Source organism: Moraxella sp. CTOTU47915, assembly GCF_031986685.1.
GTDB lineage: Bacteria > Pseudomonadota > Gammaproteobacteria > Pseudomonadales > Moraxellaceae > Faucicola > Faucicola tetraodonis.
Genome location: NZ_DAMAAE010000002.1, coordinates 1 through 57,671 on the forward strand (window position 1 = coordinate 1; position 57,671 = coordinate 57,671).

General features: G+C 44.0%; 44 protein-coding genes and 1 pseudogene (1 of these 45 running past the window's edge). 28 read left to right on the plus strand and 17 right to left on the minus strand.

Features of this window, described 5'->3' with window-relative positions:
- Window positions 1–196: 196 nt before the first annotated feature.
- The 3 genes from RTL34_RS02260 to RTL34_RS02270 all read left to right on the plus strand — a co-directional run bounded on the left by RTL34_RS02260 (window position 197) and on the right by RTL34_RS02270 (window position 3,295).
- Window positions 197–1,354 carry a metal ABC transporter solute-binding protein, Zn/Mn family gene (locus RTL34_RS02260; protein ID WP_050325404.1) on the plus strand — a complete coding sequence of 386 codons (1,158 nt, stop codon included), beginning with the start codon at window positions 197–199 and terminating at the stop codon, window positions 1,352–1,354.
- 204 nt (window positions 1,355–1,558) lie between these two features.
- Window positions 1,559–2,353 carry a metal ABC transporter ATP-binding protein gene (locus tag RTL34_RS02265; RefSeq protein WP_050325403.1) on the plus strand — a complete coding sequence of 265 codons (795 nt, stop codon included), beginning with the start codon at window positions 1,559–1,561 and terminating at the stop codon, window positions 2,351–2,353.
- A 63-nt stretch (window positions 2,354–2,416) separates the two neighbouring features.
- A complete protein-coding gene (locus tag RTL34_RS02270) occupies window positions 2,417–3,295 on the plus strand; it encodes a metal ABC transporter permease (protein WP_060995929.1) in 879 nt (292 codons plus the stop codon).
- A 70-nt stretch (window positions 3,296–3,365) separates the two neighbouring features.
- Here the strand turns inward: RTL34_RS02270 and mnmA are convergent, their stop codons facing one another.
- Entirely contained in the window at window positions 3,366–4,541 is a 1,176-nt protein-coding gene (mnmA, locus tag RTL34_RS02275) for a tRNA 2-thiouridine(34) synthase MnmA (protein ID WP_312114275.1), read from the minus strand.
- A 260-nt stretch (window positions 4,542–4,801) separates the two neighbouring features.
- Between mnmA and RTL34_RS02280 the strand changes: the two genes are divergently transcribed.
- Window positions 4,802–5,914, plus strand: coding sequence for a metallophosphoesterase (locus RTL34_RS02280; RefSeq protein WP_312114277.1), 1,113 nt, complete (start codon window positions 4,802–4,804; stop codon window positions 5,912–5,914).
- A gap of 72 nt (window positions 5,915–5,986) precedes the next feature.
- On the opposite strand, the gene RTL34_RS02285 is transcribed toward RTL34_RS02280, so the two are convergent.
- Window positions 5,987–6,544, minus strand: coding sequence for a TetR/AcrR family transcriptional regulator (locus RTL34_RS02285; RefSeq protein ID WP_076776604.1), 558 nt, complete (start codon window positions 6,542–6,544; stop codon window positions 5,987–5,989).
- 295 nt (window positions 6,545–6,839) lie between these two features.
- Here RTL34_RS02285 and RTL34_RS02290 point away from each other — a divergent pair, with 295 nt between their 5' ends.
- From RTL34_RS02290 to RTL34_RS02300, 3 genes are all read left to right on the plus strand, one after another.
- Window positions 6,840–8,141, plus strand: a complete 1,302-nt coding sequence (locus RTL34_RS02290; RefSeq protein WP_312114280.1) for an HlyD family efflux transporter periplasmic adaptor subunit — start codon at window positions 6,840–6,842, stop codon at window positions 8,139–8,141.
- An 8-nt stretch (window positions 8,142–8,149) separates the two neighbouring features.
- On the plus strand, window positions 8,150–9,727 hold the full coding sequence (locus RTL34_RS02295) for a DHA2 family efflux MFS transporter permease subunit (protein WP_312114282.1): 1,578 nt from the start codon (window positions 8,150–8,152) through the stop codon (window positions 9,725–9,727).
- A 153-nt stretch (window positions 9,728–9,880) separates the two neighbouring features.
- Window positions 9,881–11,929, plus strand: a complete 2,049-nt coding sequence (locus RTL34_RS02300; RefSeq protein WP_312114284.1) for a potassium transporter Kup — start codon at window positions 9,881–9,883, stop codon at window positions 11,927–11,929.
- 74 nt (window positions 11,930–12,003) lie between these two features.
- Here RTL34_RS02300 and xseB read toward each other — a convergent pair whose 3' ends face one another.
- Window positions 12,004–12,198, minus strand: coding sequence for an exodeoxyribonuclease VII small subunit (xseB, locus tag RTL34_RS02305; protein WP_036603655.1), 195 nt, complete (start codon window positions 12,196–12,198; stop codon window positions 12,004–12,006).
- A 21-nt stretch (window positions 12,199–12,219) separates the two neighbouring features.
- Window positions 12,220–13,737: an exodeoxyribonuclease VII large subunit gene (gene xseA, locus RTL34_RS02310; RefSeq protein ID WP_312114287.1), complete on the minus strand. Its 1,518-nt coding sequence runs from the start codon at window positions 13,735–13,737 to the stop codon at window positions 12,220–12,222.
- Window positions 13,738–14,014: 277 nt separating this feature from the next.
- Between xseA and RTL34_RS02315 the strand changes: the two genes are divergently transcribed.
- From RTL34_RS02315 to RTL34_RS02330, 4 genes and pseudogenes are all read left to right on the plus strand, one after another.
- Window positions 14,015–15,163: a sulfate ABC transporter substrate-binding protein gene (locus RTL34_RS02315; protein ID WP_409455432.1), complete on the plus strand. Its 1,149-nt coding sequence runs from the start codon at window positions 14,015–14,017 to the stop codon at window positions 15,161–15,163.
- Between the two features lie 233 nt (window positions 15,164–15,396).
- Window positions 15,397–16,308, plus strand: coding sequence for a sulfate ABC transporter permease subunit CysT (gene cysT / locus RTL34_RS02320; protein ID WP_198510400.1), 912 nt, complete (start codon window positions 15,397–15,399; stop codon window positions 16,306–16,308).
- A complete protein-coding gene (gene cysW, locus RTL34_RS02325; protein WP_076776614.1) occupies window positions 16,305–17,159 on the plus strand; it encodes a sulfate ABC transporter permease subunit CysW in 855 nt (284 codons plus the stop codon). Before cysT ends, cysW begins: the two co-directional genes overlap by 4 nt.
- A 42-nt stretch (window positions 17,160–17,201) precedes the next feature.
- Window positions 17,202–17,912: pseudogene (locus RTL34_RS02330) on the plus strand (sulfate/molybdate ABC transporter ATP-binding protein); the annotation flags it as partial.
- A gap of 204 nt (window positions 17,913–18,116) precedes the next feature.
- Here the strand turns inward: RTL34_RS02330 and sat are convergent.
- Entirely contained in the window at window positions 18,117–19,373 is a 1,257-nt protein-coding gene (sat, locus tag RTL34_RS02335) for a sulfate adenylyltransferase (protein WP_312114291.1), read from the minus strand.
- Between the two features lie 278 nt (window positions 19,374–19,651).
- Here sat and RTL34_RS02340 point away from each other — a divergent pair, with 278 nt between their 5' ends.
- The 5 genes from RTL34_RS02340 to ggt all read left to right on the plus strand — a co-directional run bounded on the left by RTL34_RS02340 (window position 19,652) and on the right by ggt (window position 26,278).
- Window positions 19,652–21,361 (plus strand): nitrite/sulfite reductase, encoded by a 1,710-nt coding sequence (locus tag RTL34_RS02340; protein ID WP_312114293.1) that lies wholly within the window; start codon window positions 19,652–19,654, stop codon window positions 21,359–21,361.
- A gap of 3 nt (window positions 21,362–21,364) precedes the next feature.
- Entirely contained in the window at window positions 21,365–21,940 is a 576-nt protein-coding gene (locus RTL34_RS02345; protein ID WP_248145677.1) for a DUF934 domain-containing protein, read from the plus strand.
- Window positions 21,941–22,159: 219 nt separating this feature from the next.
- Window positions 22,160–22,795 carry a phosphoadenosine phosphosulfate reductase domain-containing protein gene (locus RTL34_RS02350; protein ID WP_312114297.1) on the plus strand — a complete coding sequence of 212 codons (636 nt, stop codon included), beginning with the start codon at window positions 22,160–22,162 and terminating at the stop codon, window positions 22,793–22,795.
- A gap of 88 nt (window positions 22,796–22,883) precedes the next feature.
- Window positions 22,884–24,284: a siroheme synthase CysG gene (cysG, locus tag RTL34_RS02355; protein WP_312114299.1), complete on the plus strand. Its 1,401-nt coding sequence runs from the start codon at window positions 22,884–22,886 to the stop codon at window positions 24,282–24,284.
- Between the two features lie 224 nt (window positions 24,285–24,508).
- Window positions 24,509–26,278 carry a gamma-glutamyltransferase gene (ggt, locus tag RTL34_RS02360; protein WP_312114301.1) on the plus strand — a complete coding sequence of 590 codons (1,770 nt, stop codon included), beginning with the start codon at window positions 24,509–24,511 and terminating at the stop codon, window positions 26,276–26,278.
- Between the two features lie 78 nt (window positions 26,279–26,356).
- Here ggt and RTL34_RS02365 read toward each other — a convergent pair whose 3' ends face one another.
- On the minus strand, window positions 26,357–27,415 hold the full coding sequence (locus RTL34_RS02365) for an NAD(P)H-dependent flavin oxidoreductase (RefSeq protein WP_312114303.1): 1,059 nt from the start codon (window positions 27,413–27,415) through the stop codon (window positions 26,357–26,359).
- Between the two features lie 261 nt (window positions 27,416–27,676).
- Window positions 27,677–28,255 (minus strand): GTP cyclohydrolase I FolE, encoded by a 579-nt coding sequence (folE, locus tag RTL34_RS02370; protein ID WP_060995758.1) that lies wholly within the window; start codon window positions 28,253–28,255, stop codon window positions 27,677–27,679.
- A 189-nt stretch (window positions 28,256–28,444) separates the two neighbouring features.
- On the opposite strand from folE, the gene RTL34_RS02375 reads away from it, so the two are divergent.
- Entirely contained in the window at window positions 28,445–29,248 is an 804-nt protein-coding gene (locus RTL34_RS02375) for an enoyl-ACP reductase FabI (protein WP_076776629.1), read from the plus strand.
- Window positions 29,249–29,435: 187 nt separating this feature from the next.
- The gene (locus RTL34_RS02380; RefSeq protein WP_312114306.1) at window positions 29,436–30,107 is read left to right on the plus strand and encodes a YoaK family protein; all 672 of its coding nucleotides are present in this window, start codon (window positions 29,436–29,438) and stop codon (window positions 30,105–30,107) included.
- Window positions 30,108–30,137: 30 nt separating this feature from the next.
- Here RTL34_RS02380 and RTL34_RS02385 read toward each other — a convergent pair whose 3' ends face one another.
- Entirely contained in the window at window positions 30,138–30,338 is a 201-nt protein-coding gene (locus tag RTL34_RS02385) for a hypothetical protein (RefSeq protein ID WP_076776633.1), read from the minus strand.
- A gap of 361 nt (window positions 30,339–30,699) precedes the next feature.
- Between RTL34_RS02385 and RTL34_RS02390 the strand changes: the two genes are divergently transcribed.
- Genes RTL34_RS02390 through recD form a run of 3 tightly spaced genes read left to right on the plus strand, consistent with a single transcriptional unit; the run spans window position 30,700 to window position 41,820 of the window.
- On the plus strand, window positions 30,700–35,289 hold the full coding sequence (locus tag RTL34_RS02390) for an exodeoxyribonuclease V subunit gamma (RefSeq protein ID WP_312114308.1): 4,590 nt from the start codon (window positions 30,700–30,702) through the stop codon (window positions 35,287–35,289).
- A gap of 25 nt (window positions 35,290–35,314) precedes the next feature.
- Window positions 35,315–39,814, plus strand: coding sequence for a UvrD-helicase domain-containing protein (locus tag RTL34_RS02395; protein ID WP_312114310.1), 4,500 nt, complete (start codon window positions 35,315–35,317; stop codon window positions 39,812–39,814).
- A gap of 29 nt (window positions 39,815–39,843) precedes the next feature.
- Complete coding sequence (recD, locus tag RTL34_RS02400) at window positions 39,844–41,820, plus strand: exodeoxyribonuclease V subunit alpha (protein ID WP_312114312.1); 1,977 nt, start codon at window positions 39,844–39,846, stop codon at window positions 41,818–41,820.
- 101 nt (window positions 41,821–41,921) lie between these two features.
- Here recD and RTL34_RS02405 read toward each other — a convergent pair whose 3' ends face one another.
- From RTL34_RS02405 to RTL34_RS02415, 3 genes are all read right to left on the minus strand, one after another.
- Window positions 41,922–42,479, minus strand: coding sequence for a hypoxanthine-guanine phosphoribosyltransferase (locus RTL34_RS02405; RefSeq protein WP_007115322.1), 558 nt, complete (start codon window positions 42,477–42,479; stop codon window positions 41,922–41,924).
- 80 nt (window positions 42,480–42,559) lie between these two features.
- A complete protein-coding gene (locus RTL34_RS02410; RefSeq protein WP_312114319.1) occupies window positions 42,560–43,231 on the minus strand; it encodes a hypothetical protein in 672 nt (223 codons plus the stop codon).
- A 12-nt stretch (window positions 43,232–43,243) separates the two neighbouring features.
- Window positions 43,244–44,431 (minus strand): cupin domain-containing protein, encoded by a 1,188-nt coding sequence (locus RTL34_RS02415; RefSeq protein ID WP_312114321.1) that lies wholly within the window; start codon window positions 44,429–44,431, stop codon window positions 43,244–43,246.
- A 272-nt stretch (window positions 44,432–44,703) separates the two neighbouring features.
- Here RTL34_RS02415 and RTL34_RS02420 point away from each other — a divergent pair, with 272 nt between their 5' ends.
- A complete protein-coding gene (locus RTL34_RS02420; RefSeq protein ID WP_203171917.1) occupies window positions 44,704–46,368 on the plus strand; it encodes a fatty acid--CoA ligase in 1,665 nt (554 codons plus the stop codon).
- 95 nt (window positions 46,369–46,463) lie between these two features.
- Here the strand turns inward: RTL34_RS02420 and RTL34_RS02425 are convergent, their stop codons facing one another.
- Window positions 46,464–47,909: an FAD-dependent oxidoreductase gene (locus RTL34_RS02425; RefSeq protein ID WP_312114324.1), complete on the minus strand. Its 1,446-nt coding sequence runs from the start codon at window positions 47,907–47,909 to the stop codon at window positions 46,464–46,466.
- Window positions 47,910–48,172: 263 nt separating this feature from the next.
- Here RTL34_RS02425 and RTL34_RS02430 point away from each other — a divergent pair, with 263 nt between their 5' ends.
- The 3 genes from RTL34_RS02430 to RTL34_RS02440 all read left to right on the plus strand — a co-directional run bounded on the left by RTL34_RS02430 (window position 48,173) and on the right by RTL34_RS02440 (window position 50,599).
- Complete coding sequence (locus tag RTL34_RS02430; protein WP_312114326.1) at window positions 48,173–48,688, plus strand: fasciclin domain-containing protein; 516 nt, start codon at window positions 48,173–48,175, stop codon at window positions 48,686–48,688.
- A gap of 132 nt (window positions 48,689–48,820) precedes the next feature.
- The gene (locus RTL34_RS02435; RefSeq protein WP_312114328.1) at window positions 48,821–49,864 is read left to right on the plus strand and encodes an NAD(P)/FAD-dependent oxidoreductase; all 1,044 of its coding nucleotides are present in this window, start codon (window positions 48,821–48,823) and stop codon (window positions 49,862–49,864) included.
- A gap of 3 nt (window positions 49,865–49,867) precedes the next feature.
- Entirely contained in the window at window positions 49,868–50,599 is a 732-nt protein-coding gene (locus RTL34_RS02440; protein ID WP_312114330.1) for an SDR family NAD(P)-dependent oxidoreductase, read from the plus strand.
- A 73-nt stretch (window positions 50,600–50,672) separates the two neighbouring features.
- Here the strand turns inward: RTL34_RS02440 and RTL34_RS02445 are convergent, their stop codons facing one another.
- From RTL34_RS02445 to RTL34_RS02465, 5 genes are read right to left on the minus strand one after another with little or no spacing between them, the layout of a single operon-like run.
- The gene (locus tag RTL34_RS02445) at window positions 50,673–51,089 is read right to left on the minus strand and encodes a DUF2177 family protein (RefSeq protein WP_312114332.1); all 417 of its coding nucleotides are present in this window, start codon (window positions 51,087–51,089) and stop codon (window positions 50,673–50,675) included.
- 58 nt (window positions 51,090–51,147) lie between these two features.
- Window positions 51,148–52,620, minus strand: a complete 1,473-nt coding sequence (locus tag RTL34_RS02450; protein ID WP_312114334.1) for a class I SAM-dependent methyltransferase — start codon at window positions 52,618–52,620, stop codon at window positions 51,148–51,150.
- A gap of 29 nt (window positions 52,621–52,649) precedes the next feature.
- Entirely contained in the window at window positions 52,650–53,591 is a 942-nt protein-coding gene (locus RTL34_RS02455) for a DUF1365 domain-containing protein (RefSeq protein ID WP_312114336.1), read from the minus strand.
- 6 nt (window positions 53,592–53,597) lie between these two features.
- Complete coding sequence (locus RTL34_RS02460) at window positions 53,598–55,274, minus strand: NAD(P)/FAD-dependent oxidoreductase (RefSeq protein WP_312114338.1); 1,677 nt, start codon at window positions 55,272–55,274, stop codon at window positions 53,598–53,600.
- Window positions 55,275–55,323: 49 nt separating this feature from the next.
- On the minus strand, window positions 55,324–56,073 hold the full coding sequence (locus tag RTL34_RS02465) for an SDR family NAD(P)-dependent oxidoreductase (protein ID WP_312114340.1): 750 nt from the start codon (window positions 56,071–56,073) through the stop codon (window positions 55,324–55,326).
- 223 nt (window positions 56,074–56,296) lie between these two features.
- Between RTL34_RS02465 and RTL34_RS02470 the strand changes: the two genes are divergently transcribed.
- The 3 genes from RTL34_RS02470 to RTL34_RS02480 all read left to right on the plus strand — a co-directional run.
- Window positions 56,297–56,896, plus strand: coding sequence for a TetR/AcrR family transcriptional regulator (locus RTL34_RS02470; RefSeq protein WP_312114342.1), 600 nt, complete (start codon window positions 56,297–56,299; stop codon window positions 56,894–56,896).
- 72 nt (window positions 56,897–56,968) lie between these two features.
- Window positions 56,969–57,271: a polyhydroxyalkanoic acid system family protein gene (locus RTL34_RS02475; RefSeq protein ID WP_312114344.1), complete on the plus strand. Its 303-nt coding sequence runs from the start codon at window positions 56,969–56,971 to the stop codon at window positions 57,269–57,271.
- A gap of 249 nt (window positions 57,272–57,520) precedes the next feature.
- On the plus strand, window positions 57,521–57,671 hold the 5' portion of the coding sequence (locus RTL34_RS02480) for a lantibiotic ABC transporter permease (protein ID WP_312114346.1). The gene runs 782 nt beyond the window's last position; only the first 151 of its 933 coding nucleotides appear in the window; its start codon is at window positions 57,521–57,523; the stop codon falls past the right edge of the window.

Genomic DNA, 57,671 nt, shown 5'->3' on the forward strand with positions numbered 1-57,671 from the left:
TTGCCTTATATCCACCGCCTGAAGTCGGTGGTTTTACGGCAACAGAGGATAAAAAGGTCAGCGCAAATAGTTGAATTTAAAGGTGCGATAGATGAAATCCAAGCCAGCATAAATTATTGAGCTACCTTGAGAACACTATTAAAATGTTATAATATAACATTTTTAATCTTCTCAATACTTGATTGGGCGACCCAGCATGATAAACGCATTGATTAACAAATATGCTTTTTTTAGCCGACCTTTACTACTAAGGCTACTAAAAACCCCCACGATTGCAGGGGTAACATTGACGATGAGCCTATTGGGGGGATTAACAGGCTGCCAAAAGCAAACTGATAATCAATCCACCTCAAATCAATCCGCATCAAATAGCTCAGCTACAACAGTCTCATCAAACACCGTTATTGATACCCAATTACCCACCGTGTATGCCACCACCAATGTGTGGGGTTCGGTGGCTAAAGCGGTCGGGGGGGATAAAGTCAATGTGATTGTGGGGGTCGATGATTTATCACAAGATCCGCATGATTATCAAGCCACAGCGACCGACAAGCTTAACATCACCAAATCCGCTGTCATGCTGGTCAACGGTGGCGGGTATGATGATTGGGGTATGAGCTTAGCTCAGTCGGTGAGTCACAAACCTGTGGTGATTAATGCCGTAGCACTTTCAGGGCTGTCGCCTAACACGGACAATGCGGCAGATGAGTCTGCCAGTGAACAACACCAACACGACACCCAACACGAAATAAAAACCGCTGATCCGCAACCATCTGATCATCCTCACGTGCCCAGTGAAGCGCATAGCGAAGTACATAGTCACTCGCACGGTGACTTCAATGAGCATGTGTTTTTCTCCCTTGATACAGCAAAAAAAGTGGCTGAAGCGGTCAACAAGCAATTGGCTGCAACATCGCCTGCCAATCAAGCAATTTATGCGAAAAATACCCAGCAATTCATCCAGCAAATTGATGCGCTTAAAGTCAAAGCCCAACAAATCGGACAGCGAAAAGCCATCACTGCCTTTGCTACTGAGCCCGTCATCGGGTATTTGCTAGCAGATATGGGCATCAAGGATGTGACGCCAAAAGCCTATGCTGTGCAATCAGAGACGGATGCGGGGGTATCGGTCAAAGTGCTCAATGACAGCAAAAGCCTGCTGAGCAATAAACAAGTGGGTTTGTTGGTTGTCAATGCCCAGACCGAGGATGCTACCTCAAAGCAACTAATCACATTGGCGAAGGCATCAACAGTACCGGTTGTGGCGGTCTATGAAACTCTGCCCGATGGCGTGACAAGCTATACGCAATTTATTGAAAAAACCCTGGATGATTTTGCGGCCGCGACGCGCTAATTTTAATTAGCCTAAAAATTTTAGATTACCCATTAGCGCATTTGGGGAAAAATTTGCGTTAATTGGTATAGTATTGGCTGGTTATCGCTTATAATGCTTAAATTTTTTAGCCCAGATTTTTTGCAATGTGATATTGCCAATCAACCATCCTCGCCTTTAGGATCTTGTCGTTAATCTTGCTGTTAGGATGAAGAAGTAGCCACCATGCCCATGTCAACCACCAAAATAGCCAATAGCGAGCGGCAGTTTGAGCAGGCTATTCATTGCCAATCGTTTGTCAAACCGCCCCATTCACAGCAAGTCGTTCTGCAAGTCAAAGATGGCAGTATGCACTTTGGACAACGTCTGCTCTGGCAGGATGTCAATTTTTCGATTTTATCGGGTGAATTTGTGGCACTGCTCGGCGCCAACGGTACAGGCAAGACCACACTGCTGCGAAGTTTACTCAAACTTGTGCCACTATCAAGTGGTTCAATCACGCTTGGCAAAGATATTCGAGTGGGCTATGTGCCTCAGCTCAAAGACTTTGCGCCAAAACTACCGATTCGGGGTAGGGACTTGGTGCAGCTAGGGCTGGATGGGGAAAATTATCTGTTTGGTGTATTTAGCCCGAAAAAAACCTTGGGCGGTTTTTGGCAGACAGCAAAACAAAAAAAATATTTGGTGGATAAAGCCATTGCGGAAGTCGGTGGTGAGTCATTTTGTGATGCGCCACTTACCATGCTGTCGGGTGGTGAGCAGCAGCGCATGCGTATCGCCCAAGCCTTGGTCGCTGAGCCTGATGTTTTGTTGATGGATGAGCCGCTGCTGAGCCTTGATGTGGCAAGCCAGTATGTGGTCAGTGATATTTTAGCCCATCGCAAACAAGCACATCATACCGCGATTTTGATGATTAGCCATGAACTCGAGCCGATTATACCTTTGGTAGATAAAGTGCTGTGCCTTGAAAATGCGACTGCCAAGCTCGGTGGTGTCGACTTAATCAATCGATTTCGCTAATTTATTTGCTTCAATCAAAAACAAGCCATCACATTCGATGGTTTTTTAACTTTTGGAATTTACATGCTGCTCACAACTTGGCTACATACCATCATCAATTTTGATAACTTTGCTGAGCTGTTGCCCTTGGTGTCGACGTCCATCGTGGCCGCGGTATTGTTGGGTGTGATGGCGGGATTCATGGGACCGATGGTTCAGGCACGGGACATGGCGTTTGCCGTGCATGGGACAGCCGAGCTGTCGTTTGCAGGGGCGGCGTGTGCCTTATGGTTAGGGTCTTCAGTGACGCTAGGTGCCGTCATTGGGGCGGTGACGGCTGGCATGGTGCTAGGGGTCATGGGGATTGATGGCAAAAACCGCAACTCAGTGGTGGGTATTTTGTTGCCATTCGGGCTTGGGCTGGGGGTGTTGTTTTTATCCTTGTATCAAGGGCGCTCCTCCAATAAATTTGGCTTATTAACCGGGCAAATTGTTGCAATCACGCCCGCTGAATTGCAGTCGATGTTAGTGGTTGCGGTGATTGTACTGTCAATCATCGCCATATTTGGTCAGCGCATGTTATTTGCCGCAGTCGATCCGCAAGTTGCCCAAGCGCAGCATTTGAATTTAACATTTTTATCTTTGCTGTTTATGTTTGCACTGAGTCTTGTGGTGGCGGTGAGTGTGCAGTTTGTCGGTGCATTGCTGCTATTATCGTTACTCATCACGCCTGCGGCAGCGGCGAGTCAAGTGACGGCTAGACCTATCTATGTCTATTTGTTGTCTATGCTGTTTGCCATTATCGCTGGAGTTGGCGGCATATTATTATCGTTAGGACCTGGACTGCCGATTTCACCTTATATCACCACCATTTCATTTGTGATTTATTTAAGCTGCTGGGGAATTGGCTACTTACGAAAAAAAGCGGGGTGGAACAAACGCTTAGCTGCAAACTTTTCTTAATCAACAGGGTATAAAAAAAGCGCAAATGGTATCAATTTGCGCTGTTTGTATATGGATGTGTATTTAAACTTTAAACTTCAGCCAGGCTAGTGGGGGCATCGATGGTTTGAATAACGCCACCGCCTAAACAGATGTCATCTCGATAAAACACACAAGACTGACCGGGTGTCACCGCGCGCTGTGGCTCGTCAAACACCACTTTTATGGTGTCACCCGTTTCATCAAGGGCAAAAACTGTACAGGCTTGATCGGGCTGACGATAGCGCGTTTTGGCGGTACAGCGATAGCCTTGGGCAGTAAACAGTTGGGCGGGTGCATCAACCACCCAGTCAAGCTTATAGGCAGTCAATTCGGTGGATTGTAACATCGGATGGTCATGCCCTTGACCAACAATCAGGCGATTATTATCCAAGTCTTTGTGCAACACAAACCAAGGCGCCTCATCTCTATCTTTGACCCCACCAATACCAATACCCCCACGTTGACCGAGTGTGTAATACATTAAGCCATCGTGGGTGCCGATTTTTTTGCCATCATCGGTATAGATATCGCCTTTTTGAGCGGGCAAATACTGCTGTAAAAAGTCTTTAAAGCGTCGCTCGCCGATAAAGCAAATACCCGTAGAGTCTTTTTTCTTCGCAGTCGCTAAATCATACTGCTCAGCAATACGGCGTACTTCAGATTTTTCTAACTCACCCACAGGGAACAAGGTTTTGGCGATTTTATCGCCTGCCACCGCGTGCAGAAAATAGCTTTGGTCTTTATTGTTATCAAGTCCGCGCAGTAGTGGCGCTTTGCCATTTTCATCACTAAAACCGCGGCGCGCATAGTGACCGGTGGCAATATAATCCGCCCCCAAAGTTAGCGCATAATCCAAAAAGGCTTTAAACTTGACTTCTTTGTTGCATAAAATATCAGGATTTGGGGTGCGACCGGCGCTATATTCCGCCAAAAAATGCTCAAATACGCGATCCCAATATTCCATGGCAAAGTTGGCGGTATGCAGTTTAATGCCGATTTTATCGGCGACCGCTTGCGCATCGGCAAGGTCAGTCATGGCGGTACAATACTCGGTACCGTCATCTTCTTCCCAGTTTTTCATAAACAAGCCTTCAACATCAAAGCCTGCTTGTTTGAGCAAAACGGCGGTGACAGAAGAATCAACTCCCCCTGACATCCCCACAATGACGCGGGTTTTGGCAGGGCTCGCAATATCAGATAAATTAACAGCAGTTGAATAAGTCATAATTTTTAAAAGTGCCAAAAGCGTTATTATAGCAAATTTATTGCTTGTTAAAAATTAATAAACCTGCCACAATACCGTTATCGGATGAGCCGATATCGAAAAAACCCAACTTATTCTCGTAAGTTGGGTTTTTTAATGGGCAAATTATATTAATTGATTTTTTCAAATTCACTGATTGGCTTTAATAGATAAAGCGACATTGTAAATTCACAAACATTCTTTATATAACCTTTACTTATGATAAAAAATTTGGGGCTGGTATGCGTTGGATATTTCTGACCGTCATTGTATTGTTGTTTGAATTGTTTACTTATGGCGCGGGGCGGGGGCTGCAGTGGTGGGCAGGGTCTTGGTTATCCGATCGCTCTTCTCGCTATTTGATGATTAGTCTATTTGTGATAAGTAATGCGTTATTGGTATTTGGCATCGCACGATTGACGAGCTTTGGGCTCAAGCTGTCTATGACTTGGCTGACTATTTTGTGGTTTGTCATCATGTCGATGGTAGCGGTGGGCATTATCAATTTGGTGTTGATGAAAGTTGCCCCGCAATTTTTTAATGCCGTGAGTTATCAAACTTACGGGGAACGCATTTTATTGCCGCTGGTGTTTTTTGGCATGGTATTGATGGGTATTTATAATGCTTATACACCCACCATTCGTCATATCACCTTGACTGCCAATCAGCCACTTGCCAAACCGATTCGGATTGGGATGGTTTCAGACCTGCATTTGGGTCTAATGGTCGGTGAGCGGCAAATTAACCGATTAACCGATATGGTAAAAGCACAGAACGTGCAACTGCTGTTGATGCCTGGCGATATTATGGATGATAATGTTGATTATTATACCTCGCAAAATATGCAGCCAGCACTGCAGCAACTAGCAAGTGCAGTGCCAATGGGCGCGTATGCCACACTAGGCAATCATGATATGTATGGGCATGAAGGCGAGATTCGCGATGCGATCCAAAAAGCCAATATCACCTTATTGGCAGATGACAAAGTGTTGGTTGATAACCAGCTTTGGTTGGTAGGAAGACTGGATAATCATGCCAGTTATCGTAAAGCGGCCAAGGATTTAATGCCGTCAAGTACCGATAAGCCGATTATTTTACTTGACCATGAGCCCAATGAGATTGAACAAAACGTACAATTACCCATAGATTTGCAAGTGTCTGGACATACCCATAATGGGCAAATATTTCCTGCCAATTTCATTGTCAAATTCTTAAATCGTTTGGGTTACGGCTATGAACGTATCAACAATACCGATGTAATTGTAAGCTCGGGGTATGGTTTTTGGGGAGTACCGTTTCGGCTAGGCTCGCAAGCGGAGCTTTGGGTGATTGATTTAGTCGGTAAAAAATCCTAAAGAGGACTTTAGCGCTTAAAACTGGCTGCTAATGAGCGTATCGAGGTTATTGCAGATTATGATGATGAGAGATTACTGTATAGACACTGTCTGCATCATCAGCTGTATATTGCTACGAATATCCTCGAGTGACATGTGGCGCTCTTGCTGCAGGCAGTAACTTAAATTATTTAATATAATCCCTGCATACGTATGCCCTTGAAACTCTAAGTCGCCTGGGCGTCCATGACGCTTAGCATGCTCAATATAATTTTGTTTGATTAACGCATACATATCATCATATAAATGGATATTTGGGGTTTTGATTTGCCAAAACGCCAGTATGCGTTGTTTTTGCGCGTGAATAAACGCCCAAAATTGTTCCAAACACATCAGTAAATTTTCTTGACTGGCGACACTGAAGCGTTCAGTTAAAAACTTCTCATACACTTGGCAAAAGTTACTCACCATTTTCTCTGCCAGCGCCTCTTTACTGGCGTAATGACGATAAAAGGTTGAGCGGTTGATCGCTGCAGTATCTAAAATATCTTGGACCGTGATGGCGCGGTAAGGTTTCTGCTGCAGTAATGCGAGGAAAGCTTGCTCGATATGTTGTTCAGTCTTAATGACCCGTAAATCATTTTCGTTCATCGCTTTTTGGTATCCTTACGCTCTTCATCTTACGCTTTATGTCTTAGCCTTTAAATTTTAGCAATCGCATGAATTGCGCAAAATTTTTACAATAAGCAACATTATCTGCCTAACTGTATTCTTATGCAACATTTATGTTTTATTTGATGCTTGAAGGCTGTTTAGGATAGTTTTATATTGCCACCCATTAAGCATATTAAATTACATAATCGAGCCATTTTCTAGCATAAATCCGTCTGTCAACCGTCGGATTTTTTAGATTTTGCCACTTAAGTTTAGCGATAAGGACGAAAAAATGGCTGAAACCATGCCGAATGGGGTTGATGATAGCCCCGAACCAGCACCCACACCCGCACCTACGCATAGCACAACCCAAATCCCTGCCAAATCCAAACGTAAAAAAAACCTATTTTTATTTACCCTGATTGTTTTAGCCATTGCTGCGGTGACGTTATGGTTATACGTTACCCAATGGCGCTATCAAGTCAGTACCGAGGACGCCTATGTGAGCGGCAACCAAGTACAAATCAACGCGCAAATATCGGGGACGGTGACGGCGATTGGGGTCAATGACACGGATATGGTCAAAGCCGGGCAAACTTTGGTGGCGTTAGACCAAGCGGATAATGGCTTAGCCCTTGAAACCGCCAAAGCACAATTGCGCACAGCAATCAGACAGTACAAAACCCAAACCGCGACCATCCAACAAGCTGATGTCAATATCTCGCAAGCGCAAACTGCGATGAATGAAGTGCAATCGCAAATTGAATCGGCAAAAATTGCGCTACTTGCGGCACAATCTGACTATCAACGCCGCGCCGCTTTGATGGCAAGTCAAGCGGTATCGCAAGAAGAAGTCCAGCATGCTGCCGACACTATCAAAAAAGCCCAAGCCCAGCTCGACGCGGCAGTTGCCAAGCAAGCCACCGCTCGCTCTGCGGTCGTGACTGCCCAAGCGCAGCGCAATGTGACAATCGCCAATTTGGGTAAAAATGATGTACTGTCACAACCTGCGGTGCAAACCGCGATAGCGAATATCCAAACCGCTTGGCTCAATCTCAACCGTACCCAGATCGTAGCACCCATCGATGGGCAAATTGCCAAACGCGGTGTGCAATTGGGTCAAAAAATCAGCGCAGGCACGCCTTTGATGGTGATTGTGCCGTTACATGATTTGTGGGTCGATGCCAATTTTAAAGAAAGCCAAATTAAAGACATTCATCTGGGTCAAGCGGTGAATTTAACATCAGATATCTATGGTAAAGAAGTTATTTATCATGGCAAAGTGATTGGCTTATCAGCAGGAACAGGCAGTGCGTTCTCGGTTTTGCCTGCCCAAAACGCCACCGGTAACTGGATTAAAGTCACCCAGCGTCTACCTGTACGAATTGCACTCGATAGCAAAGAATTACAACAGCATCCGCTACGCGTGGGGCTAAGTATGCATGCCGAGCTGGATAGCCGAGACCAACAAGGCAAACCGCAGGTGGCTACCGCGACCGCTAGCAACAAACCTGTTGCCCAGCTGCAGCCGCAAGTCGATATGTCAGGCGCGACCAAAATCATCCAACAAATTATCCAGCAAAACCAATCGTGAGGTGAAAAATGGCGGAAGCAATTTCACCCAATATCGATACAGAGCAGCCAGCGACTGATAGTCCAGCCCGTAGTCAGCTAAATCAACCCCCGCCTTTATCAGGGATGCCGCTTGCGATTGTGACTTTTGCGCTATCGATGGCGGTGTTTATGATGGTGCTTGATTCGACCATTGCCAATGTGGCATTGCCGACCATTGCGGGGGATTTGGGTGCGGCGACCTCGCAAGGTACATGGGTGATTACCATGTTTGCCGTTTCCAACGCGATATCTATTCCCCTCACAGGGTGGTTGGCTCGTCAATATGGCTCGGTCAAAGTGTTTTTGGTGTCGGCAAGTTTATTTGTGTTTTGTTCATGGTTATGCGGGGTGTCACATAGTTTGACGATGCTGATTATTGCCAGGGTGGCGCAAGGCGCAGTAGCAGGCCCGATGATTCCACTGGCACAAAGTCTATTATTACAGTCTTTTGCGCTTGAAAAACGGGCGATGGCGCTTGGATTATTTGCTATGGTGGTCGTCACCGCGCCGATATTAGGTCCGATTTTGGGCGGTTATATCTGCGACAATTATCACTGGGGCTGGATATTTTTTATCAATATTCCGATTGGTATTGTCGCCATTATTTTGGCATGGCAACAACTTAAAAACCGCGAAACGCCTGTCATCAAGACCGATATTGATAAAGTAGGCCTTGTTTTGATGATTGTTGGGGTGGGTGCACTGCAGTTTTTCCTGGATCGTGGGCGTGAGCTTGATTGGTTTGCTTCACCTGAAATCATTGCTTTAGCGGTCATTAGCGTTTTATGTTTGAGTTATTTGATAATTTGGGAGCGCGGTGAGGAACATCCGATTATTGATTTGTCGATTTTTCAAGACCGCAATTTTACCATTGGCACATTGGTGATTAGCTTGGCATTTTTGCTATATATGGGCGCCATTGTGCTATTGCCCGTCATGCTGCAGCAGACCATGGGCTATACCGCGGTTTGGGCAGGGTTGGCAGCCGCACCGATTGGTATTTTCCCGGTGTTGTTGACGCCCTTAATCGGTAAATACGCGCGAAACATTGATATGCGCATCTTGGTGACGTTAAGTTTTTTAATTTATTGTGCCACCTTTGTATGGCGAAGTGATTTTAATCCGCAAATGACGTTTTGGGATGTGTTTTGGCCGCAGTTTATCCAAGGACTGGGTACTGCCATGTTTTTTATGCCCTTAACTACCATTGCGCTCTCCAACATTTCGCATGATAAAATGGCGGCAGCGACAGGGATTTTTACCTTTGTGAGAACCTTGGCGGGCGGGATTGGCGCTTCAATGGTGATGACTGTGTGGGAAAGACGCAGCAATCATGCGCATACTTATTTGACCGAAAGTATCACCCAAAATTCCAATTTTGATGCGTGGTCAAAAAGCCTGCAAGCGTCTGGCATGAGTTATGAGCAAACGCTGGCGCTCATCAACCAAAATATTAACCAACAGGCGCTGATTATTGGCTCAAATGAGGTCTTTTATGTGTTTGGCTTGGTGTTCTTATTATTGATTGGTATGATTTGGCTTGCCAAACCGCCATTTCACCATTAAAAATAAGGGGTTAAGCTACTGTGCTCAAATTGACGCTGATAAAATGTTACTATCGTCAAGTACATAGATAACTTTGGTTACAAAATATAATTTAACCGCAATTTTATAATTCGACTTATAATAATCCATCTTATCAAATTGCGTCGTTAATTTATGAGTAAAGCACATGCTAAAACCTCGGTTCCTGCACTGACATTAGGGGCAATCGGGGTCGTTTATGGCGATATCGGTACCAGTGTACTGTATTCAGTAAAAGAAGTTTTTAATTCTGGTCATGTCGCCTTTAACGTTGCCAATATCTATGGGGTGCTGTCGTTATTTGTATGGACTATCACCATCATCGTCAGTCTCAAGTACATCTCGCTGGTGCTACGTGCCGACAATAAAGGGGAAGGCGGTCTGATTGCGATGCTCGCTTTGGCATCAAGCGCGGTGAAACATCGCCCAAAATTGCACGCAATCATCATGACCATGGGGATATTTGGTACTTGCTTGTTTTATGGTGATGGGGTGATTACCCCATCCATCTCGGTGCTATCGGCAGTAGAGGGTTTGACGGTGGTATCGCCACGGCTGCATAGTGTGGTAATTCCTGCCACGCTGACCATTTTGTTCATACTGTTTTTTGTGCAAAAATTTGGTACCAAAGGTATTGGTAAGCTGTTTGGACCTGTGATGGTGCTATGGTTTTTGTTGATTGCTGGTATTGGGGTTTATCATATCCAGCACAATGTCGAAATCTTGCAAGCCATCAATCCCATCTATGCTTATCAGTTTGTGATCACCAATCCGACACTCGCCTTTATCATCTTGGGGGCAGTTGTGTTGTGTGTGACAGGCGGTGAAGCCTTGTATGCCGATATGGGGCATTTTGGCAAAAAACCGATTCGTATCGCCTGGTTTTCCATTGTCATGCCTGCCTTGCTGCTCAATTATTTTGGTCAAGGCGCATTTTTACTCGCCAATCCTGATGGCAAATCCAATCCCTTCTTTTTGATGATTCCAGATGCCATGCGTATCCCGATGGTGGTGATGGCAACTTTAGCGACAGTGATTGCGTCACAAGCGTTGATTTCTGGGGCGTTTAGTATCACCAAACAAGCCGTGCAACTGGGCTTTTTACCGCGTATGCGTATTGTGTATACCAACGTCAAAGAAGTGGGTCAGATTTATATTCCAGCGATTAACTGGGGCTTATTTATCGCCATTGCGTTTGCTGTGGTGATGTTCAAATCATCGGGTGCGTTAGCGGCCGCTTATGGTATTGCGGTTTGTACGGATATGCTGATTACCACGATATTGACCTTCTTTGTGATTCGCTATGCGTGGAAATACCCATTGCTACTGTGTATTGCCGCGACCTCATTGTTCTTTGTAGTGGATTTCTTGTTTTGGGCGTCAAATCTGCTGAAGCTGCTCAAAGGCGGCTGGTTCCCATTGTTGTTAGGGGGCGTCATGTTTGTGTTAATGATGACTTGGCGAGATGGGCGTAACTTGGTGAGAATTGCCCATACCACAAGACAAATTAACTTAAAAAATTTCTTGGATGACTTGTTTGGTAGTTTTACCAATAAACGCTTACAAATAGCTTTGGAGTCGACGCAAGGCAAATTAGAAAAGCTGACCCAAGATATTGAAAACGCGCCACTTGAGAATATCCAAGAGCTGCAAAATCAGCAAGCGGTACTGCAAGAGAAAATCTTAATCAATCAGCGCTGCCAAGTGCTCTTTGAAAATATCAAAAAAATCAAAGGCATTGCCGTATTTATGGTGTCTGAAGTCGATATCGTACCCGTGGCGTTGAAACAAAACTTAAAGCACAATAAATGCTTGCATGAGTACAATATCTTTGTCACCGTTAATACCTTAGAAACCCCTTGGGTGGGTCTCAGCAAGCGTAGTGAAGTGACCTATTTGGGGCACAATTGCTGGAAGGTGGTACTCAATTTTGGCTTTAAAAATGACCCTGATGTGCCAGATTCACTCAAACACATTCAGCAATTTAACTTTGATTTCGACCCTGCCAAGGTGAGTTATTTCTTATCCCATGAGGCTGTGGTGGCATCTGAAAGCATCAAAGGTATGGCATTATGGCGTGAAAAATTGTTTGCCCATATGCACCGTAATGCCGGCACCGCGGCTGAATTTCTAAAACTTCCTAGTAACAATGTGGTAGAAATGGGTGCCAAAGTAGAAATTTAAGCTATACCCAACATAAAAAAGCCATTATCCTTCGATAGTGGCTTTTTTATTCTGCTTTTCTGCTTGATTGAAACTTAGTCTGTTTCAAATGCTTGATTCAGCGAGGCTTCAACGGCATCAATCCGCGCTTGGCATACTTTATAGGCGTCAATGGACTGCGCTACAATAGTCATCAGCGCGTCAATATTGGGCTCTTGACTGTTTTGCAAGAGCTGTGCATTTGTTTTTAACACCTCATAGGCGCTTTTAAAATCGGTTGGCTCGGTCATGGTTATTCCTTGATGGATAGGTCAGTTTTTTGATTGTTTGGCATTGACAGTGGCTTGTAGATAGCCATCTTGTAATTCAATGGTTATGGTTGTATTGGGTTCAACTTGGGCAATCGAAGTCATCACCGTATTTGATGTAGGATGCGAGGTTCTGATAATCGCATAGCCACGAGTTAATACAGTTGACGGATGCTGTAACAATGTCATCTCACGCAGTCGATCGGTCGATTGACGAGCCGTTGTGATTTGTTGATAGGCAAGCTGGCGAATCTGTACAAATTGGTTGTCCATGGCAAGTTTAGCGGCAGATAATTGTCGCTGCGCTGCCGATTGTATCTTGGTAAGTTGTTGTTCGCTATCACGGCGTGCCTGCAAGATGCTAGATTTAGCAATTTGCTCGATGGTCAAAAAATGTTGTTTGGCACCTTGGGTAATAGTGAGCAAATGATTGCGAATACCTGCGATAACCTTCGATGGGGTATCAAAACTTTGATGTGCCACTTCATCTAGCATGACACGGTCACGCTCATGACCAATGCCAACCCATACCGGTATCGGCTGCTCTGCCACCAGCGCGGCAAGTTCGTAATCATTGAGATAGGCCAAATCGCCCACCGCGCCACCACCCCGGATAATCACAATCAAATCTGCGGTAATATGCTGCTTACTCAGATTTTTCATGCCTTTAATGATGGCTTGGCGGATGTCTTCAGGGGCGTGATTGCCTTGAAAGGTGGCGTGCTCATAATGAAAAATACAAGCCCCTGTGCTGGCGAGCCTATCGGCATCCGCGCGAAAATCACCGAGCCCTGCAGCTTTTTCAGGCGCGATAACGAGCACATGCTCAATATCAAACGGCATGGGGAGCGATTGATTGAGATCGAGCAGCCCTTCTTCATGCAGTCTGGTTAAAATCGTTTGGTATTGCTTTGCCAAATCCCCCAGTGTGTAAGTGGGGTCGATATCGACGATGTTTAGCGAAAAGCCATATTGGGCATGGAACGTGGCTGAGACTTTAAGCAATACATTCAAGCCTCGCTCAAGGCTCATGCCAGTGTTTTTTTCAAACTTTGACAGTACTTTGGCTGCTTGACCACGCCATAGCGTGCCGCGGCAGCTGGCGGTGACTTTGCCATCAATATCTTTATCCGCCAATTCAAAATAGTAGTGACCGCCTTTGGCTGACAGACTACGAATTTCAGCTTTCACCCAAACAGTATGGGCAAACGTTTCACTAATCACCAACTGAACAGCGGATAGATAATCGCTCAGTGACAATACAGTGTCGCTTAACGCCTGTTGCAGTTGGCTATCGCGATCTTGAATGGCTAATTGTTCGCTAAAGTCATAATCGTTTAAGTTATCAACGCTTAAGTTATCAACACTGCCACGCTTTGCAGTTGCTTTATTGTCATGCTCACCATCGTCAAGCAGCGCCAAAAATACGTCATCAGCCTGATTTGATGGGGTGGTTTGCAAATCCAGTCGTGCGAGCTGCTCTTCAATTGATTTGATAACAGTTTTGGAAGCTTTTGCCATGGAGAATTCTTGATAATTAAAAATAAAATTGTAGGCGAAAATGATAACGCTGACAACGTAACATTTGTGATTTAGGTGTGATGCGAATGGGATTCAGCTTGCTCAATTTATAATTTTAAATATTACATTATATTTTATGATGTAATATTCATAAGTGGAATATGGATAAAGAATAATAGTATTTTTGCTTAACGACGCTTTTTTTGTAAAATAGTATGAATAAATTTAACATTTAACATTATATATTGATTTTTATACATTGAGATGAGGGGTGACCATGATGACTGTTAATTTTCAAAAAAAAACTAAGGTTCAACACAAAACCGTAGCTGTGCTATCAAGTCTAGCGTTATTAGGCGTGAGCCTAGCGGGTTGTTCACGTGCGCCCACCCAGCAAGACCAACAAGCCGCTTCAGGTCAAGCCGCCACGCAATCAAATGCAGGTGCGAGCGATAAAGGCGGTATTAAACTGCTCAATGTCTCCTATGACGTCGCGCGTGACTTTTATAAAGGCTACAATCCCCTGTTTATCAAAGACTACGAAGCCAAAAATAGCGGTAAAACCATTGATATCCAGCAATCGCATGGCGGCTCTAGCAAACAAGCGCTCGCAGTTGCCAACGGTCTGCAAGCGGACGTGGTCAGTATGAACCAAGGCTCAGATGTAGAGCTGTTGGTGAAAAAAGGCTTGGTGGCACAAGATTGGCAAAGCCAATTCCCAAACAAAGCAGTCCCTTATACCAGTGCTATCGTGTTTTTGGTGCGTAAAGACAACCCAAAACAAATCAAAGACTGGTCTGATTTGGCAAAACCAGGTGTACAAATCGTACTTGCCAACCCAAAAACCACGGGTAATGGGCGCTATGCCTTCTTAGGCGCGTATGGCTACGGCTTACATAGTTTTAATAAAGATGAAAGCAAAACCAAAAACTTTGTCAAAGAGTTGCTCAAAAACGTGCCGGTGTATGAAAATGGTGGGCGTGCGGCAACTACCACGTTCTTACAGCGCCAAATTGGCGATGTATTAGTCACCTTTGAAAATGAAGCCAATCTCGCGGTTAAGCAGTTTGGTAAAGGCGATGTGCAAATTGTCTATCCAAGCTACACCATATCAGCAGAAAACCCGGTGGCGATTGTCAAATCAGTGACCGATAAAAAAGGCACCAACGACGCAGCGAAAGCGTATCTTGATTATTTATGGAGCGAGCCTGCCCAGCAATTGGCGGCAGATTTATACCTGCGCCCAAGCGATGCGGCGGTACTGGCTAAAAATCAAGATAAATTACCCGCGCTTACCACCTTTAGCCCCAATGCCGAATTTGGTAGCTGGACGGATATCATGACCAAATACTTCAAAGACGGGGGTGTCTTTGATCAACTAGCCAGCCCAACGAGCACCATAGCATCGGCACCTGCGGCAAAATAGTTCGCTGTTTTTACCTCACAAAACCAGAGTTCGGCTCTGGTTTTTTATTCTAGCTAAGAATATTTAAAGCGCATAAATATAGTTTGGAAAATCAAAGTGAGATGGTACTATAGCCGTGCTTAAAATTTTGGATACAGAGCTTTTTGTATCTTTATTTTTGAATTTTTATTTTTGTATGTTTATTATTTTAAATTCTCACGTTGCCTACCGATTATTAGTAAAGGAAGCCCTGCATGGCAAGCATCAATGCTAACCATCAAGCCGATTTAACATCAAACAATCAGCCTAAAACACCCAATTCACCCTTGAAACGCAATAAAAAGCGCCATATCATGCCGTTTTTTAATTTGAGTTTGGGCATCAGTGTATTGGCATTGTCGATTATCGTGCTGTTGCCATTTGTGGCGATGGTAATGACAGCCGCCGATATTGGCGTGGCAGGCTTTATCAAAACCATTGCCGAGCCGCGCGTCAAGGCAGCGATTGAACTGTCGCTAAAAATGTCATTGCTAGCGACATTGACCAATTTGGTGTTTGGTACGCTGATTGCATGGGTGTTGGTGCGCTATGAGTTTTGGGGAAAGTCGATTTTAAATGCGCTCGTGGATTTGCCCTTTGCCTTGCCAACGGCGGTAATGGGTATTTCGTTAGCAACCTTATATGCACCCAATGGTTTAATCGGGCAGTTTTTTGCGCCATTCGGCATTAAAATTGCTTTTACCCCCATTGGTATTTGGTTGGCGCTAATTGTGGTGAGCTTGCCGTTTATTGTGCGTGCGGTACAACCTGTGCTTGCGGAGCTGTCGCCAGAATATGAAGAGGCGGCATCGGTGCTAGGCGCTGGGAGATTGACAACTTTTAGACGGGTCATCTTGCCGGAGTTGTATCCTGCGTTGCTGATGGGCTCGGGCATGATGTTTGCGCGGGCGACGGGGGAGTATGGCTCGGTGATTTTTATTGCGGGTAATTTACCGATGAAATCTGAGATTTTACCGTTAATCATTATTGGTAAGCTTGAAAGTTTTGATGTACAGGGGGCTGCCGCGGTTGCTTTATTTATGTTGATGATTTCGTTTGTGATTTTATTTGCCATTAATGCCTTGCAGTGGCTATTGACCAAACGTATGGGCGGGGCAAGTGTATGATAGACAGCAGCCAATATCCTTACCAAACCCAAGCCGCAACCCGTGAGCCAAAATGGCTACGTTATACCTTAATTGGTATTGCGGTGGCGTTTATGACGCTGATGCTAGTGATTCCGCTGATATCGGTGTTTTATGAAGCCTTAAAATCTGGCTGGCAGTTGTATGTGGCTGCCTTGACCGATCATGAGGCATTATCGGCCATCAAGCTTACCTTGATTACGGCGCTGATTGTGGTACCGATTAATACGGTGATTGGGATTGCATTAGCCTGGCTATTGACCCGATTTGATTTTAAAGGTAAGCAATTTCTCACCACGCTGCTAGATTTGCCATTTTCGGTATCTCCGGTGGTTGCAGGTTTGATGTTTGTCGCGCTACTGGGCGCCAATACTTGGCTTGGCGGCTGGCTAGAATACTTTGGTTTTCAAGTGATTTTTGCCATTCCCGGTATCGTGCTTGCCACCATGTTTGTGACTTTTCCATTCGTGGCGCGTGAAGTGATTCCGCTGATGCAGTCGCAGGGCAGCAGTGAAGAGCAAGCGGCATTAACACTCGGTGCCTCAGGCTGGCAAATGTTTTGGCGGGTGACGCTGCCCAATATCAAATGGGCATTGCTATACGGTATTATTTTGACCAATGCCCGGGCGATGGGTGAGTTTGGCGCGGTGAGTGTGGTCTCAGGTCATATTCGCGGTGAAACCAATACCATGCCGCTATTGGTTGAGATTGCCTACAATGAATACAACATGACGGCGGCGTTTGCGTTGTCGAGTTTGTTGGCGTTGTTGGCACTCGTTACCTTAATCGTGCAGCAGGCGTTGACTAAACGTCAGTCTGCCAATGATGAATAACATTGATGCAATTTAAAAAGTAAAAAAAGTTAAGAGAATACCATGAGTATCGAAATCCGTGATATCACCAAACAGTTTGGTCGCTTTACTGCACTACAACCGATTAATTTAACCGTACCGACGGGCAAATTAACCTCGCTCTTGGGACCTTCAGGCTGCGGTAAGACAACCTTACTGCGCATCATTGCAGGGCTTGAGCTTGCCGATACGGGGCGTATTTTGTTTGATGGTGAAGATGTGACCGATGTGCCTGTCCAGCAGCGTCATATCGGCTTTATGTTCCAGCATTACGCGTTATTTCGCCATATGACCGTGTTTGATAACGTGGCGTTTGGCTTGACCGTCATGCCAAAAAACAAACGCCTAAGCAACGCGGAAATCAGCAAAAAGGTCAATCATCTGCTGGAGCTGGTGCAACTATCCCAAACCGCAAAAAAATACCCGCATCAACTCTCAGGCGGTCAGCGTCAGCGTATCGCATTGGCGCGTGCGCTAGCGGTAGAGCCAAAGCTGTTGTTACTCGATGAGCCATTTGGCGCACTCGATGCCAAGGTGCGTAAAGAATTACGCGCTTGGCTGCGCTCGATTCATCATGAGCTCGGTGTCACCAGTATTTTAGTGACCCATGACCAAGAAGAAGCGGCAGAATTATCCGATGAAATTGTGGTGATGAACCAAGGTCAAATCGTGCAAATTGGGGATTATGAGACGCTGGTCAATCATCCCTCGAATCATTTTGTTGCCAATTTTCTGCAAGATTCGCACGTCGAATATGTGATTTAGCTTAGTTAAATTTAGCCTTAATTAAATTTAGCTCAGTTAAGCAATGTTAAGCAATAAAAAGAGAAGCCCCGTGCTTCTTTTTTATTGCTAATTTTTTTGCTAAAGGTTAGATAAAAAAAAGGGTATTATCACATACCCTTTTAATCGATTGATAAGCGTTAAACCTCGCAATAATTATTTTGCAGAGTGACCTGTCAGCTCAACTTTATGTTTTTGATGCTCTTCTAAGCCTTCATAGTAGTTACGAAGTACCGCTAACACTTCTGGACGGCTGAAGTTATCAGGCACGTCTTCCCCTTCCGATAAGGCTTTACGCAATTTGGTACCTGAGACTTTGACATGATGGCTGGCATCGTGTGGGCAAGTTTTGGTCGATGCCATCGAGTCACAAGCGTCACACCAGAATGTCCAGTCAATTTTTAACGGTTGGGTGATTAAATCATTCGGTTTGAGCGTATCAAAAATATGCTGCGCATCAAACGCGCCATAGTAATCACCCACGCCTGCATGGTCACGCCCGACAATCAAATGGCTACAGCCGTAGTTTTGACGGAACAAGGCATGTAATAATGCTTCACGTGGACCGGCATAGCGCATATCCAGTGGATAGCCTGCTTGGATGACCGTGTCTTTACGGAAGTAATGGTCGATTAATGTACCAATGGCTTCTTGGCGTACGTCTGCAGGAATATCCCCAGGTTTTAATGCACCAAGCAATGAATGAATGAGTACGCCATCACAGATTTCAATGGCGATTTTGGCAAGGTATTCATGTGAGCGGTGCATCGGGTTACGGGTTTGGAAAGCAGCGACGGTTTTCCAGCCATTTTGAGTAAAGATGTCACGGGTTTGTGCCGGAGTGAGGTAGATATCACCATATTTGCTCGGGAATTCGCCTTCGCTTAACACCACCACATCGCCAGCTAGATTGACATCACCTTGTGCCATTACCATGGCAACGCCGGGATGCTCAATTTCTGTGGTGCCAAAGACGGTTTGGCATTCGTGCGCTTTATCAATGCGGTATTTTTCGCTTAAGGTCAAAATCCCCATGATTTCACCTTGGTATTCCAGCGCAATGTCATCACCTGGGTTTAGCGTATCGGCAGTGGCAGTATCGGTCGATAGGGTAATAGGAATGGGCCAAAATACGCCCGCATTGTCGCCGGTGGTTAAATGCATATTGTCACATACGCTTTGCCAGTCTGCTTGGTTCATAAAACCATCTAGCGGGGTAAAGCCGCCAATACCGAGCATAATCAAATCACCGGCTTCACGGGAGCTGATTTGGATTTTTGGGAGATTTTTGGCTTTTTGCTGGGCAGCGGTTAGCGCATCGCCTTTAAGTAATTTTTCTTTTAATGTGTCACTACCGTGCGGTGGTACTAGTTGGCTTAGAGAATGGAGAGTTGAAGTGGCGCTTTGGCTCATCGGATTTCCTATATTAGCGGGTCAAAATTAACGTGTCAAAAAAACAGACGGTTCAAAAAAATTAAGGTAGCGTATAATAGAATATTACGGTTCGCAATAATAAATGCAGTAACTCGATATATTTATGTAAAAATGGAATTTACTAAAAACCCCTTGGGCATTTATGATAGGCAGGTTAAAATTTCACCCAGTTGAAATGGCTGCAACAGCTAAAATTTAAATTTAATTGGTAATTAGAATTTGTAATTACAATTTGTATTAGTGACATAGGAATCCGCATGTATAAATACAACGCAATTGACCAACAATTGGTAGACGATCGGGTCGAGCAGTTTCGCGACCAAACCCGACGTTTTTTGGCTGGCGAGCTCAGTGAAGAAGCGTACTTGCCATTACGCCTGATGAACGGTCTATATATTCAGCGTCATGCGCCGATGCTTCGCGTGGCGATTCCTTATGGTCTGCTTGCGACGTATCAACTGCGTAAACTTGCCGACATCAGCGAAAAATACGACCGTGGCTATGGTCATATCACCACCCGTACCAATATGCAATTTAACTGGCCAAAATTAGAAGAAGTACCCGATATTTTGGCAGAATTGGCATCGGTACAAATGCATGCGATTCAAACCTCGGGCAACTGTATCCGCAATACCACCACTGACCAGTTTGCCGGTGTGACGGCTGATGAAATCGCCGATCCGCGCCCGTATTGTGAAATCATTCGTCAATGGTCAACGTTTCACCCAGAATTTACCTATTTACCGCGTAAATTTAAAATTGCAGTCATCGGTACTTGCTCAGACCGTGCAGCGACACAGCTGCATGACATTGGCCTGCATGTGGTCAAAAATGACGCAGGTGACATTGGCTTTGAAGTGATTGTGGGCGGTGGTCTAGGGCGCACGCCTGTGATTGGCAAAGTGATTCGTCCGTTTTTACCTGAACGCCATTTACTCTCTTATTTAGATGCCATCTTACGTGTCTACAACCAATACGGTCGCCGTGACAATAAATACAAAGCGCGTATCAAGATTTTAGTTGAAAGTATGGGCGCCGAAGCGTTTTCACGAATCGTGGAAGAAGATTGGGAAAAACACAATAAAGACGGTGCATTAACACTGACAGCTGAACAAATTGAACACGCCAAAACCTTCTTTCCACAGCCGGCGTACCAAACATTCAGCCAACAACAATTACAAGCTAGCCAAGACAAACTGGCTACCCAGTTTGAAGATAGCGAGTTTGTGCGTTGGTTTAACCAAAATACCCGCGAGCATAAAGTCAAAGGCTATCACGTGGTGATTATCTCACTCAAACATTTTATGCAAGATACCGGCGATATCACCGCTACCCAAATGCGCGTGGTGGCTGATTTGGCGGATAAATACAGCTTTGGTGAAGTGCGCGGCACCCATCATCAAAACTTGGTGCTCACGGACGTCAAACTTGAAGATGTATATGAGGTCTATCAGGTGCTCAAACAATACCACCTTGCCCGACCAAATATTGGCTTATTGACGGATATTATCTCATGTCCAGGCTTTGACTATTGCTCATTGGCTAATGCCAGTACCTTAAATATCGTTAACCAAGTCAACCAATATTTCCAAGACGCAGACTTTGTCCATGATATTGGTGAAATTCGCCTAAATATGTCAGGCTGTATGAATGCCTGCGCGCATCACCATGTCGCCGATATCGGTATTTTGGGTGTGGATAAAAAAGGCGAGCATTGGTACCAAATCTCGCTGGGTGGTAGATCGGGTCAAAACGCCAAATTAGGCGATATTTTGGGTAAAGCAGTGCCTGTCGATGCGGTTGCGGCGACGGTGGATGATATCCTGCAAGTCTACCTTAAATATCGCCAAGCGGCGGATACCGATTTTGGTAGTGAAACATTTGCCGAAGTGGTCGATCGTATCGGCATTGAGCCATTTAAAGAGTATGTATATCGTGACAAATCAGAACAGCCGGTGGAGGGATAAGCCATGGCACTCATTAACCAAAGCCAAGTGATTGACAATGTAAAGTCCGTGAGCGTGAGTATTCATGAGCAAAAAATCGAGCATATCGACCCATCCCAGTATGCCTCAGATATCACTGAAATTTTGGTGGACTATCGCCCTGTCCAATTTAGCGAGAAAAATCCGCCAAAACCACAGTTAGAAGCGGATGATTTGGTAGCATTATCCAATCGGTTGGGCGATAAAAAACTGGGTATTATTCTATCAGGTGCCAGTGATTATCAGTTTTTGCACCAGGACTTTGTCAAAGTGATGCCGCTATTGTCGGTGATTGTGATTGATTTTCATGGTTTTCGTGATGGACGCGGTTATAGTTTAGCGCAAAAAATCCAACTACACCCCAGTTATAACCCCGCTATAGTGTTGCGCGCTAGTGGTGATATCTTGCCAGATACCTTGCAGCTGCTTACCGAAGTAGGGTTTAGTGAGTTTGATATTGATGACAGTGATTTTAACCCCAGTTGGTTTGATTATTTTGTCGATATCAAACACCGTTATACAGGTCGCAGTGTGACGCAATTACCGATTTTTGCGAATTAATTGTTGAATGATGCTAAGATTGAGCGAATCTAAGGGTTCGCTTTTTTAATGTTAGCCAGTTGCTACCTTATCCTTTTTAACTTCTGGTTTCTGCATTTCAAGTTAATTTGTTAATTCTAAATTTTCATAATAATATCATTAAAAATCATTTTTTAAACATCGCATAATTGATTAGCATAGCGTATCCCAATTTTTCACCATAAAACATTAGGAAATCCAATGAGCAATAAATTAAATATCGACCTAGATAAAGCTAACGCAGAATTGAATGGCAAAAACCCAGAGGAAATCATTGCTTGGGCACTGGCACAAGGTAGTAATCCTATCATCACTACCAACTTTCGCCCTTATGAAGTGGTACTGTTAGAGATGGTTGCCAAACAACGTCCTGACATTAAAGTATTGTTCGTGGATTCTGGCTATAACACTGAAGCGACTTACCGCCATGCGCAAGATTTGATTAAACGTCTAAACTTAAACGTGATTACCTACTTGCCGCAACAAACTGCAGCTTGGCGTGATGTCGAGTTCAACGGTGTACCTAGCGTCAACAACCCAGCGCACGCAAAATTCACTGAGCAAGTCAAACTTGAGCCATTTGGACGTGCGTTAAAAGAAATTGCCCCTGATGTGTGGATTAATGCGATTCGTAAAGACCAAACAGAATTTCGTCAATCGCTTGACGTGTTGTCAGAAAGTAAAGACGGCGTGTTAAAAGTAGCGCCATTGTTCCATTGGTCAGAAGATGACTTAGAAGCTTACTTAAAAGAGCATGATTTACCAAATGAACATGACTACTTTGACCCTACCAAAGTAGAAGAGAACCGTGAATGTGGTCTACACACACAATTATAATTTTTGATCGGCAGTATGTATGAAAATGTTAAGCTGAACCGAAGTTCAGCTTAATTGTTCTTGTCACTATCTAATGTTGAGAATGTCTATGAATACCTTACCGCTATTTTTTAAATTAGAAAATCGCCCCGTGCTTGTGGTTGGCGGTGGGGAAGTGGCACTGCGTAAAGCGGATTTGCTCGATAAAGCTGGCGCGACAATCACCTTTGTCGCACCCAGCTATGAGTCAAGGCTCACCGCGCAATTTAGTGATTCTCGTCATCAATTGATTAACGATGTTTATCAGCAAAAATATTTGGATAAACAAACCATTGTCATTGCTTGTACCGATGATGAAACGGTGAATGCGCAGATTTTTAATGACTGTGAAGCCCGTTTTATCCCAGTCAATGTCGTCGATAATCCACCGCTATGTACCTTTATCTTTCCTGCCATCGTTGACCGCAATCCAATTACCATTGCGGTATCCAGTGCAGGTAAAGCCCCTGTGCTGGCAAGACTGCTGCGAGCCAAAATCGAAACAGTCGTGCCACCGCAATATGGCGAATTGGCAGGGTTGGCCGGTAGATTTCGCGATAAAGTGAAAGCTGCATTGCCGAATGTGACGGCTAGACGTAAGTTTTGGGAACAAGCCTTTGAAGGACAAGTCGCAGAATCGGTATTTGAGGGTAATTCAAATAGCCTAAGCAAAGCTGAAAGCCAACTTGAAACTTTGCTACAACAGCACGCCAACAACCAACCTGCCGATAAAGCACAGCTTGGTAAGGTGTACATTGTGGGCGCAGGGGCAGGCGATCCTGATTTGCTAACCTTTAAAGCGCTACGATTGATGCAACAAGCGGATGTGGTATTTTATGATAATTTGGTTTCAGCGCAGATTCTTGATCTGTGCAGGCGTGATGCCACCAAAATCTACGTCGGCAAAAAAGCCAGTGATCATGCGGTAAGGCAAGAAAAAATCAATGAGCTACTCGTGGAACAGGCGCAGCAAGGAAAACGCGTGTTACGTCTCAAAGGTGGCGACCCGTATGTATTTGGGCGGGGCGGCGAAGAAGCCGAGCAATTGGTCGCAGCGGGGATTGATTTTGAAGTCGTGCCTGGCATTACCGCAGCCACCGCGGCGGCAAGCTGTGCCGGTATTCCATTGACACACCGTGCGTATGCGCACTCTGTCAAGTTCGTCACCGCGTCTCTTAAGACGGATACCATCAATGAAGACTTTGCCAGCTGGCTTGATGATAGCCAAACCGTGGTTTTTTATATGGGATTAAAGCAGCTTGATAAATTGACGAGTGGCTTGATTAACGCAGGAAAAAATCCCAGTACGCCGATTGCGATTGTGTCAAATGCCAGCTTGCCGCATCAGCAAGTATTGACAGGTACGCTCGAGACCATCGTGGCAAAACAAGCCGAGGCGAACTTACCCGCCCCAGCGATTTTAATTATGGGCAATGTGGTTAAGCTACATCACAGACTTCATAAACGATAGCAATCTTTAATTGATGGGGTATGGCAGTTAAAAAAGCTTGCAGATTGGGGTAAATACTTATAACTTAGATATCCGTTAGAAAAATTAACGAATTGGTTCGATAACAGAAACATTTTTGTCACAATTTAATATTACGTTTTTGTGAAAGGATTTATGTATATTGTAGCAATACATATAATTTGTATCTGCTACAACATCAACTAGTAATTTAGAAGGATAGGGATATGCGACTAAAACCTAAAATGATTTTAACCAATCTGTCATTGGCTTTAATGTTGGTGATATCACCCATTGCCCAAAGCAAACTATTACCACAACCAGCCACCAATGCTAGCCAGTTAGCGGCAAATCGCTACGATAGCAGTAATGCTATCTTTCATCCTGTCTATGGTAAAAATGGTATGGTGGCTTCCGAGCAAGGGTTAGCGACGCAAGTTGGTTTGGATATATTAAAACAAGGCGGCAATGCTATCGATGCGGCGGTCGCGGTTGGATTTGCCTTAGCAGTCGTCTTGCCAAATGCAGGCAACATTGGTGGTGGTGGTTTTATGGTGTTGCATGATGATAAAACTGGCAAAGATGTTGCCATTGATTTTCGCGAAATTGCGCCAGCCAAAGCCAGCCGTGATATGTACCTTGATAGTCAAGGTAATGTTATTGATGGAAAATCATTGTTCACGCATGACGCTTCAGGTGTGCCTGGGACAGTAGCTGGTATGGAATACGCGCTAAAAAAATGGGGTACCATGCCATTATCTAAAGTGCTTGAGCCTGCAATCAAGCTTGCAGACAAAGGGTTTATTGTCAGTGATGTATTGGCACAGACGTTAAAAGAAGAAAAATCAACACTGGGTAAATGGGCAGCTAGCAAAGCGATTTTTTTCAAAAACGGTGAACCGCTGAAATCTGGTGATTTGTTGGTACAAAAAGACTTGGCGAAATCATTGCGTTTGATTGCCAAACAAGGGGCAAAAGCATTTTATCAAGGTGAAATCGCCACAAAAATTGCTAAAGAAATGCAATCACATGGTGGCACAATGACACTTGAAGATTTAAAAGCCTATAAAGTTGTTGAGCGTCAGCCAATTATTGGTGATTATCGAGGCTATAAAGTTGTTACCATGCCACCCCCAAGTTCGGGTGGTGTACATTTGATTGAGATATTAAATATGCTTGAGCATTACCCTATCAAAGAAGATGGGGTAAATAGTGCCAAAAATATTCACCACATGGCAGAGAGTATGAAATTAGCCTATGCTGACCGCTCAGAATATTTGGGCGACCCGGATTTTGTCAAAATCCCTGTCACAGGTTTAACATCGAAAGCATATGCTAATGAACGGGTCAAAACGATTGATGATAATAAAGCAAGACTTTCATCAGACATTAAACCTGGTAAACCACAACCTTATGAAAGTGACCAGACTACGCATTTTTCAGTCATGGATAAAGCGGGCAATGCCGCTGCTGTCACCTATACATTAAATCTTAACTTTGGTAGTGGCATTGTTGTAGAAGGCACAGGGATTTTACTCAATAATGAAATGGATGACTTCTCAGTGAAACCCGGTGTGCCAAATGCGTTTGGTCTAGTGGGCGGTGCTGCCAATGCGATTGAAGCAAAAAAACGTCCACTTTCTTCAATGACACCAACGATTGTCATGAAAAATAATAAACCTTGGCTTGTGACAGGTAGCCCAGGTGGGGCTCGTATCATCACGACTGTATTGCAAAGTGTGGTTAATACGATTGACCATGAAATGAATCCCGCAGAAGCGATAATTACACCACGCGTTCATCACCAATGGTTACCCGATGAGCTTAGAGTTGAAGCAGGCATTAGTCCTGATACGATAAAATTGTTGCAAGACAAAGGTCATAAAGTTGTTACTAAAGCACCAATGGGACGTATTCAAATTATTCAAGCTGATGGTTCTGGGTTTTATGGCTATTCTGACCCAAGAAATCCTGATGGCAAAACATTAGGTTTCTAAACTGTGCAGTAAACAAGACGTGAGTGATGCTACTCACGTTTTTTTTGCTAACAAAATATATCAAGATTATTTTTGCAATTAGTAGCCCAGTAAATCTTGAATAATTTTATCTACTGTACCACTTTTCGCCAATCTTGCATTTTGCCCTGCCCACAGTGAGCTAAACTCATCACTTCCCATACTTTCGGCTTTGGCTTTAATGGGGTTACTGACAAACGATGCATGGGGAAATGGCGGTGCAGACTTGCTAATATACCCCGTTTCTTGCATAAAGCGATTGACAATCCCGCGTGCTAAGCCGCCACTAAATAGATTGGTTAAAGCCGTGTGTTCGGCTCGCTCACTTTGCAGTGCCTTGCGGTGAAAGTCTTTGGTATCACACTCATCTGCCAGCAAAAATGCAGTACCTACTTGTACTGCGCTGGCTCCGATAGCAAACGCTGCTTGTGCGGTAGCGTTGTCGCTGATGCCGCCTGCCGCAATCACCGGCAAACTGACAGAGCGGATGATATTGGGCAGTAGGCTAAAAGTGCCCGCTTGCAGCGTGACATCTTGGCTTAAAAACATACCCCGATGCCCGCCTGCTTCCAATCCCTGCGCGATAATCATATCCGCCCCATTGGCTTGCAACCAGCGCGCTTCCGCAGGCGTGGTGGCGGACGATATCACAATCGCCCCGGATTTTTTGACGATATTTAACAAAGCTTTGTCCGGTAGCCCAAAATGAAAACTCACCACAGGGACTTTTAAATCCGCCAATAGCGCTGCTTGTTCATGGGTAAATGGCTGACGTCCACCGGTCGTAGCTATCTCATCTTGGGTCAAACCCAATTGTTGATAATAAGTTTGTAGGGTATTCAACCATTTTTCTTGCATCGCTTGGGTATAGTCAGGTTGTTGATGGGCAAAAAAATTGACATTAAAGGGGGCGTCAGTCGCTTGACGGATACTCGCAATTTCACTTTCGATTTTTTGTAGGCTGAGCAGGGCGCCGGGGAGTGAGCCAAGTCCGCCTGCTTGGCAGACAGCGATAGCAAGTTTGCTGTCTTGGACACCTGCCATAGGCGCTTGGATGATCGGTAATTGAACTTTAACGTAGTCAAGAAAGCTGTTAATTGCCTTGGTATGATGGGTCATTTTATGTTCCTTGTTATTGTTTTAATGTGTTTGTCTTTATGTTATGGGCTCACAGGGCAAAAATCGAAAACCATGTTAGTGTATCGCCAATAGATGACATTGAAAAGCACTATATGGAAAACCGCTACATGCCCGTTATAAATCGGCTGAATATAAAAAAGCCCCAGTAACATCACTGGGGCTTTTTTGACTAGTTAATTTAGGTTGACTATTTAGGCGCTAAGTTTAGGTATTAAGTGGCTTAGGTACCAAGTCTAGATATTAGGCGCTTGGAATCGCCATTAACAGCGCTTGTCTTGCGTCGGTATTGTGTTTGAATTCGCCCAGTAGTGACATACTGCGGGTATCGGATTTTTGTTTCATCACCCCGCGCATCATCATGCACATATGCGCGGCATCCATCACCACCGCCGCGCCCTTCGCCCCTGTCATATCCATCACCGCTTGTGCGATTTGGCGGGTTAGGTTTTCTTGAATTTGCAAACGTCGCGCGTACATATCCACGATACGTGCCATTTTTGACAGTCCAATCACTTTGCCATCGGGCAGATACGCCACATGGGCCACGCCATAAAAAGGCAACATGTGATGCTCACACATCGAATAAAACTCGATATTTTTTACCATAACCAATTCATTATTGTCAGTTGGAAAAATCGCGTTATTGGTAATTTCGACCAAATCTTGATGATAGCCTTGGGTCAAAAAACTAAAGGCTTTAGCAGCACGTTCTGGGGTATTAAGTAGTCCCTCACGTGTTAAGTCTTCCCCTGTTGATGCAATTAGGGTGCGGTAGGCATCACTGTTTTGTTGGATAATCTCGTCAAAATTTGCAGGCATAGTCATGATAACATTTAAGTTTAAAAAAATAGGCATAGCTTAACGCTTTACCACTATTTGTAAAGCGATTTTTGTCACAAACGCCATGAAAATCACTAAATTTGCTTTGTTTGGGTTTTTTGCTAGAATTACTCCCTAATTTTGAGCTATTATAGTGCATATTCGTTCACTGAAAAATAAGGAAAAACCATGCTATTAACAGGGAAGCGTTTCGTTGTTACCGGTATCGCCAGTAAATTATCGATTGCTTGGGGTATCGCAGAAGCGTTACATCGTGAAGGCGCGAGTTTAATTTTGACCTATCCGAATGAAAAAATGAAAAAACGCGTGGATATGGCAGCCGAAACTTTTGGTGCAGAGAAGGTATTGGCGTGTGATGTGGCGTCAGATAGCGAAATCGAAGCGTGTTTTGCCCAAGTTGCTGCACACTGGCCAGATGGCATTGATGGGGTCGTGCATGCGATTGGTTTTGCCCCTGCCGATCAGCTAGATGGTGATTTTACCCAAGTGACCACCCGTGAAGGCTTTGCCATTGCCCATGATATTAGTAGCTACAGCTTTGTGGCGCTTGCTAAAGCCAGCCGTGAATTGCTGGCAAAACGCCAAGGCTCACTGTTAACCTTGACGTATGAAGGTAGTATTCATGTGTTGCCAAACTACAATGTCATGGGTCTAGCCAAAGCCAGTCTGGAAGCGAGCATTCGCTACCTTGCCAGCTCTCTGGGTAGCGATGGTATCCGTGTCAATGGGATTTCTGCAGGTCCGATTCGTACCTTGGCGGCAAGCGGTATCAAATCATTCCGTAAAATGCTCGACACCAACGCCAAAATGTCACCACTACAGCGCAATGTCAATATTGAAGAAGTCGGCAATGCCGCGATGTTCTTGTTATCGCCTTGGGCGTCTGGTATAACCGGCGAGATTTTATTTGTCGATGCAGGTTTTAATACCGTGGCACTCTCTGAACAAGTGATGATGCAGGTAGAAGACTAATTTTTAGACTGCTATGTTGATAAAAGAGCGACCATGGTTGCTCTTTTTTTTGCTTGCTGTTTTTTGCTTACTTTTTTTGCTTGATGTTTGGATGGGGATTGCAAAGCCGTCTGGTTAAGCTTACCATTTTTTGTCAGGCTTAACATGTTGGGCAAATCAGCTAAAGACTGATAAATGGCGGTATATAATGATTAATAAATTACCCAAGTGGATTTTATGGGGTGGCTGCGTGCTGGCGTTTAATGCAGGCTGTATCAATAGCACCGCATTAGTCGGCTTCACGCACTTATCTGCTTCGCATGTAACGGGCAATGTGACGCTATTTGCTACAGCATTGGCGGAACAGCATTACCAGCAGATGGCAATGGTTTGTATCGTGCTGTTATCGTTTTTATCTGGGGCAGTTATCAGTGGCTTTGTGGTGGGTAGTACGGCATTAAAAGAAGGTAAGCGCTATGGCAACGCTTTGTTAATTGAAGCAAGTTTATTAATCATCAGTTTGATTTTATTTAGCTACCAGTCATTTTGGGGGCAGGTGTTTGCCGCCATGGCTTGCGGCTTGCAAAATTCGATGGTCGCGACCTATAGCGGTGCCGTGATTCGCACCACCCATTTGACAGGATTGACCTCAGATATGGGCTCAGCCTTGGGTAATTGGCTGGCGGGCAGACCGATTGATAAGAAAATGTTCGTGTTTCAAGCGATGATATGGTATAGCTTTTGCGGGGGCGGGGTATTAGGTGCTTTGGGCTATATCCACTATAAATACATGACGCTGATGTTACCCATTGTGATTGTGTTATCGTCAGCGCTGGCTTATCAAGTATATTTATTAACCCGTAAAAAAACGGCTAAGTAAATACCTTAACCGTTTGATTTTATCTTATTCTTATTCTTCATCTTCGAATTTTTTCGCCTCATGTAACATATCAAGTAGCGATTCATCAGAGCCCTTAGAGGTAGGAGTGCTCGCATTATCTTGGTTAATGTCGGTACGATTGATGCCTTCCATCGCTTCATTGGCAACATTAGATTGGGCGTTGTCTAATTGAGATTTGTCGATAGGTTTAGCGTTATTGTTGTCTGTCATGGTCATCTCCTTGTTTTTTTCTTTTATACGGTTGTTTTCTTTTATACGTTAGACCTAGTAAGCTTAATATTATAAGTAAACCAAATGGCTTACAATACTTAAAAATGAAACGTAACCAAAAACATACTCATGAGTGATGTAGGGATAAGTTTATCACTTTGTTGCGGTGTATTGCATGCTTTGGATTGTATAACTGTTAAGTAAGTTAGGGGGATTGACAAAATGCTAGCGACACTGGCTGTCGCGAATGTTGCAATTCAGGCGGTTTTTTCATTGAGCGGTGATGGTGGTGCATTTTTTTGCTGTATAATTTTTTGAGCCACACACTTACGATCTATAAAAATTCTTGAGTATTTACTGCATGCTAACGATTGTACAAAGTAATAAAATCGATAAGCTATTTGACCATTTGTTAAAGGCTTACAAAAATCCCAGTTATCAAAGCTCAATTTTTGAGCCATTTCAGGTGATTGTGCCATCTAAAGTCATGGGGGAGTGGTTAAAAAAACAAGTCGCAGATAAGGCAGGCATCAGCACCTTAGTAACCACCGAATTTTGGGGTCGCTATTTTTTGGGTCTGATGCAGCGGGTTTTAAGAACGTATGCGCGCATCTCGGAAGACGACGATGTATTAGACGTGCCGGAAGTGGCAATGCTATCCAAAAACGTCATGCAGTGGCAAATCTTTGGCTATTTAACCCAATACCAACAAGAGATTGTGGAGGAGCCGCAACATCCGCTTTATCCATTTTTATCGCCGTTGGTTGAAGATAAAGAAGCAGATAGCCCAAATGCGACTGGTTTTGCACCTGATACACCCGCCACCATTGACAGTTTGAGCTGGGCGAATAACCAATCGCTACTGTCTAATGACGTGATTAGCCAATCTGCTGAATTACAAACCCAAGATCAACGCATCTGGCAGCTAGCCAGTGATATGGCAAATATGCTCAATCGCTACATGACTTATCGCCCGCAGTGGCTCAGTAATTGGGGGCAAGACAAGCCTGTCGCGGTGAGTGACATGATTGCCAAAAAAGATGCGCTGCATAACCGCTTAAACGGGCGGGATGCGTCCAACGCCATTGAGACGCCTGACTGGCTCGTTGAGCACTACGAACAACTAGAAGCGGCGCAGCGATTTTTATGGCGGCAGCTGTTTGATGATGATTACCGGTTTCGCGAGCAGTTACATAATCAGTTTTGGCAGGCATTAAACCATTCAGACACCCGTATCCGCAATATCAGCCGTAGCAAGTTACCAAAGCACGTGTTTTTATTTACTTTGCAGCAGTTACCGCCGACAGAGTTACTGGACTTACAACGCTTAGGGGTATTAACCGACGTCACGATTTTACACTTTAACCCATCAGAGCAATTTTGGGCAGATATCGTCGATAAAAACTGGCTCATGCAGATGCAAATGGAAGACGATGCCAGCAAGCATGACGCTTGGTATCTAAAAGATTATGGTCATACCTTGTTGTCACGGTTTGGCAAACAATCGCGTGAAGTGTTTGCCATGCTCGCAAGCTTATCGGGTAATGAATATGAGCATGTGCTATGGCAAGATGATTTTGATAACACACCGCCCAATACGTTACTCGAATTTATCCAACATGACATCTTGATGCTAGAAGAAGTCGCGACGACCGCCAAAATCAATGACATGCTTAAACTGGTGAAAGGCGATGAAACAAAAGCAGCAAAGGCAGCAAAAGCAGCGAATGAAGATAGCCGCCAAAACCTCGCGCAGCAAACCCAGCTTTTGCAGCAGCAGCTTGCCAATATTCAAAGTAATGGGCTGAAAGATATTGAATCCACGCTTGGTCTATACAAAGCCATTAAAGACAAACTCAAGCAAGAATCCAATAAGCAACTTGAAAACGTGGAAAAATGGCGACCCAAACCCCTTGATACCAGTATTGCCATTCATGTCTGTCATAGCATGGTGCGCCAGCTTGAAGTGCTACGCAGTATGATTATCGGGTGGCTAAATTATAGCGATATGCAAGCCACACCCGCGCAGATTCCCACCGATCCTTGGGATAGACGAGCATTGTCAGATATTTTGGTATTATTGCCCGACATCGAAACCCACCAAAACATCATCGAAGCCACGTTCCCCAAACATGTGGGCGGTGATGGCTATCAGTTGCCCGCCAAAGTGACAGGCGTGGTGGCAAAAGATATCAACCTGCTTTGGCAAGCGATTACAGGGTACTACACGCTGCTCAATCGTGCGGGCGCTCGGTTTCAGCGTAGCGAAGTATTTGATTGGTTGATGCTAGCGCCGCTATATGAAAGCTTTGGGCTTAATTTGGAGCAGATGACCCGTGCTTGTGATTTGCTGACTCAGGCAGGATTTATTCGCGGGTTTGACGAGCTGCATTTGCAGCAAACCTTAAGTGCCGCCGATGATGACTATCGATACACCTTTGCTTATGCGCTTGAGCGCTTGGTCGCTGGCGTGATGATGCCCAAAGCCACGGTGGTCAGTTTTGGCGAGTATACCAATAGCTTTGGCGTGGTAGAGAAGTTTGTACCACTGACAAACTTGACCATGGCAGATGCCGACATCGTCGCTGTGCTGTGTGATATTTATCAAACGTTGGATGAAAATCGTCACCTAGGTACTGACGTTAAAACCTTGCCTGACTGGCTAAGCCAAATAGAAAAGCTCATTCAACAAAAATTTAGCCTATTTAATCAAACCAATGCGTGGCGCGCGATTTTTGCCGCACAAAATGACCTAAAAGAAAATATCGAAGCCAATAGCAAATACCTCGCTACGGTAACAAGCAAAACCGCAAAAAACTCCAACCCACCTACCGAGTCCGTGCAACAAATTGACACCGAGAATTTGCCACTTAAACTCACTTTTGTACTTGAAAACATCGCCCAATCGATTATCAATCAGCAAGTAAGTGCCGAGCCCTCAGGCGTGATTACCTTTGCCCGTATCGGTTCAGTGCGCAGCCTGCCGTATAAGTTGGTGGTGATGCTCAATTTAAATTTATCTGAGTTTCCAAAGCAAGAGCAGCAAAACCGTTATAACTTGATGCAGGCAGGATTGCCCATTCGCGGTGACAGATTTCGAGAAGATGACGATTTAGGCGCGTTTTTGGATGCGTTGCTGTGCGCCAAGCAAGCGTGCTGGATATTTTATAATGGTAAAAGTACCACAGATACCCACGAGCATTTACCTGCCAGTCCCGTACAGGAATTACTCGACTTTTTGCAAAACCGAATAGCGAGTGATGACGCTATTCTTGATCCCAATAACGACTTAAATAGCCTAAGCAATAATTTTCAAAATTCCCCATCAACCAACTTTGAACAATGGGTAAAAGCGTATTTGGTCACCCATCATGCCGCCTTGCCATTTGATAAAAGTTATTTTGAATTGCCGCAAACTGAGCAAAAAAACGAGCAAAAAAGCGAGCATAAAGATAAAGGTATTCAAAGTCCCGAGCAAATTAATGACGATAGGGTATCCGCGGATTTACAACAAACCACAGCTACTCTAAACCAGCAAATCAAGCTGTCAAAAACTGCCCTGTACCCACCTGCCAAAATCTGGCACAATCTTTATACCGCGCTGCAAGATAAAGAAGCCACGTCCACTCAGCCAATCGTGCAAGTTTGGGATACAAAGCAACTAACCGACTGGCTATCGCAGTGGCAACAACTAAAACAGCGTTTGTCCGACCTGCCTGAACAGTCGCAGCAGCATTATGTCAATTTAAGCAAAATCGTTGGTAATCTAGCCGATCCTGCCAAAGCCTTTGTGAAGGCACAAAACATTGCTATCGCTGCCCAAGGTGATAATGATAGTGGTGGCAATGATAGAAATGACAATGATAACGAGTTTGAATCGTTAACCTTGGATGCGTTAGATGGCTGGTTGTTGCGTAAATCTTTGTTAGATGCTTTTTTTGCCCAAGCCTTGTCCGATAAAAGCGATAATACCCATAATACTCATAGCAACGAGATGAAACTGGCAGCAAACGCGCAAAAGCCAATCATTCAAGAATCAATCAACATCGCTATCAATGAGTTATTACCAGCCGGGGTGAACCGCTACCAATCGTTGCAGCAAAATCAGCAACAACTCAAAAAAGATTTGCAGGACTTTGTTCATCACTTAAAAACCATCAGCCAACAGCTCGATGCTACTGAGGCAAAGTTATTAGGGAATTTCTATTCAGACAAATTTGGCGCATTAGATGTACAGAACACTGATGAGGTCGTCCACTGGGTGGCAACGGCGTTGACCCCCTGTGAAGAGCAGCGAATCGCCATTAGCGCCTTGGCGCTGGATAAACAAGCGGGGCTGATGGACAGTAAAGAAAGCTGGGTCATCACTGCCAACTTGCCATTATATAAACCGTATCAATCAATTGAAGATAAGGTTGCCGCAGCTGACAATCCCAGCTATTGGTTAAATTATTTGCCAACCTCGGGCAAAGAAAAATACCTGTTACAATTTTGGCTCCATCATTTATGTTGGCAAGTACTTCGCCGCACCACGGCTCAACAAGCAAAGCTGAATGATGGCTTTTCGCTATGGCAGTTTAGCAATAAAAAAACCGTGTATTTACCTGCCATCCCTTGTGAGCAAGCCTGTGGTTATTTGCAGGATATTGTGATGGTGTATCAACTCATTGATAGCGTCGTAACCATTGTACCGCCCGCTTTTTGCCTGTCATTTTTACAAAAACAGCAAAAACAGCCAGAGGCGCCAGCCAGCCAGCATCTAGGTGATTGGCTAAAAGACAGTAATTTTAATTTTGTGGATGTGAATCAGTTTGACTACCCGATTTGGCAGCATTTAATCGGCGATTATAAACCATCGGTGGTTATTGGGTTTGCACAGACGCTGGGCGCGCTGATTTATGAGCCTATGTTATCTATGCTTAAAGAATTGCACCAACTTATTGAAGCATGACACGCATTTTTATCAAAGAAATCTTATGAAACACGATATTCATTCCCCAAACATTAACGCAAGCACCGAAACAAATATCGAGGCAAACATCGACGAAGCAAGTATTAAAGAAGACGCTGAATCTTTATCCCATTTGCCCCCTGCCGTGACTTTGCCATTGACGGGGCGTCATTTGATTGAAGCCTCAGCAGGCACAGGCAAAACATGGACGTTGACGGGCGTGATGTTGCGACTAATCGTGCAAGCGGGGCAGCCGTGTGAAAAAATTATCGCCACGACCTTTACGCGAAGTGCCGCCGCCGAAATGCGCCAGCGGATTCGTGAGCGTTTGCAAGATTTTTATCAATTGCTGCAAATGATTAATCATTCTACATTTACACCGTTAAACGACAGTGAATTGGATAGCAGCAAAGCTATCGCTGTACAAAAATATGCACATTTTATTGCGCAGGTACAAGCGCTTGCGGCACAAAAAAATTTACTGGGTAAGTACCAAGACCCTATCAATAAACACTTAATCGAGTGGGTCGCCAAACAAATCTTCGGTTTGCCGGTAGATGTAACCGCTGCAGCAAGCCCAAAAGTAAGCCCGAGAGCAAGCTTAAACACCCCAAAGCCAGCCGCCAATGATAGTGAAAACAGCACCCACAAACCTGCCAAAAACACCGTCAATTTTCGTATCGCACTGCAGCGCACCACATTGGCGCTCAACCAGCTTGATCGCCTATTTGTTAGTACCCTTGATAGTTTGTGTCAAAAGTGGCTGAGGGAATATAGTAGCGAAACGGGGTTTTCTGCAGAGGTGCAAATCAGTAATGATGTCAGCAGCATCATCAAGGGTATGATTCACGACCAACTTAGGGCGTTTATGGCGCAGGTCAATGCCAATATGCCTGAATTGTATCCGATGATGTTTGACAATAACGTGTTTTTACCGGTTGATGATTACTACGAGGCGGTCAATCGCGCACTGAATTTTTATACCGCTGACATCGATACTGTACCATTGACAGCGTTTGATACCACTGCTATCAAGGCACTGATGCAGTCGATTGCAGATGATAATGATAGTGAGTTTGAGGCATATTTTGATAGTGACTTTCGTAAAGCCCAAGGGTTTAGTGCTAGCAATAAACTTCATAAACACTTTAACGAAATTAAAAATCTGCAAAATTTACTCAGCACGGGTGACATTACCAATGTCTTTGCTATGTATAAAGTTGGCAATATAGCTAAGGTGCTAGATGGCATTGAAGATTTATACGTCAACAATAAAGGCTTTAATGGCAAAAAAGAACAGCAAAGCGCCACATTCAAATCCTTTGATATCGTGGACAACATTTGGCAGCTTATCCAACAAACGCAAGCCTTGCAAGACTACTTTAAACAAGTAAATTTTTACTTTACCCAGTTTATCAGCCGTTACGTGCGTACCCACCTGCCAAAACGACTTGAATCACAGCGGCTAACGACCTTTGCCTTACAATTGGCGCGGTTAAACGATGCGTTATCCGGCAAAAAAGGTCAATCGTTAGCGCGTTATATTCGCCATCAGTATCCCATCGCGTTAATTGACGAATCGCAAGATATCAACACCGAACAAGCGTTACTGATTCAAAGGGTTTATTTACAAGACTTTGAGCCAGATAAAGCAGAAAAATCAAAGGCTAGAAAATATCACACACCTTCGCAGTTTTTGCTGTTGGTAGGCGATCCCAAACAGGCAATTTATGGATTTCGCGGCGGGGACGTACAAAACTACACCACGCTAAAAAAATTATTTCCAGAACAACCCAAGTCACTGAGCCAAAACCATCGCTCATCGGCAGCACTGATTGATAGCCTCAATCACTGGTATGGCGTTGGCGAGCAAGATATTGACCCAAATCAAGCCGACCAGCTGCCCAATGTTAACCAACAGCCATATTTTATGGGGCGTGAAATTTATTATCGCAAAATCTCTGCCACGCGCCAAACCACTGAGCTAGTTGTCGGCAATGCGGCGGAAAATGAAGCTGTAAGCTTACCTGCGTTCAATCATATTGCTATCGAATATAAAGCGCCCTATAGTCAGCAAATGGTGGCAGTAGCCGAGAATGACGGCATATCAAATGATACTGACTCCTCGAATGACATCATCTCATCAACTGATGAAAAAACGGTGGATTATGCCGATGCGATTGCCGCGCAAATTTTTGATTTATTTGATGATAGTAAAGCATTAAGCTACCAAACTCGTGGCTTGACGCTGAGTGATATTTGTGTGTTGGCAGTCAAAAACAGTGAACTTCATACCATCGAAAAACGCTTACATCATCATGGGATTGCGACGGTCAGAGGTGGTAGTCAAAGTGTCTTTGGCGATAGCATGAGTGTTGATTTGATGACCTTGCAAAGCGTGCTGTTGACGCCATTTAGCGAATCAAAGTTAAAATCCTTAATGTTGTCTAGTTTTTTTCAGCTGACCCTTGAACAAATCAACCAGTTGTATGATGCGCTTAATCAAACTAACGCCCAAGCGGCGCAAGGACAAGCTCAGCCTCATCAAGCTCATCAAGCGTCAACAAACACCAGTTTGGCTGAGATTCAGCAGTTGGTATTGACCGCCAGCGAATTGTGGCAAAAACACAGTTTTTTGGTCGCTATACAGTGGCTACTCAATCAGCCCCTTACTTTACCCAGCCAAATCACACGCAATTTTTGGCAGCGCCTCGCCAAACATCCAAATGGCGAGCGATTACTCATTGATTTGCGCCAGTTGTTAGATATTATTAGCGACCAGTTCAATGGACAGGTAGGCGAGCATCAACTGTTTGAGTGGTTCTGCGCCCAAGTGCAGCAGCAGCCAAAAGAAGATTGGTCAACGCAGCAGCGCTTACCATCCGATGAAGGCGTGCAACTGATGACGGTTCACGCGTCTAAAGGCTTGGAATTTCCGATAGTGTTTGTGGTTGGGTTTACCGGGGAGAGTAAAGCCAAGTTTCGTGGTGCGCCGTTATATCTGTATGGTATACAAACCACCCATCAAGCAGCGCCCCAATTCACTCAAAAATTGACTCAAAACAATGATAACCCGCTGTTAAGCCGGCGATTGACCGCGTTACCCACCCAAATAGCCGATAATAACTCAATTGATTCAATCAATTATGTCGCTATTGAAGACCAATCTGCGTATGAGGAACGACTGCGATTATTGTACGTTGCCCTTACCCGCGCAAAAGAACAAGTGTATCTTGTGACTGTCGCCAAAAAATCTGCGGTGAGAAATTCTGCTTTGGCACCTTTTATGGACGATTTGGCAAAATTTGCTGTCAAAGAAACATTGACTGAAACGACCCATATTATAGATTCAAATAGCCTAAGCAAATACTATGACTCAAAGCTAAAGTTCACACCCAAAACAAATAGGCAAAATGAGCAAAACGCTACAGTCGCTAAGACAGTCGCTAAGATTGATTACGATGAAATCATCAAAGTCATCACCATCGATACTTTTAAAGGATGGGCGAATACCAGTTTTACCGCATTGTCTCGTTATATTGAGCATACCAGCGTTGACACAGTGGTTAATGCCGAAGATAGGCAAGATGATGATATTTTAGCAGCGGCGCAAATCCGTTTATTGCCTATCACCGATAACAGGCTACCGGGGGAGTCGGGTAACGAGGTTAATTCCATTAGATTTAACTTTGAAAAAGGCACAAACCCGGGTACTTTTTTACATAGTGTTTTAGAAGACATCGCCAATAATTACAATGAAACCCCTGAGTTGGCGGTGCCACAACAGCAAGATGCCAGATCAGATAAGTTAAAACGCTGGTCAGTCATGGTGGATCGCACGTTAAGACGTTACCAAATGCCGAGCAATTATTTTTCTACAAAAGAGAGTAGTGCAGGGCAGTATGGCAACTGGCATGATATCAACATTGATGATTTGCAGCCGGATTATGTCGCGTTGGTGGATTGGCTAGATGACATCATTCATACGCCGTTAGCCGCTTCATCAGTGCCGCTGGTCAATATCAAATACAACCAAAAAGTTGCTGAATTAGGGTTTAATTTACGCTTAAACCAGCATTTGTCATTTAGCGACTTAAACACGTTGTTTCATCAATTTGATATCCCACTGCAATTGCAGAGCCAAGAAGTCAATACCATGGTTTGGCAGTATCTTAAAGGGGAGATTGACTTGGTGTATCAGCACGGCACACAGTTTTTTATCGTCGATTATAAAAGCAATTATCTTGGCAATGATTTTGACAATTATAACCCAGCAGCATTATATGACGCGATGACCACGCATAGTTATTGGTTGCAAGCAAGCATTTACCAAGTGGCGCTGCATCGCTATCTCAAGCTGCGACTACCTAATTATGATATCAATACCCATTTGGGTGCGGTCGAGTATGCTTTTTTACGCGGTATGTCACCCAAACACGCTACCTGTGGGAAACTAGTAAAACAGTTTGATAGTGCCTTTATCTTGGCACTCGATGATATGTTCGGCTATCCCAACGGCAATTAAAATTAACCATTACGCATAAAGAATTTATCATGAAAACAAACACGACTGAGCCAAGCGCTATAATTGAAGAAACTGCTAAATTAACCCAATTAGCCAATTTTATTCAATACCGCAAGCAGCAAAAATCACAGTTAACTAACACAGAAACCAATAAAAATAGCCTAAGCGAAAAAAATCAAAATAACAACCAAAAAACAAAAGAAAAACCGAAAATCTTGCAAATTTTTGACCAAATCAATGAACAACTGTCAGAAGGTCATACCGTGTATGAAATGACTATCAGCGATGAGAATGAAAAATCACTCATTGCAGAGTTGACGGACAATAACTGGGCAAGCGTAATAGGGGTAGGTGATGAATTACGCAACCATGATACCAACACGCCTATCATTCTTCAAAAGCTCGGCCAATCAGATGATGGAGTTGGTAAAACGCCAGTTAGCTACATTGTTTGGCTACATCGGCAATGGTATGCAGAACAATCGTTAGCCAAACAGTTGATGAAAATTGCCCATAGAAAAGTGGCGGCGTTTAATGGTATATCTGGATCACAAGAGGTCGATAACGGTTTGGCGCCCAAACCCAATGCGATGCAGCAACTCGCCATCGAAAAATCAAGCCAACACGCACTGAGTATTATTATCGGTGGCCCTGGTACCGGCAAAACTTTTACCGTGGCGAAGCTGGTAACCAGTTTGCAAAAGGCGCACGAGCACAAAAGAAAACAAGACCCTAATTTACCGCCTTTATCTATCACCTTGACTGCACCCACAGGGAAGGCGGCGCAGCGTATGCAAGAGTCATTACGTATAAGCTTGCAAAAAAGCTTGCAAGATGAAGAAATCACTTTGGACAATGCAAAAACATTACATCGGCTTTTGGGTATTGGTAGTGATGGGATACCACGCTATCACGCCAAAAATCCATTACCTGATGATTTGATTATCGTAGATGAAGCGTCTATGCTAGGGCTTGAGCTTGCCAGTCAGCTGGTTGATGCTATCAAACCCACGGGTCGGCTGATTTTGTTGGGTGATGCAAACCAGCTGGCGGCAGTAGACGCAGGGTCGGTTCTATCAGATTTGTGCGCGGTGACGCGTTTGCAGCCTTATATTACGGAATTGACCGAGTCAAAACGCTTTGATTCAAATTCAGTTGTCGGTCAGTTTGCTCTCGCCATTCAGCAAAATTTGCCTGCACCTAAAAAAATAAAGTTAATCCAGCGATTATTACAACCCATTGATTTACAATCAATCAAGCTATCTCAAAGTGAAAATCCATCAGATTTGGCTGGTAATACACAGCAAACAAAGCAGCAAACAGTCAATATTCCTTTTTACCCAATTGATGCGTCTTCGAGTTTGCCTGCTGTTTTCAGCCAATTAGCGAAACCTTATCATCCATTTTTTGCGCTTATGCAGCAATGGTACAGCCAGCCTGTCAATATTTTTGAAGCGGATAATCGAAAAGGGTTATTTGAAGTATTTGATAGGTATCGCATTCTGTGTGCAGGTCATCAAGGACAATTGGGCACCCAATCAATCAACCAAAAGATGAGCCTAGCTTTTACCGAGTTTTCCAAAATCACTCGAACCAAAGCCTACTTTTATCACGGTTTACCGATTATCATCCAAAACAATGATTATCAGTTGGGGTTATTCAATGGCGATATTGCGATTTGTTTGTTGTACCAAGGGCAGTTATACGCGTGTTTTGCAGAAAAAGTGATACCTATTCAGCGATTAAGCCGTGAAAGTTGCGACTATGCCTATGCGATGACCATTCATAAGTCACAAGGCTCAGAATTTCACACGGTCGCCATTTGTATTGATAAAGCGCATACAAGGCTACTAAGCCAAGCGCTGATTTATACAGCGGTGACGCGCAGTAAATCCGCTTTATCCATATATAGCGCTAAAGAGAATTTTGAGTTAGCGGTGACGCAAAAAGCGGTGCGACAAACTGGTTTACAATTACAATTTGATCATCTTAACAACACGCCATAAAAGATAGTGCTAAAAACAGACATCATAAAAAGATATATTCTAAAAAAATACGCCATAAAAAAAGGTATCCAACGATACCTTTTTATTTATGACAAGCAGTTTTACACATTTTTTAACGCATAAATCCCTGGCATATGGCGTAGATACCCGTGATAGTCCATACCGCAGCCATACACATAGCGATCCGCCACATCGAGACCCACAAAATCAACTTTAAACTCTTGTACTTTTCGGTCATGGAGTTTATTGAGTAGCACACAAGTGCGGATAGATTTTGGATTTTCTTTTGCCAGCTCGTCCACCACCGCTTTTAGGGTAATGCCTTCATCAAAGATATCATCAATCAATAAAATATCTTCACCCGCCAAATCAATTTCAGGTTTGAATTTCCATTCAAGTTCATTGGTGCCTTGGTTGTTGCGATAGCGAGTCGCATGGATATAGTACATACGATGATAAAAAGTAAACTGGGTAAGCAGTTGACCTGCTGGAATCAACCCGCCATTCATCACCACCATCACAATGGGGTTTTGACCTGCATAGTGCAGGTTGACACTGGCTGCCAAACGCTCGTAAGCACTACTCACTTCAAAACTACTGATAAGACATTCAGAATTGCGTAGCGCTTCTTCGATTTGCTGATTGCTAAGTTGATTCATGGTGGACCTATTAATTTAAAAAAATAAGTGGGCTATTGTAACGCAGTTTTATCTAATTGAATAATAACGGTTAGCAATACCTAATTGTTAAATATTAACGCTTGGTAATGTTTGGTAAAACGCTCCAGCGATTCTTGCGGCATTTGTGGGATTAAACGGTGTAGGGCAATGTCAATTACTTTGACGATGATGCCGTCAGTCACTGGAATTGCCGCACGTTTAAGCATATTTAAATTGAGCGTTTTGGTAAAATCGACCAAAAAATGCTGCAAACAGGCTCTGGTTAGTTCGCTAAATAACCGAATCAAATTTTGCTGCTCTTCAAGCCCTTTACCTGCTTGGACATTTTCTATGGTAGCCAGTAAACTCTTTGCTAGCTCGTCAGTGAGTGGCACTGAGATACGACGTTCACCCAGTTGGGTGTTTTTTAACACTTTTTGGTCAAAAAAATCAAAGCTAGGTAACACATCTTCATTTTTTGTAGGGCTTAGCAGTGTGTTAATCAGTTTGTCGCTAGTCGCTTCAATGGTTTCTGCGGTTTTAATCAAATGCGCTTTTCGTTCTGAATCATCCGGTAGCGATTCGATTAATTTAATCAGTAGCGCATCCATCAGCTCTTTACTGGTCAACTGGGTGATTTTATCGCGATAAACATCATAACGTTCGCTGCTTTTGCTAGCAATCAGCTCATATGCCTTATCAATGGTAGCGCTCAATTCTGCGGAAGGGGTAAACCCAAAATAATAGCTCATAATATTTTTTCGTTATCCAATGATTTCTTCAGGGTAATCAATCACTACCCAGCCATTTTCTATCCAATCACAAATTATATCAGTTTCGACATCGGCTGCTTGCAAAATTTGCTCATCGACGGATTTGCCATTGGCGAGCCGAATGAGGAGTGATTGCGCGTTAGCGGGTATATCGTCCGCGTCAATGGCACAGCCATTGACATAAATTTTTGCTTGAGTTTTTGAGTCGGCTTCAGTTTGGGTAAATACAATACGGCTAGACATGTCTTGCATGATGACAGCACCCGCTGCCAAGGCGCTTTGTATTTCATCAATATCGGCATACGTATCAGGCAGCATCAGCTCATATTGACGTTTGCTTACCGTTTCGCTAATCGCTTGAGTCATTATTTCATCGCCAAGTTCAGAGTTTAGCAGCGCAATCAGCTGCGCTTTGATATCGTGAACGCTGGCTATCGACAGCTCGCCTGCAACTGCAGAAGGTTGGTTGATTTTGAGGGGAATGGCTAAATCATCAAAATGGGTAGCCACATCCGCCAAACTATCGAGCAGTTGTAATGGGGTAGGGCGCCTAAATCCAAACGAAAAAGTCAAACAATCCTCAACGGCCACCCCGTAATGGGAGAGATTGGTCGGTACATACAGCACATCGCCTGGCTCAAGCACCTCATCAAATATCAGCTCGCCCATCTCATTCATCAAACGAATCGGTTGCCCTGCTTCAAATTGGGTTGTTTGGTCGCAATACTTGCCCAATTGCCAATGACGTTTGCCGTACCCTTGCGCCAAAAAGACATCGTAATTGTCGTAATGCTTGCCAACGCTGCCACCTGATGGCGCATACGACACCATGATATCATCACGTTGCCACTGTGGAATAAAATCAAACGCATGCCATAGGTTGCCAAGCGCTGGCGACCATTGTTCCATATTTTGCACCAGCACCGTCCAATGTTTTGGCAGTTTTTGAAAATCTTTGGCGGTAAGAGGGCTGGTTTTAAGTGACCATTGCTGGTTATTTTCACTGATGAGTCGGGCAGTGGCGTCTTCATCTTGGGCAAGCCCGATGATATCGTCTGGCTCAAACATACCAACCAATTGCGGCAAGCCCTGTTTGATTAGCAGTGGTTTTTTTTGCCAGTACTCGCTCAAAAATTGTTCGGGGCTGATATCGCTAGGCAAACAAAAGTGCTGGGTCATATTTTTTCGTTCAGTGGGATAGGTAACGCGCATTATAGCAAAGGCAGTATACCAAAATCCTATAATAAAATTTTTTTCACCAAAGTGTAAAAAAAGCGTAAAAATATGAAACATATTGAACTGGAAAGTTTCATATTTTTGGTTGTATTGGTTATAACGCTCGTATATAGTCAATACTCACAAGGAAGTACTCACAGGAAAGTTAGACGAGCAATATTTGATTGACTCGTTGTTTATACAACAACAGTTATACCACAACAAAGGAATGTTCTATGACAGCTATTTTAAATCAGCACGAAAACTACCTACAAGCCGACCAAGCTTATGGTTTTCCCTTGCTTATCAAAAATTTATTGTCTCGCGCCAAAGTGGTCTCTGGCAACAAAAAAATCCATTACGCCGACAAAACCAGTTACACCTATCATGAGTTTTTCAAACGTGTCAATCGCTTAGCCAATGTCTTAAAAGGCTTAAACCTACAAAAAGGCGATGTGGTTGCGGTCATGGATTGGGATACCCACCGTTATTTGGAATGTTATTTTGCCATCCCGATGTGTGGCTATATCTTGCAAACCGTTAATGTGCGTTTGTCAGAAGACAAAGTGCTATATACCATCAATCATGCCAAGCCAAAAGCGCTACTGTTAAATTCAGAATTTTCGCCGATGATCAAAAGCCACACCCAAGATGCGCCATCGGTCGAGCATGTGATTTGGTTGGATGATAACAACACGCCAATGCCCCCATATGCCCAAGGCGAATACGAAGCTATGCTAGCACAAGCCAGCGATGAGTACGAGTTTGAAGATTTTGATGAAAACACCATTGCCACAACCTTCTATACCAGCGGTACAACCGGCAATCCCAAAGGCGTATTTTTTAGCCATCGTCAAATCGTCCTGCATACGCTCGTCGTCGCAATTGGCTGTGCGCTGAATGTCGAAGGTCAAGGGGTGCGCTATTCAGATGTCTATATGCCAATGACACCGATGTTTCATGTCCATGCTTGGGGGTTTCCATTTGTCGCAACCATGCTAGGGCTGGAGCAAATCTATCCAGGTCGCTATTTGCCTTCCACCATGGTTGACTTAGTACAACAACACAAAGTCACCATTACCCATGGCGTGCCAACGATTTTGCAAATGCTACTGGGTGAAATCAACAAACGCCAAGAAAAATTCAACGGCTTAAAAATGGTCGTCGGTGGCTCTAAGCTTAATCAAGGACTTGCCAAAATGGCTGTAGCCAGCGGCATCGAAGTGTCTACGGGTTATGGCATGTCAGAGACTTGTCCGATTATCAGCATTGTCAGCTTTGATGAAACATTCCAACACATGAGCGAAGAGCAACAAATTGAGCATCGCTGCTTGTCTGGCTCACCGGTGCCATTGGTCGATTTGCAAATCTGGCACAACGGCAAACGTATGCCAAACGATGGCACATCCACAGGCGAAATCGTGGTGCGTTCACCTTGGTTGACGCAGAGTTACTACAAAAATCAGGACGCAGGCAACGAGCTGTGGGAGGGCGGTTATCTGCACACCCAAGACATCGGTTGGATGGACGCAAAAGGCAATGTCAAAATCACCGACCGGCTAAAAGATGTCATCAAATCGGGGGGCGAATGGATATCTTCGCTTGAAGTAGAAACCATCATGTCATTACACCCAAGCGTTGCCGACATTGCTGTGATTGCGATTCCTGATGCGCGCTGGGGTGAGCGTCCGATGGCGTTGATTGTGCTCAAACCCGATTATCAAGACACCAAAGCTGAAGACATCATCGCGATTGCGCAACAAGCGTATGAGCGCGGTCATTTGCCAAAATACGGTATTCCGCAGGATGTGAAATTTATCACGGAATTACCAAAAACCAGCGTAGGTAAAATTGATAAAAAAGTCATCCGCGATCAATATGCCCAAGGGTTATTTGCTTAGACTGTCACTTAATCACAATAAATTAAAAAGCAAAGTAAAAAACAGAGTAAAAAAGGTAGAATTTTTTCTACCTTTTTTATCAAGCCAGCAATCCATCAAACCAGTAAGCGCTGATTGACCTTTGCCATCGATAACGGATACTGTCGGGCTTTGGCAATATCGCGTGCCACGATATTGACCTCATTGACATCAATTTTGTGCCAGTTGGGACGCTTGCAAGCAGATTTTTCTATCAAATTGGCATCAACTAGCGCATCCATGACTTTATCTGCCACATCTAGGGTAGAATTGGCTTTCACATTTTCTGCCACCGCATAACGCAGCTTGGCAAACACCTGCAAATCTGCGACGCGCACGGTAATATCATCACTCGGTACTTGCTGCCCACCATATAACGCATTATTTCCCGCTTGTGCAGTTCGAAAACTTGGCACAAATTCACTGACATAATCTATGGCGTTTTGGGTGCGCTGTTTTAGGGCGTTTGGCTCCCAGCCGTTTTCAATATAACTTAGGTATTGTGGATTAATGGGCGGTTGGCTGCTTTCTTGTGTGGCTTTGGTCAACCCATCATTAAATAAAGTGATGTTTTCAGTCATGCCATGTAACTGAAAAAACCCGTCAGGATAAGGAGTAAACTGCGCCATGCCATTGGGCGTGCCACGCTCACCATGAAAAATAATCTCAGGCAAACGCCCCTTATAATCACGCCATTCACTGATATAGGAAGCTTTAAATTCTACCATGCGCTTGATATGCACGCCTGCTTTGTCATCAATAATACCAGTTCTAAACCCGCAAGCATTGACCACAAAATCAGCATAGATACGCTGCAGCTCACCATGTTCATCGGTAAATGACACTTGCCAGCCATCCATGTGACGTTTTAAATCATCAACTTGGACATTTAGATGTACTTGAGCGCTCTGTAGGCGCTGCAATTGTAAAAAAGCACTGGCAGAGAGTCTAAAAATATTCCAGCCGAATTCTTGCACCGCAATGATGGGGTATTGCAGTTTTTCCAAATCCATTACTTTAAGAGCTGCCACAACCCACTCATCCGTGGTGCTCGGAATGTCTTTAGCTTCTAATTGAATCAGTTGTTGAATTTGCTGCTTGTCATACACTCGGTAATAATCCTGAACTTTGCCCAACACTTGGTTGCTAGGGTCAGCATCAACCAATGATTGATAGTAAGCCGTTAACATATCAAGCCGTGGCAGTAAGTCAGTGGCGGTATTGTTATCGCGTTTTGGCACCGTGATAAGGGTGGGGCGTACATCAATACTCTCTGGATACAACTTGGCAATATCAATACATTGGCGCATCAACATGCGGCAATCTTCATCACTGATTTCGCGGTACAAATTGCCACCTGCATGCAGATGACACATGGGTGGGGCGTTGATAAGGCTAGCATTTTTTTCAATCAAATGCACATGGATGCCCGCCATCGCCAGCCGTATAGCTATCGTAGAACCTGCTGAACCACCACCAATAACTGCTACAGTCGGTGATTGCGTACTTGAATTAACGTACATAATTTTGCCCTTATGCGTTGCCCAAAATGAAGAAATAAATTGTAGCGGAAAATAATCTAGTTACTGTGACATTTATGCAGTCATTGTCGCTTTTGTTGTTAATGAATTTTACCTAATAGTATATATTAAAATAAGTAGTATTTTTTATACTTTTTAGTATAAAAACATATTGAAAATTCTAATTTTATCAGTTAAAGTTAATTTAGCTTAAAAAGCTGACCTGTATTTTATCCAACAATCATAATTAAGTAAGGAAATTAAGTATGTTAAAACAAGCCTTCTTAGCAGCAGCGATTTCTACTACGTTATTAGCCGGTTGTGCCACGACGCCAACCCATACCGCTCATGCACCGATGCACGCAGCTAACATTGTTGATGTAGCAAAATCAAATCCAGATTTTTCAATATTGGTTGAAGCGGTGGTAGCCGCAGGTCTAGCCGACACTGTCGCGACCACTAAAAACATCACCGTATTTGCGCCGACCAATGCTGCCTTTGCGAATTTACTTGCTGAGCTCGGTATGACCAAAGCGCAATTGTTTGCAAACAAACCGTTATTGCAATCTGTGTTAACTTATCATGTGCTGCCAGCCACAGTGATGGCAAAAGATGTTAAGCCAGGTATGGTTAAAACCTTACAAGGTCAAAACGTCATGGTGACTTCAAATGGTAAATTACAAGATGCCAATGGACGTATTGCCAACATTGTCACCACAGATATCAAAGCGAGCAATGGTGTGGTACATGTGATTGACCGTGTCATATTGCCAAAAAGATAAGTTATCAGCCATAAATTGTCGTTTTTATGGATAGTTATAGTAGCCAACAATTTATTGGTCTGATGGCATAGCGGTGATACCGGTCATCGCTATTTTTTTAACTTTCAAAAATCGTATAGAGCGGGTAAAACTATGAAACGGATTGCCATTATCGGTGCAGGATTGGCAGGGTTAACTTGTGGTAAAGCGCTGCAACAAGCAGGGCACGACGTAGTGATTTTTGAAAAATCCCGTGGCATCGGTGGGCGACTAGCAACGCGCCGTGCTGAACCATTTTATTTTGATCATGGTGTTGCCGCGTTTACTGCCAGTGACGACGATTTTCAAGGTTTTGTCAATCAATTACTCACTGAAGAGGTGGTTGCAGTGTGGGCAGTTGACCAAGCTACCCCCGATAATTCCTTTGTATCTACTGTATCTACCAAACCACACTCCGTGCCCAAAGTCTCTGACTGCTATTCTGACTACTATGTCGGCATACCCGCCATGAATGCCATTGGTAAACATCTCGCCCGTGGCTTAACTGTGCAGCGCAATACTAGAGTAGCCTCTATCATTGACCATCATCCGATTTTTAATAGTTGGGAGTTGTTAAGTGACAAGGGTGAAACGTTGGGTCAGTTTGATTGGATTATTTCGGCAATGCCTGTAGAACAAGCAAAAAGCTTTGCTCAAACATCGCTACATACCAAAGTGTTGAATAAATATGCGCTCATGCCCTCTAGTGTGCTGATGCTAGGATTTGATACGCCGCTAGCTTTAGACTATGAGTATGCCAAAATCGAGAGTGAGGATATCGGTAAAATTATCGTCAATAGTGCAAAACCCCATCGCGAAGGCGGTTATAGCCTTGTGATTCATAGTACCCCAGCATGGACCAATAGACATATTGAGGAGGATAAAACTGCCTGTATCAACCATTTGACACAAGCGGCGAGTCAAGTATTGGGTATCGATTTATCGAATGCAGCACACAAAGACATACACCACTGGCGCTATGCCACAGGCGAAGCGGTTAACCTTCAATCAGGTAACCACCAGTTAGGCTATCTACTAGATAGCGACCAAAATATCGGTGTCTGTGGGGACTGGCTACTTAAGGGTGATGTCGAGTCTGCTTACTTAAGTGGTCAAAAACTGGCAAAAGCGATGATTGAATTACTAAAAAGCGAGTAGCATATGCAACATATCGCCATATTTGGTGCTTCTGGCGCGATTGGAAAGGCATTTTGTGATTTTTTGACTATCGCCTATCCAAATGCCACCATTCATGCCATTGCCAGAAAACCCCCGGCATTTAGCCACCCTCATATCGTCCCTCATCAGCTTGATTTTGATGATGAACTGGCTGTCGCCGCGCTTATCAAAGCGATAAGCAGCACTCAAGCGTTGGACAGTGTCATTGTGACGATTGGGTTATTACATGAGTCTAAAATCGACGCTCAACACATCGCGCCTGAAAAATCACTGCGTGATATCACAGCCGATCAGCTGCACCAATATTTCCATATCAATGCGGTATTACCGATGATGATTGCTAAATACGCCTTGCCCGCCTTAAACAAATCCTCCCAGTCGCTATTTGCCGTATTGTCGGCACGGGTAGGGAGTATTTCGGATAATCGCTTGGGCGGGTGGTATGGTTATCGAATGGCAAAAGCAAGTTTACATATGGGCATTAAAAACTTAAGCATCGAACTGCAACGAAAAAACCCCAACGCAATTATTGTTGCTTTGCACCCTGGCACGGTAGCCAGTGAGTTATCCAAACCCTTTCAAAAAAATGTGGCAGAAGGCAAGTTATTTACCGCAGCGTTCTCAGCACAAAGTTTACTTAAGGTTTTGCATCAGCTTACGCCTAAAGACTCGGGCAAAATTTGGGCTTGGGACGGCAAAGAAATTTTGCCTTAAATCTGCCTTAAATCAGTCTTAAAATTGTGCCTTAGCCTTGTATTAGGGTGGTAGCTTCGTACCTAGCGTAAGCCTAATCCATCAACCAGTTTTTGTAGATGATGCCCACAATCACGCAAGTTAATCCTGTGACAAAGCCGCCCCAAATGAAATCAACCAGTGCCGCAGTTTTATCATAACCTTTAAGTAATGCTAAGCTTGTAAAATCATACGTTCCATATGCCATCAGCCCAATGACCACTCCATATCCTGCCAATACCGTTAATGACGCGTTAGCTTTTAGCTGTGGATAGATGACTACCACACAAAGCGCAAAAACATAAAATAGGTAAAACACGCCTGCTGCCGTCATATTGGGTGATTCACTGAGTAAATGTCCAATGCGCGGGGCATAAAAGCGTTGGGTCATGGTTTTAAGCCATACGGCATCAATACCCAAAAATACCATGACGGCGATCAGATATACCCACAGATAGTTTAATGGTGCCATTGCTAAATCCTTGTGTCTTGTTATTGATTGTCATGAACCCGTTGCTGCACGAATTGGGTTAACGGTATTGGGCTTTTTCAAGGCGTACTTGCACCACGCCAATGGTTTTTTCCAAAAATCCTGCTTCACAGTACGCAAAATAAAAATGCCACAAACGCATAAACGCATCGTCATAGCCGAGCGCCTTGAGCTGCGGTAGCGCCTGCATAAAGTTATAGCGCCAATCAATCAAGGTACGGGCATAGTCATAGCCATAATCAACCAATGACGTTACTTGCATATCGGTATGGTCACGCGCTTGGCTAAGAATTTCACTGTTAGACAATAAACACCCGCCGGGGAAAACATGGGTTTGGATAAAATCCACACCATGCAAATATTTTTGATAACCCCGATCATTAAAGGTAATCGCTTGTAATACCATCAGCCCATTATCTTTGAGCAGTCGATTACACTGGGCAAAAAAATCTGGCAAATATTCATGACCCACCGCTTCAATCATTTCAATACTGACCAGCTTGTCATACTTGCCGGTAAGCTCACGATAATCTTGTTTTAGCAGGGTGATTTTGTCGGTTAGATTGGCAGCGGCAATGCGGCGTTTGGCTTCTTCATACTGCGCGTCTGAGATAGTTGTGGTGGTGACACGGCAGCCATATTGGGTGGCGGCATAAATAGCAAACCCACCCCAGCCCGTGCCGATTTCAATGACATGGTCGTCAGCTGTTAACTCAGCTAATTCACAAATTTTTGCCAACTTGTGGGTTTGTGCTGCCGCCAAGCTTGAGAAGGGTGTCGGATAAATTGCCGATGAATACATCATGCGCTCATCCAAAAATAATGCATACATCGCATTGCCAATATCATAATGGGCTAAAATATTGGATTTGGCGTTGTTTTTATCATTATGCCGATTGCGGTGTTGGCGGTGTTCCCAGCGTTTGGTAAAATTGGCAAATTTGGCTTCGATGGTATTGATGAGGGTCAAATTGCGGGCAATCAAGCGTAAAAATGCTGTTAAATCATCGGCTTGCCACAAACCATCAATATAATCATCAGCAAAAGCAATCGAACCGCCTGTTAATAGGTGTTGATACACTTGCGGTGAATGGATGGTGAGTGTCACTGCCAAAGGATGATTGCCAATTTGTTCCCCTAGCGTTCGTTGTGTATCGCTCACTGGCGACTGTGTTACAAGATCAGTATTCAGCACCTTAACACCGAAGGTTTTATGAGTCGCTACCTTACTCGCTACATGGTCAGACTGATGGAAGGTTTCAATGACGGTCAGATGACCCTGTTTGAGCTTTGATAGCAATAAAAATATTATTTGCCGTGCCGCTTTTGCCGCACTTTGTTGAACGGGCGTGAGCAGATGATCAACAATTGGGTAGGGTAGGTAATCGGTAAACGAGCGCCGCTTGGCTAAATCGGATTGACGGCGTTTAACCGAGGTCTCCTTACCTTTTGATAGGTGATTTGACGGGTGAGAGATTGCAGTGTTTTTAGCCTCTAAAGAAGACGGTGTCATAGTCAATTCCCATAAAAAATTTCAGTAAATTACTGGGGTAAACGTTGGTTATAAGCTTGATAAGGTACACGTTTTAGCACGTATAATTTAAAAGCCTGCCAGTAAATTTGCAGTAATGATGTGGCACTCATCCAGGGTCGGCGCTTAATTGCCGTTATCACCGAAGCCTCGTCCAATTGAACGCCTTTTAGACTCACGCCTGCATTAAACACTTTGCCACGCCTATCTGTCAGTCCAATATCAATCACAACATCAAAGCCATTTTGCTCGGGATTGTCATTTGCCGATGCATAGCGTTTAGGGTGAATCTCAACACGCCAATGATATTGCTGATTGATGGGATTAAAAGGCGATACATGAAAACCTTTGTCATGTTGGTACAAGGTCTTTTCACCTGCGAGTAAAAAACCATAGTAATGGCGTTTGTTCCAAGGGGTGTTAGAGACTTCTGCCAAAAAATGGCTTGGCTGGTGGTTCTCATCAAAGCCAATATAAAAATTGACAGGGCTAAAATACCAACCCATATTACGTAACACGACCAAAGCCACCACCTCGCCAGTCGGCTGACTGCCAGTCAATTGCTGCCAAGTTTGTTGGGCTTTGACCAATAAACTAGCCGATGGCGCAGGTTGTCCTACTGAAGCGGTTAGACAGTTGTCCAAAGAGGGGTCTAATCGATTGATAGCAAAATAATCTGCTTGATGGAATTGATAAAGCGCCCAATGGTGCTGCGATAGCAGAGGGAGAGTCAATGATTGTTGCAGCGATTTTTTCAGCCATTTTTTTTTCAGCCATTGGGGCAACCATGTTGGCACATGACTGGCGCTCATATTTACATTAGGTAATGGATTGTCCGCTAGCTGGGTTAAATTGACCGCCCAAAACCGATAGGGGTAATGAAATTCATGAGGGGTAGGGAGTTGTCTGGCATGCCAAGTCATACCTTGCAGGATTTGATGGGCAAATGTCATGATGATTTACCTTTGAGGGGTGTTGCACAAACCATCATGCGCTAGGTTTTGGCAAAACGCATGGTTGGTCGTGGCGGTTACTTGCCGTCGCTGCAGCACCGAGCGTTTTTTATCAGCGTGGCTCGGTAACTTTGATACGGTAAATTTTGCCGACGGTTTGCTGGGCTTAGATAGCCGTTTGATTTGTGCAGCGGTTGTGGCAACTGTGGTATTGGTAGTGACCAAAATATCGATATCCACCCCCAAACTTTGGCATACCCGCAAGCCACTTTTTACCCCATCTTCATGAAACCCATTAAACCAATAAGCGCCACAAAAATGGGTATGCTGCTTCGCTGAAATTTCATGCCAGCGTTTTTGGGCATTGGTCATTTTGTTGTCATATACAGGGTGGCGATAATCCACATGTTTGATGACATGCGCCTCATTAATCGGTGTATTAAGCGTCACCAAATAGTTATGTTTTGCGCTCAATCGCTCAAGGATATTCATGTGATACGTCAATATAGGTTTTTGGTCAGCCACGCGTGCGGTGGGTTTATCTATCGCGTAATTCCAACTTGCCCAAGCCAGCGGTTTTTTGGGTAGAACTTGGGTGTCAGTATGCAAAACCGCTTCGTTATCGGTATACTCAAAAGCCCCTAAAATAGCCGATTCTGTCTCAGTGATGTCAGCTAGTAGACGTCTTGCTACATCGGCATGGCAAGCAAATACAACGTCATCAAACACTTGGGTTTGACGCTTACCTTGATGAATAAATTCAATGCTAACCCCATCCTTGCCACGCGTGACCGATTGCACTGGGGTATTGATATACAGGGTTGTACCTGCTGCTGCAAGCCGAGTGATTAAGGCATTGACGTATTGCTTTGAGCCGCCCACCAAGGTAAACCACTGTGGACGATTGACCACATCTAGCAGACCATGATTATCAAAAAACTGGGCAAAAAAGAGTAGGGGAAAACGCTTGGCGTCATCCATTCCCATCGACCATATCGCAGATACCATCGGCACCAAGTAGTTGGTTTTAAACAACTCGCCATAGTCATGACTGTCTAAATAATCCCCGAGTGTTTGCTGGCTTAAAGCCGCTTGCTGTATTTTATCGGCTTGGCGAAAATTTGCTAATAGTGATTTGGTCTCGCGATTAAAGCGTAAAATCTGCTGAACAAATTGCCAAAATCGAGGGCTTAGCACATGGCGGCGCTGAGAAAACAGACTGTTTAACGTGTGACCATTGTATTCAAAATTAATATAAGTGTTTTTAACCGAAAAACTCATCTCAGCTTTTTGAAATGGCACATTGAGTTCATCAAGCAGGCGAATAAAATTGGGGTAAGTACGCTCATTAAATACAATAAACCCTGTATCGATGGCGACTTTTTCCGTTGATGGTCTAAACGGGTTGTTAAAAAAAGGATTGTCAAAAAGTGAGCGCTCGGTAACAGTGACATCCAGCGTATTGACATGCCCGCCTATATAATCATTGCTTTCAAATACCGTCACTGCATGACTGTCCTTGAGATAATACGCACACGTTAGCCCTGATACACCACTGCCAATAATGGCAATCTTTGGTGTGCTACTATTTGGCTTAGTAGGCTTGGCTGCTATAGGATTAGCCACCACAGTCTTGGGGACTGTGTGATTAGAGCGCGGGGATTTTTTTGTAAACACTGCCATGTGCGGATATACCTTTAAAGCCAAGTCAAATGATTAACAAGTCAAATGATTAAGTCGTATGAGAAAGTTTTGAACCCACAAAATGCCATACTGTATCAGGTAACTTTGCCAATAGCTTTAAGGGCTGTACCAATGTCTGCGGAAATTCAATGATATTATCATCATTGGCAATCCCGTGTTGAATGGCTTGGCTGGCTTGCTGTACAGTTTGCAAAAAAGGCATTGGAAAGTCGTTCTGCAGCGTCATCGGCGTTTTGACAAAGCCCGGCACTACCAAAGCCACTTTGACCCCATAAGGTTGCAGGCTCATTTGCAAGGTTTTGCTCAGATAATGGATTGCCGCTTTTGAGCTACCATACCCCTCTGCACGCACAAAGGGCACCAAAGCAGAAGCCGAGCCGACGGTGACAATTTTACCTTTAGTTGCCTTCAGGGCGGGTAGTAGTGCTTCAATGGCATGCACCAACGAGCCATAATTTGCGTTCATCACCCTCATGATAGACCGCGAATCAAAGTCTGGCATGTCAATGTATTCACAAATACCCGCCGCAGCAATGAATAAATCCAGCGTTTTAATGTCGCTAAAAGCTTGCATCACGGCATCATACTCGGTTAAGTCAAGCTGAATCGTTTTTGCTCCCATCGTTGCCAATGTGTGCAAAACATCGCTGTTTCGACCCACGGTATACACCTCATGCCCTTGGCTTAGATAATCCATCGCCAACTGTAAACCGATGCCTGAGGTTGCACCTGTAATGACGATGGATAATGGCTTTGAGGAATGGGGGCTGGGCATCATAGCGACTCAATATAACAACTCAATACAAAATTTTGACAACGGCTTATCGCATACTATAAAAGAGTAGCCGATGGTTGGCAATAGTTTTTATACTATTTAGTATAAAAATATAATTATTGGTATATAATCAAATAATAAGTATCATAAAAACATTTGTAGTATAATATTAGCTAATTTTTAACCTCATAAATATTAGAAACCTGAAAAACATTAGAAACTTGTGATGAAAAAGTTAACGTTTAAACAGCGAATGATGCTAGAGCGTGAGTCGCTGATTATTGAAACAGTCAACCATTTGTTAGCCACCAAAGGCTATGACGCGATGACCGTCGATGAGATTGCCGATACGGTGGGCATTGCCAAGGCGTCATTGTATCGACATTTTCCCAGTAAAGAAGCGCTAGGCATGGCGGCGCTGATTGATATCATGCATAAAGCGCTTGAGGTCATCAATCAGCTAAACGCGACCGACCAAACCGCCATCGATAAGCTCAAAGCGCTGACACAGTGGGCGATGCGACTAAAACTGGCGCAAAAAATGCCGAATCTACCGAGTGAGAACTCCCAGCTACGCGAGCTGCTAATTGCCAATGATGATTACACCAACAACTTGGTCATGTTGTCAGATAGCATCGGTGAATGGATTGAGCAAGCGCAAGCAGAGGGCAGGTTGCAAAGCAACATACCAGGCCTGGCAATTTTATATACCTTATATGCCAGAGCTTGTGACCCTGTACTGGGGTTTTTACGCTCATCGCAGCTGTATAACGATGATGAGATTATCGCTATCGTGACCCGTACGTGTTTTGAAGGGCTAACCTAGATTAAGCGAACGCAGACCACTAAAAATAGATAGCTAAAAACCTAAGACAGCGTAGAAAAAAAGTAGAAAAGTATGAGTAATTTTGTGATTCATCGTGAGCATGGCATCAGTAAAGCCCAAGCCTTTGAGATAACCGAAGACTGGATTGTATCAGCAGAAAAAGACTATAAAATGCATTGCGATGTAGTGCGCAGTGATGAGCAAATACGCGTCAACTTTTCTCGTGCCGGTGTGACAGGTATGTTAACAGTGGATGATAAAGTATTTGATATGCAAGCAAAGCTTGGGTTTTTATTCAAAAGTTTTTTGCCACTGATAGAAAAGACGGTGAATCAAAATCTTGATAACGCATTGCAAGCTGTGAAAGACCGTTAGCAGACACGGTGAGGTTTAAGTGGCAGTTAGCGTTTAGTTTGAGTTATTTTATTTAACATAATATACATTATGCGAAATGAAAGCTACCGGCGTCAAAAATGGGATATATGGCACAGTGATTAATTTAATGATGAAATGACAATTAGCAGCAAAATCATTTGCATTTATCAATCAATAATGAGTAGTATGCTCACTCAATTATTTATTTATCGTTTGTTTGTTTATCATTAAAATCGCCAAGGATTTATCATGATTGGATTTATTGCCCGTCACAGTACGATTTTTATGCCATTGTTTGGCGTGATTGGATTTATATTTCCTGACTTGTCGCATTTTGTCCTTGGGCTTCTGCCGCAGATTTTATTTTTCTTGATGTTTTTTACCTTGTTGGGCATTGACC

Bases quoted from the DNA above. Each gene is read 5' to 3' on its own strand.
- RTL34_RS02270 (WP_060995929.1), top strand. From the start codon at position 2,417: ATGCTGCTCACAACTTGGCTACATACCATCATCAATTTTGATAACTTT.
- sat (WP_312114291.1), bottom strand. From the start codon at position 19,373: ATGAGCCAAAGCGCCACTTCAACTCTCCATTCTCTAAGCCAACTAGTA.
- RTL34_RS02265 (WP_050325403.1), top strand. From the start codon at position 1,559: ATGCCCATGTCAACCACCAAAATAGCCAATAGCGAGCGGCAGTTTGAG.
- RTL34_RS02420 (WP_203171917.1), top strand. From the start codon at position 44,704: ATGACAGCTATTTTAAATCAGCACGAAAACTACCTACAAGCCGACCAA.
- RTL34_RS02465 (WP_312114340.1), bottom strand. From the start codon at position 56,073: ATGATGCCCAGCCCCCATTCCTCAAAGCCATTATCCATCGTCATTACA.
- RTL34_RS02395 (WP_312114310.1), top strand. From the start codon at position 35,315: ATGAAACACGATATTCATTCCCCAAACATTAACGCAAGCACCGAAACA.
- RTL34_RS02440 (WP_312114330.1), top strand. From the start codon at position 49,868: ATGCAACATATCGCCATATTTGGTGCTTCTGGCGCGATTGGAAAGGCA.
- RTL34_RS02375 (WP_076776629.1), top strand. From the start codon at position 28,445: ATGCTATTAACAGGGAAGCGTTTCGTTGTTACCGGTATCGCCAGTAAA.
- mnmA (WP_312114275.1), bottom strand. From the start codon at position 4,541: ATGACTTATTCAACTGCTGTTAATTTATCTGATATTGCGAGCCCTGCC.
- RTL34_RS02380 (WP_312114306.1), top strand. From the start codon at position 29,436: ATGATTAATAAATTACCCAAGTGGATTTTATGGGGTGGCTGCGTGCTG.
- RTL34_RS02350 (WP_312114297.1), top strand. From the start codon at position 22,160: ATGAGCAATAAATTAAATATCGACCTAGATAAAGCTAACGCAGAATTG.
- cysG (WP_312114299.1), top strand. From the start codon at position 22,884: ATGAATACCTTACCGCTATTTTTTAAATTAGAAAATCGCCCCGTGCTT.
- RTL34_RS02285 (WP_076776604.1), bottom strand. From the start codon at position 6,544: ATGAACGAAAATGATTTACGGGTCATTAAGACTGAACAACATATCGAG.
- RTL34_RS02290 (WP_312114280.1), top strand. From the start codon at position 6,840: ATGGCTGAAACCATGCCGAATGGGGTTGATGATAGCCCCGAACCAGCA.
- RTL34_RS02280 (WP_312114277.1), top strand. From the start codon at position 4,802: ATGCGTTGGATATTTCTGACCGTCATTGTATTGTTGTTTGAATTGTTT.
- RTL34_RS02345 (WP_248145677.1), top strand. From the start codon at position 21,365: ATGGCACTCATTAACCAAAGCCAAGTGATTGACAATGTAAAGTCCGTG.
- RTL34_RS02300 (WP_312114284.1), top strand. From the start codon at position 9,881: ATGAGTAAAGCACATGCTAAAACCTCGGTTCCTGCACTGACATTAGGG.
- RTL34_RS02295 (WP_312114282.1), top strand. From the start codon at position 8,150: ATGGCGGAAGCAATTTCACCCAATATCGATACAGAGCAGCCAGCGACT.
- xseB (WP_036603655.1), bottom strand. From the start codon at position 12,198: ATGACCGAGCCAACCGATTTTAAAAGCGCCTATGAGGTGTTAAAAACA.
- ggt (WP_312114301.1), top strand. From the start codon at position 24,509: ATGCGACTAAAACCTAAAATGATTTTAACCAATCTGTCATTGGCTTTA.
- RTL34_RS02365 (WP_312114303.1), bottom strand. From the start codon at position 27,415: ATGACCCATCATACCAAGGCAATTAACAGCTTTCTTGACTACGTTAAA.
- RTL34_RS02445 (WP_312114332.1), bottom strand. From the start codon at position 51,089: ATGGCACCATTAAACTATCTGTGGGTATATCTGATCGCCGTCATGGTA.
- RTL34_RS02435 (WP_312114328.1), top strand. From the start codon at position 48,821: ATGAAACGGATTGCCATTATCGGTGCAGGATTGGCAGGGTTAACTTGT.
- RTL34_RS02260 (WP_050325404.1), top strand. From the start codon at position 197: ATGATAAACGCATTGATTAACAAATATGCTTTTTTTAGCCGACCTTTA.
- RTL34_RS02405 (WP_007115322.1), bottom strand. From the start codon at position 42,479: ATGAATCAACTTAGCAATCAGCAAATCGAAGAAGCGCTACGCAATTCT.
- cysW (WP_076776614.1), top strand. From the start codon at position 16,305: ATGATAGACAGCAGCCAATATCCTTACCAAACCCAAGCCGCAACCCGT.
- recD (WP_312114312.1), top strand. From the start codon at position 39,844: ATGAAAACAAACACGACTGAGCCAAGCGCTATAATTGAAGAAACTGCT.
- cysT (WP_198510400.1), top strand. From the start codon at position 15,397: ATGGCAAGCATCAATGCTAACCATCAAGCCGATTTAACATCAAACAAT.
- RTL34_RS02340 (WP_312114293.1), top strand. From the start codon at position 19,652: ATGTATAAATACAACGCAATTGACCAACAATTGGTAGACGATCGGGTC.
- RTL34_RS02410 (WP_312114319.1), bottom strand. From the start codon at position 43,231: ATGAGCTATTATTTTGGGTTTACCCCTTCCGCAGAATTGAGCGCTACC.
- RTL34_RS02430 (WP_312114326.1), top strand. From the start codon at position 48,173: ATGTTAAAACAAGCCTTCTTAGCAGCAGCGATTTCTACTACGTTATTA.
- RTL34_RS02470 (WP_312114342.1), top strand. From the start codon at position 56,297: ATGAAAAAGTTAACGTTTAAACAGCGAATGATGCTAGAGCGTGAGTCG.
- RTL34_RS02455 (WP_312114336.1), bottom strand. From the start codon at position 53,591: ATGACATTTGCCCATCAAATCCTGCAAGGTATGACTTGGCATGCCAGA.
- xseA (WP_312114287.1), bottom strand. From the start codon at position 13,737: ATGGCAAAAGCTTCCAAAACTGTTATCAAATCAATTGAAGAGCAGCTC.
- RTL34_RS02450 (WP_312114334.1), bottom strand. From the start codon at position 52,620: ATGACACCGTCTTCTTTAGAGGCTAAAAACACTGCAATCTCTCACCCG.
- RTL34_RS02460 (WP_312114338.1), bottom strand. From the start codon at position 55,274: ATGGCAGTGTTTACAAAAAAATCCCCGCGCTCTAATCACACAGTCCCC.
- RTL34_RS02385 (WP_076776633.1), bottom strand. From the start codon at position 30,338: ATGACAGACAACAATAACGCTAAACCTATCGACAAATCTCAATTAGAC.
- RTL34_RS02425 (WP_312114324.1), bottom strand. From the start codon at position 47,909: ATGTACGTTAATTCAAGTACGCAATCACCGACTGTAGCAGTTATTGGT.
- RTL34_RS02415 (WP_312114321.1), bottom strand. From the start codon at position 44,431: ATGACCCAGCACTTTTGTTTGCCTAGCGATATCAGCCCCGAACAATTT.
- RTL34_RS02475 (WP_312114344.1), top strand. From the start codon at position 56,969: ATGAGTAATTTTGTGATTCATCGTGAGCATGGCATCAGTAAAGCCCAA.
- folE (WP_060995758.1), bottom strand. From the start codon at position 28,255: ATGCCTGCAAATTTTGACGAGATTATCCAACAAAACAGTGATGCCTAC.
- RTL34_RS02390 (WP_312114308.1), top strand. From the start codon at position 30,700: ATGCTAACGATTGTACAAAGTAATAAAATCGATAAGCTATTTGACCAT.
- RTL34_RS02315 (WP_409455432.1), top strand. From the start codon at position 14,015: ATGATGACTGTTAATTTTCAAAAAAAAACTAAGGTTCAACACAAAACC.